Here is a 57,671-nt window from a genome sequence, read left to right on the forward strand (position 1 = left end):
AGCGGCCCCGACCTCACCGACCGGGACGTCACCCTGCTCAAGCGGATCACCGACCAGGCGTCCTCGGAGGCGCTGGAGAAGTACACCGGCATCGCGGGCCTGCCGGCCCAGCGCGTCACCGTCTACCTGCTGGTCAATCCCACCGCCGCCGACCAGGCCGAGGACCGGACCACCGGCATCCTGCTGCGCTACGTGCTGCCCGCCGCGACCCTGTTCACCGCCCTGATCGCCTGGCTGGTCACCGGCCTGGCGCTGCGCCCGGTGGAGTCGATCCGCCGGGGCATGGCCCGGATCGGCGCCGGCGCCTTCCACGAGCGCGTCCCGGTGCCGCCCTCGCGGGACGCCATCGCGCGGCTGGCCGAGACCACCAACACCACGCTCGGCCGCCTGGAACACGCGATCGACGAGCAGCGCCGACTGGTCTCGGACGCCTCGCACGAGCTGCGCAGCCCACTGGCCGCACTGCGCAACTCGCTGGAGGTGCCGCTGGCCCACCCGGCGGGCGTGGAGTGGCCGCAGGTGGTGCGCGACGCGCTCACCGACACCGAGCGGCTGCAACTGCTCACCGACGACCTGCTGCTGCTCGCCGCCGTCGAGGAGCCCACCGGGCCGCTCGGCGGCGAGCCGGTGGACCTCGCCGACCTGGTCGGCGAGCAGCTCGGCGAACGCACCCACCTGCCCTCCGGCGGGCCCGCCTTCCTGGCCGTCTCCCTGGAGCCCGCACCCGTCCCGGGCAGCGAACTGCGGCTGGGCCGGCTGGTGCGCAACCTGCTCGACAACGCCGCCCGGCACGCCCGCACCGCCGTCGCCGTCTCGGTGACCGTCGAGGACGGGCACGCCGTGCTGACCGTCACGGACGACGGCCCGGGCATCCCGCCGGAGGACCGGGAGCGGGTCTTCGACCGGTTCGTCCGGCTGGACGACGCCCGATCCCGCGACGCCGGCGGCGCCGGCCTGGGCCTCGCCCTGGTCCGCTCGATCGCCCGCGGCGTCCACGGCACCGCCGCCTTCACCGACCCGCCGTCGCCCGGCCCGGGCGCCCGCGCGGTGGTCCGCCTCCCGCTCGCCGCCGGCGCCCCGGACAGGACCTGACTAAGGCGCGAGCACCCCGCACACCTGCCAGGCCGGCTGCGCGTGGTTGCCCGGGTCGATCGGCGCCGGCGGCGGGACCCGGGTGCCCTGCGGGGTGGCCAGCACCGGCTGGAGGAAGCCGGCCATCGAGGTGGTGCAGGGCTCCGGCCCGGCCTGGACCACCGAGTCCACCAGCCGCAGCTGGGCCGAGGCCAGGTCGACCCGGTCGAACTGGAAGGTCAGCTGCCGCCGGACGGTCTCCAGGGTCACCGGCGCACCGGCCGCGGCTCCGGCCGGCTTCAGCGCGTAGACGAAGGTGTGGTCGGTGGTGATCTGCAGCGTGCCGCCGTCGGCCTCGTCGATCCGCATCGCGCCGGTCACCTTCACGGTGTCGGCGGCCAGCGCGACCTGCGCCGGGTCGAAGCGCACCAGCCAGCCGGTCAGCGCGTGGTGCCGGTCGTCGACCGGCTGGGTCACGCTGGTGTCGAACTGGGCCTGCTCCCCGGGGGTGACGAAGGCCCGCACGTCGGCGGTCGCGCCCTGGACGAGGGTGGCCGGGGCCAGCGAGGAGGCCACCAGGTAGCGCTGGACGGTGTCGAGCGCCTTGGTCACCTCGACCCGGCTGAAGTGCTCGGTGGCGGCCCCGGTCGGGGTGCCCAGTCCGATCGCCCCGTCGCTGTACCCGACCGGCAGCGCGGCGAACGGGTTGGCCGGGTCGGCGACCGGCCGGACCACCGAGGCCGGGGTCAACGCGACCAGGCTGACGGTCAGTTGGCTGCCCTCGGGCCGGGCCGAGATCCGGTTCGGCGAGCTGACCCCGAAGTACACCGCGGCCCCGAAGGCCAGCAGCACGAGCAGCAGCAGCGCGAGCGCCTGCCGCGGCACGCTGCCCAGCGGGCCGAACCGCACCCGCGGGCGGGTGGCCCGGCCGAAGGACCCGGCCAGCCGCTCCCGGGCGGACAGCTCCTGGATCCGGGCAGCCCGGACGAAGGATTCGTCGAAGACGACGGACCGGTACTCGTCCTCATTGCCGGAACCACCGTCGGGCGCACCCTCAGGAGGCTCTCGCGGGTCACCCATGACACCAGGGTAAGGCGCGCCGTCGCCCCTCCACGAGGGTGCGACCGCAGATTCCCGGGAACGCCCCGCAACCGCCCGCCCCGGCGCGCACCACCCCTGCGCCACGCCCTACGACGTCACCCCGCAGGTGCCGTGACCACGAGCGACGGCTCGGCGGGCGCGGGCCTCGGGTCGGTCCCGGGGCTGCTGCTGCCGGACTCCGGGCGCCGGGGCGCGCCGGAGGAGCCGCCCACGCCCTGGTAGATCGCCGCGACCGCGACGGCCACCAGGCTCACGCCCATGATCACGGCGAGCACCCAGGCCACCGGCCGGTGCCAACGCTGCTGGGCCACGTACCGCCCGCGCCCGCGCGCCGGGTCGTAGCCGCGTCGGCGGCGGCCCGGGCGGCCGGGCGCCCGGCCGGGGCCCGACCAGGGATCGGAGTACAGGTGGTCGTCGTCGAGTCCGCTCGGGTGCGGGCGCAGCTCCAGCGGCAGCCCGTCCCCGGCGGTGACGTCATAGCCCCAGACCGGGCCCGCGGTGTCCGGCTCGAACCGGGCCTCGGCGGCGGCGAGCTGCCGCTCCTTGGCCGTCGGCTCGTGCACGGCGGCGGACCGGACGAAGGCCTCATCGAAGACCACGGTGGCGAACTCGTCGTCCGCACCACCGTGGTCGGCGCCGTCGGGGTACGGCGAGCCCCCCACATCGTCAGCCACGGCTTCAGCGTATTACCGGGCGGCCGATTTGTCTGTGGCTCATCGCAGTTGGTCCGTCACACGTGTGACGCGGGCCGCCGCGGACCGCCCCGGGGCCCGGCCGGCCCGCCGCGCGGGCCGCGCTCAGCGCACGTCCGCGTCCCCGCCCACGGTCTGCGTCGCCTCGCCGCGCACGTGCCCGTCACCAGTGACGATGTACTTGGTGCTGGTCAGCTCGGGCAGGCCCATCGGGCCGCGGGCGTGCAGCTTCTGGGTGGAGATGCCGATCTCCGCGCCGAAGCCGAACTCGGCGCCGTCGGTGAAGCGGGTGGAGGCGTTGACGGCCACCGTGGTCGAGTCGACCAGCCGGGTGAAGCGCCGGGCGGCGGCCTGCGAGGTGGTGACGATCGCCTCGGTGTGGCCGGAGGACCAGCGGCGGATGTGCTCGACGGCGGCGTCCAGCGAGGGCACCACGGCCGCGGCCAGGTCGTAGGACAGGTACTCCGCGCCCCAGTCCTCGTCGGTGGCGGGCACCACGGTGGCGGCGCCGCCCTCGGCGGCCTTGAGCACCGCGTCGTCGCCGTGCACGGTCACCCCGGCCTCGGCGAGGGCGGCCAGCGCGAGCGGCAGGAAGGCGTCCGCGACGTCCTGGTGGACGAGCAGCGTCTCGGCCGCGTTGCAGACGCTGACCCGCTGCGCCTTGGAGTTCAGCAGGATGCCGACGGCCATCGCCAGGTCGGTCTGAGCGTCCACGTAGACGTGGCAGTTGCCGGTGCCGGTCTCGATCACGGGCACGGTCGAGCCCTCGACCACCGTGCGGATCAGCGAGGCCCCGCCGCGCGGGATCAGCACGTCGACCAGGCCGCGGGCCCGCATCAGCTCCTGGACGGAGTCCCGGCTCTCGCCCGGGACGAGCTGGACGGCGTCGGCGGGCAGCCCGGCCGCGGCGACCGCGTCCCGCAGGACGGCGACCAGCGCGGTGTTGGAGCGGTAGGCGGAGGCCGAGCCGCGCAGCAGCACGGCGTTGCCGGACTTGAGGCAGAGCGCGGCGGCGTCCACCGTGACGTTCGGCCGGGCCTCGTAGATGATGCCGACCACGCCGAGCGGCACCCGCACCTGGCGCACGTCCAGGCCGTTGGGCAGGGTGTAGCCGCGCAGCACCTCGCCGACCGGGTCGGGCAGGCCGACGACGTCGCGCACGTCGGAGGCGATCGCGGCGATCCGCTCGTGGTCGAGGCTCAGCCGGTCGATCACCGACTCGGCGGTGCCGGCCGCGCGGGCGCGGGCCACGTCCTCGGCGTTGGCGGCGGTGATCTCGGCGCTGCGGGCCACCAGGGCGTCCGCGATCGCCAGCAGCGCGGCGTCCTTCGCCCTGCGCGGCAGCGGGGCGAGCGCGGCGGCGGCCTCCCGGGCTCGGCGCGCTACGGCGAGGACGGGGCTGTCGGCGGTGGCGAGGTCGCTGCTCATGCGCCAAGGGTAGCGACTGCGCAGGGCCCGCCGAGCGGCCATTTCGCCCGGTGAGACGGCCTGGCGGGACGGTTCTCCCCTGTGGCTCACCCGTCTCCGGGCCTCATTCCGGGGACCGCGCCCGGGGGCGTCCCCCTCAGTACGGGTGCACCCCGCCCAGGTGCGGCGGCGGATCGCCGAAGCCCTCCGCCACCCGCTTGTGGTACGTCGCCCGGTCGACCACCTCCAGGCCGACGATCTCCCACGGCGGCAGGTTCGCGGTGACCTTGTGCTCGCCCCACAGCCGCAGCGCTATCGCCGCCGCGTCGTGCAGGTCCCGGGCCTGCTCCCAGTACCGGATCTCGGCGTGGTCGGCGGCGTAGCGGGCGGTGAGGAAGAACGAGTGGTCGTGCGCCAGCCGCTCCAGCGAGGCCCGCAGCGAGGACAGCGGGGTGACCTGCCCGGACACGCTCAGCACCACGTGCCAGAGCCGGGCCTGCTCGGGCACGGTGGGCGGCTCCCCCGGGTCCGCGTGCTGCGACCGCGGCCTGCGCATCCCGCCGGGCCCCTGCGGCGGCGGACCGGCCGGCTCGGCGGGTCCGTCCCCGCGTCCGCCGTCGATGCTGGTCAGCCGCCGGCCCGCCGTCCCTGCGGTCAGCGTTGCCTCGCTTCTGCGTTCCACCGGCGGCCTCCTGTTCGGCGATGTCGTGTCGTCCCCCGCACCGGACCCGCCGGCCCGCGGCCGACCGGTACGGCTGCACCGCTCCTCGCCCGCGGCCGGGCCACTCCCCGTGCGGAGCGGCCCGCCCACCGCGCTCTGCCGATCGGCCGGTACCGGCACACCGGCCGGTCAGCCGCGCAGAACGACCAGGTCGTCGCGGTGGACGACCTCACGCTCGTACGCGGCGCCGAACTCCTGGGCCAGGTCGCGGGTGGACCGGCCGAGCAGGCGGGGCAACTCCCTCGCATCAAAGTTGACCAGTCCGCGAGCCACGATGTGGCCGTTTTCGGCAAGAAGGTCCACCGGATCACCCGCCGTGAACTCCCCGTCCACCTTGGTGACCCCGGCGGGCAGCAGCGAGGCGCCGCCGGAGACGACGGCCGTGACGGCGCCCGCGTCGAGGTGCAGGGCGCCGCGCGGGCTGCTCGCGTGGGCCAGCCAGAGCATCCGGTCGGAGGTGCGGCTGCCGGTGCGCAGGAACAGGGTGCCGGTGCGCCGTCCGGCCAGCGCGTCGGCGGCCTGGCTGGCGGCGGTGAGCACCACCGGGATGCCCGCGCCGGTGGCGATCCGGGCCGCCTCGACCTTGGTGACCATGCCGCCGGTGCCGACGCCGGCCTTGCCCGCGCTGCCGATCTCGACGCCGTCGAGGTCGTGCGGGCCGCTCACCTGGTCGATCCGGCTGGTGCCGGGCCGGGCCGGGTCGCCGTCGTAGAGGCCGTCCACGTCGGAGAGCAGCACGAGCAGGTCGGCCCGGACCAGGTGGGCGACCAGCGCGGCCAACCGGTCGTTGTCCCCGAACTTGATTTCGGCGGTGGCGACGGTGTCGTTCTCGTTGACGATCGGCATCGCGCCCATCGCCAGCAGCTGGTCGAGGGTGCGGTAGGCGTTGCGGTAGTGGGCGCGCCGGCTGGCGTCCTCGGCGGTGAGCAGCACCTGGCCGACCCGGATGCCGTACCGGGCGAAGGAGGCGGTGTAGCGGGCGACCAGCAGGCCCTGGCCGACGCTGGCGGCGGCCTGCTGACGGGCCAGGTCCTTGGGCCGCTTGTCCAGGCCGAGCGGGGCCAGGCCGGCGGCGATGGCGCCGGAGGAGACGAGGACGACCTCGGGTGCGTCCGGGCGGCTGCGCACCTTGGCGAGCGCGTCGACCAGGGCGTCGACCCGGTCGGCGTCCAGGCCGCCGGCCGCCGTGGTGAGGGAGGAGGAGCCGACCTTGACGACGATCCGCCGGGCGGTCAGCACCTCCTCGCGCAGTGAGTCCTCGCTCATCTCGCTGTACGCCCTTCCGGTGTGGTGCGGGTGCGGCGGGCCGGGCCCGGCCGTCACCCCCGAAATCTACGCGATCCGCGCAGGTCGCCCGCAGGGTGTTTCACCGTCCGGACCCGCCCCGGCCACGGCGCCGCCACGGCCGGATCGCCGGTCCGGACGGCCGGCGGGCCGGGGCCGGTACGGTCCCTGACCGTGGGCCCGACGAAAGTGACGTCCCGTCGGTTCCGAACGGGGGCCGGACACGCGAACGGCCCCCACCGCCCCGGAGGGTGGTGGGGGCCGTTCGCCCAGGCCGGCTCGGGACGCGTCCCGCCGGCCGGGTCACTCCTCGTCGTCGCCCTCGTCGATGGCGGCCGGGCGGGTGCTGGAGAGCGCCTCGAAGGCGAGGAACTCGGCCTCGGCCGCGTCCCGGCCCTTCTGCTTCTCGCGGCGGCGGTCGACCGCCGGGCGCGGGCTCTCCAGGCGGTGGTCCTCACCGCGGCGGCCGAGCATCTCGGCGCCGGCGGCCATGGTCGGCTCCCAGTCGAAGACGACGGCGTTCTCGTCCGGGCCGATGATGACGGTGTCGCCCTCGTGCGCCCCGACCTTCCACAGCTTGTCCTCGACGCCGAGGCGGGCCAGCCGGTCGGCGAGGTAGCCGACGGCCTCGTCGTTGGAGAAGTCGGTCTGGCGGACCCAGCGCTCCGGCTTGGTGCCGCGGATGCGGTAGGCGCCGTCCTCCTCGGTGATGGTGAAGCCCTCGTCGTCAACGGCCTTGGGCCGCAGCACGATCCGGGTCGACTCCTCGACCGGCTTGGCGGCGCGCGCCTCGGCGACGATCTGCGCCAGCGCGAAGTTCAGCTCGCGAAGGCCCTTGCGGGAGGCGGCGGAGACCTCGAACACCCGGTAGCCGCGCTCCTCCAGGGACTCCCGGGTGAGGTCGGCGATGTCCTGGCCGTCCGGCACGTCCACCTTGTTGAGCGCGACCAGGCGCGGGCGCTCCTCCAGACCACCGTACTCGGCCAGCTCGGCCTCGATGGTCTCCAGGTCGGTCAGCGGGTCGCGGCCGGGCTCCAGGGTGGCGCAGTCCAGCACGTGCACCAGCACCGAGCAGCGCTCGACGTGCCGCAGGAACTCCAGGCCCAGGCCGCGGCCCTGGCTGGCGCCGGGGATCAGGCCGGGCACGTCGGCGATGGTGTAGACGGTGTCGCCGGCGGTGACCACGCCGAGGTTGGGGATCAGGGTGGTGAACGGGTAGTCCGCGATCTTCGGCTTGGCCGCCGAGAGCACCGAGATCAGCGAGGACTTGCCGGCGCTCGGGTAGCCGACCAGGGCCACGTCGGCGACGGACTTGAGCTCCATCACGATGTCGCGGGCCTCGCCGGGCTCGCCGAGCAGCGCGAAGCCGGGCGCCTTGCGGCGGGCCGAGGACAGCGCGGCGTTGCCGAGGCCGCCACGGCCGCCCTGGGCGGCGACGAAGCTGGTGCCGTGCCCGACCAGGTCGGCCAGCACCTCGCCGTTGCGGTCCAGCACCACGGTGCCGTCCGGCACCAGCAGGACGAGGTCGCCGCCGTCCGCGCCGGTGCGGTGGCCGCCCGCGCCGGGCTTGCCGTTGGTGGCCTTGCGCTTGGGCGAGTGGTGGTACTCCAGCAGGGTGGTGATCTGCGCGTCGACGGTGAGGATGACGCTGCCGCCCTCGCCGCCGTTGCCGCCGTCGGGGCCGCCGAGCGGCTTGAACTTCTCCCGGTGCACGGAGGCGCAGCCGTGGCCCCCGTTACCCGCGGCGACGTGAAGTTCGACGCGGTCCACGAAGGTGGTCATGGTGTGCCTCCAGTGTGCGAAAGTCTGCTGCTACCTGCGTAAAGCATGAAGGGTGGACCGGAACATTCCGGCCCACCCTTCACTGTGAGTCTGGTGTGACTCAGGCCTCGGAGGCCACGATGTTGACGACCTTGCGGCCGCGGCGGGTGCCGAACTGCACGGCACCCGCGGTCAGCGCGAACAGGGTGTCGTCGCCACCGCGACCGACGCCCGCACCCGGGTGGAAGTGGGTGCCGCGCTGGCGCACGAGGATCTCGCCGGCGGAGACGACCTGGCCGCCGAAGCGCTTCACGCCGAGGCGCTGGGCGTTCGAGTCACGGCCGTTGCGGGTAGAGCTTGCGCCCTTCTTGTGTGCCATATCTCGCTATCCCCTTACTTGCTGACCGAGTCGATGCTGGTGATGCGCACCGCGGTGTGCTTCTGACGGTGACCCTGGCGACGGCGGTAGCCGGTCTTGTTCTTGTAGCGCAGGATGACGATCTTGTCGCCCTTGGTCTGGTCGACGACCTCGGCGTGGGCCTTCACACCGGCCAGGACCCACGGGTCGGACGTGACGGCTTCGCCGTCGACGATCAGGATGGTCGAGAGCTCGACCGAGTCACCCGGCTTGGCCTCGATACGGTCGATCTCCAGCACGTCGCCGACGGCGACCTTGTGCTGGCGGCCGCCTGCGCGAACGATCGCGTACATGCGGTACCTGCTTTCCTTACTCGGTCGGAACTCCCGACGCCAGCCACCTGGGTACGGACACAGGGGCCTCTCCCCGCCCGCTGCCGCGCGAACGCGGCGCTTCGGGAAGGTGATGTGCTCGGGAGCGTGTGGCGTAGACACGCCGAGGGTCAAGAATACGGACCGGCCGCCCGGGGGGCAAACCGGCCCGTACGGCCCGGGGCGGGAAGGGTCCCGCCCCGGGCGCGTGGGCACTACTCGGCCGCCGTATCACCTTCGGCGGCCGCCGCCTTCTTGGCCGCCGCGCTCGTCCGCTTGGTCGCGGTCTTGCGGGCGGTGGTCTTCTTGGCCGCCGTGGTCGTCTTCTTGGCGGCGGTCTTCTTCGCGGCGGTCTTGCGGGCGGCCCGCTTCTTGGGCGCCGGGGCCTCCTCCGCGGGCGGCTCCTCGGCCTCGGCCTCGGTGGCCGGGGCCTCCGCCGCCGGAGCCTCGACGACGGCCTCCGCGGTCTCGACGGCCTGGGCCTCCTCCGCGGGAGCCTCGACGACGGCCTCCACGGCCTCGACGGCCTCGGGCGTCACCACGGCCGGGGCGGCCGGGTTGGCGGCCTCCAGGGCCGCCTCCAGCGCCGCGTCGGCCCGCGCCTGGAGCACCACGATCTCGGCCTCGCCCGGCGCCCCGGCCGGAGCCGTCGCCTTGCGGACCGCGCGGCGGCGGGTGCGGCCGGCCGGAGCCGCCGGGGCGGCGGGGATCTCGACCAGGTCCGGCTGGGCGGCCGGGGCCTCCTCGACGGCCTCCGCCTCGACGCCCGGGACCTCCAGGGCCAGCTGGCCCTCGATCTCCTCGCGCACCGGCTCGCCCTCGACGACCACCTCGGCCACCGCGGCCTCGACGGCCTGCGGCTCCTCGACGGCCGCCCCGCCCTTGCCCCGGCGACGGCGCTTGCTGCTGCCCGCGGCCGCCTCGGCCGACACGGCCGGGGTGTGGACGTGGGCGCTCGGCTGCTCCATGTGAACGATCACGCCGCGGCCGTTGCAGTGCACGCACGGCTCGGAGAAGGACTCCAACAGGCCCTGGCCGACCCGCTTGCGGGTCATCTGGACCAGGCCCAGCGAGGTGACCTCGGCCACCTGGTGCTTGGTCCGGTCCCGGCCCAGGCACTCCAGCAGTCGGCGCAGCACCAGGTCCCGGTTGGACTCCAGCACCATGTCGATGAAGTCGATCACGATGATGCCGCCGAGGTCGCGCAGCCGCAGCTGGCGCACGATCTCCTCGGCCGCCTCGATGTTGTTGCGGGTGACCGTCTCCTCCAGGTTGCCGCCCTGACCGACGAACTTCCCGGTGTTGACGTCGATGACGACCATCGCCTCGGTGCGGTCGATCACCAGCGAACCGCCGCTGGGCAGCCAGACCTTGCGGTCCAGCGCCTTCATCAGCTGCTCGTCGATCCGGTAGGTGGCGAACACGTCCACCTCGGAGGTCCACCGCTGGAGCCGCTCGGCGAGGTCCGGGGCCACGTTGGAGACGTAGTCGTGGATGGTGCTCCACGCCTCGTCGCCGGAGACGATGACCTTGGTGAAGTCCTCGTTGAAGATGTCGCGGACGACCCGGACGGTCATGTCCGGCTCGCCGTACAGCAGCGCGGGGGCGTTGCCGGTCGCGGCCTTCTTCTGGATGTCCTCCCACTGCTGCTGCAGCCGCTGGACGTCGCGGGTCAGCTCGTCCTCGGAGGCGCCCTCGGCGGCGGTGCGCACGATGACGCCCGCGTCGTCCGGGACGATCTTCTTGAGGATCTGCTTCAGCCGGGCGCGCTCGTTCTCGGGGAGCTTGCGCGAGATGCCGGTCATCGAGCCCTCGGGCACGTAGACCAGGTAACGGCCGGGCAGCGAGATCTGGCTGGTCAGGCGGGCGCCCTTGTGGCCGATCGGGTCCTTGGAGACCTGCACCAGCACGGACTGGCCGGACTTCAGCACCGACTCGATCCGGCGCGGGCCACCGTGGCCCAGCGCACCGAAGTTGACCTCGCCGGCGTACAGCACGGCGTTGCGGCCCTTGCCGATGTCGACGAAGGCGGCCTCCATCGACGGCAGCACGTTCTGGACCTTGCCCAGGTAGACGTTGCCGACGTACGAGGTGGCCTGCTCCTTGTTGACGTAGTGCTCGACCAGCACGCCGTCCTCGAGGACGCCGATCTGGGTCCGCTGGCCGTTCTGGCGCACCACCATGACGCGCTCGACCGACTCGCGGCGGGCCAGGAACTCGGCCTCGGTGATGATCGGCACCCGGCGGCGGCCCAGCTCGCGGCCCTCGCGGCGGCGCTGCTTCTTCGCCTCCAGACGGGTCGAGCCCTTGATGGACTGCACCTCGTCCGGGTCGAAGGACGGCTCGGTGGAACGGCGGCGCGGCTCGCGCACCTTCACCACCGTGCGGACCCCGTCCTCGGTGGTCTCGGCGGTCTCGACGGCACCGGCCTCACCGCTGCGGCGGCGACGACGGCGACGACGGCGGGACGAGGACAGGCCGGCGGCCAGGTCGTCGTCGTCCTCGACGTCCTCCTCGACGTCCGCGGTCGGCTCCTCGACGACGGACTGCCCGGTCTCGACGGCCTCGGCCTCGAACTCCTCGGCCTCGCCACGGCGACGACGGCGGCCGCCCCGACGGCGACGGCGCGACGGACGGTCGTCCTCCCACTCGCCCTCGGTCTCCGGACCGGCGACGGGGGCCTCGACGACGGGCGCCTCGACCGGCACCTCGACGACCCGCTCGACCGGCTTCGCCTTCTCGGCGGCCTTCGCCCGCTCGATGACCTTGGCCTTCTCAGCCTTCTCGGCCTTCTCGGCGGCCTTCCTCTCGGCGGCCTTCGAACGGCTCGGCGGCTGCACCCGCACCGAAGTGCGCACCCGGCGGCGGCGGCCGACGCCGCTGTACTCGAACTCGTCCTCCTCGCGCTGCGCGGCGACCGGAGCCTCCACCGGCGCCGGAGCGGCGGCGGGCTGCTGCGGCGCCTGCGGCTGCGCGGCGGGGGCCGGGCCGGCGGCGGGCTCCTGGAACACCGGAGCCTGGAAGATCGCGGTGGACGGGCGGACCGCACGGCGGCGCACCCGGTGGGTCGGCTCGGCGGCCGGCGCGGGCTGGACGGCCACGGGCTCCTCGACCGGCTCCTCCTCGACAGGCTCCTCCGCGACGGCGGGCTCCTCGACGGAGGGCTCGACGACCTGCGCGGCCTCGACCACGCGGCGGCGACGGGCCCGGCGGGCCGGAGCGGCGGGGGCCTCCTCGGCAGCCTCCTCGGCGGCGGGGGCCTCGGCCACCGGGGCGGCGGCAGCGGGCTCCTCGGCCGGGGTCTCGGCGGCGGCCGGCGCCCCGGCGGGCGCCTCGGCGCGCTTGCGGGTGCGGCGGGCCCGGACCGGCTTCTCGGCCACCGGCTCGGCGGCCGGCTCAGCGGCGTTCTCGACCGGCTTCGCGGTCGCCTTCGCGCTCGCCTTCGCGGTCGTCTTCTCGGCGGCGGCCGGCTCGGTGGCCACGACCGGGGTCGTCTCCGGCGTCCCGGCCGGAGCCTCGGCGCGCTTGCGGGTCCGGCGGGCCCGGACCGGCTTCTCGGCCACCGGCTCGGCGGCCGGTGCGGCCTGCGCCTCGGCGACGGGCGCCTCGGCCGGAATGACCGTCTCGGCCGTCTCGGCGGCCGCACCCTGCGGGGTGCCCGCCGGGCGGGACACCGCACGGCGACGGCGGCGCGGCGGCGCCGCGGAGGTGCCCTCGCCGCCGGTCGCGGCGGTCTCGTTCTGTTCCGTCGCCGCGTTCTGCTGCGGATCGGTGTTATCGAGCATGCGGGTGGATCTCCCGTCAGGCCCCCGGGCTCCACATCCGGGCACGGCACGGCACCCGTGGCCGGCCGGCATCGTGACGATGCTCGGGCCGGACCCTTTCACGGTGCCGCCGCGCGGACGCGAGGCCGCACAGGGGCTCGTAGTCTCGCTCGGCGCCCCGCCGCTCGGCGGGGTGTCGAAAGTCTTCTGGTCTGACCAGTCTTCTGTGGTTTTCCCAAGCTGCGCCGTTCCCCAACCCCGGGTGGCTCCCGGACGGGGTTCCCGGGCCCACCGACCTTCCTGGTCGGCGGGCCTCAGGTGGCCGGCCTGTGCTGCGACGACGCTCGCTCCCCTGGGGAGCCGCGGGAACCTGGAGGACCGTCGGGCCCAGTGAGGCACTGGGCCCGGCCTCCGCCCGTCAGGCGGACGCGGCCCCGCGAACCCCGGCGGCTGTCAGCCGGCCGGAGCCGCGGCGCGGTCGAGCGCCAGCGGGTCGGTCACCGTGCCGGACTCCTCGTCGAGCGGCCCCTGCGCCAGCCTGGTCACCTCTGCGGGGACCGGCGGCGCCAGGTCGGCCGTCACACGGAGACCGGACAATACGTCGTCGGGTCGTACGGCGGGTGTGGCGTGTCGTACTACCAGGCGCAGTATCGCACAGGCACGGCCGGTCCGAACATTGCGGTCCGCTTCGGCCGCCGTGTCCGCACCGTCGACGACCTGCGGCGCGGCGATCTCGAGCACCGCCACCGGACCGCGCGCGTCGAAGACCCGCACGCCGTTCTTGGTCACGCGTTCGACCTCGACCCGCTCCGCGGCGAGGAACACCGCGACCGCGCGGGCAGCCTCCTGCGGCTCGACGCCGTCCAGCCGGAGCAGCCACTCGGAGGCCTCCAGGCGCTCCACGAAGTTCGGCGTCCGGACCTCGACCGCGTCGATCACGTCCAGTCCGGTCGGCAGCGACTCGTCCAGTTGTGCCCGCAGTTCCTCCGGGTCACGGAGGGCGGCCAGGCCGATCTCCAGGTACTCCGCCTCGCTCGCCACCCCGGTCGGGGCCGCGTTGGCGTAGGACACCTTCGGGTGCGGGGTGAAGCCGGCCGAATAGGCCATCGGCACGGCGGACCGGCGCAGGGCGCGCTCGAAAGCACGCTGGAAGTCGCGGTGGCTGGTGAAGCGGAGCCGGCCGCGCTTGGTGTAGCGGAGACGGATCCGCTGCACCGTCGGCGCGGGCGGAGGACCGTCGGGCGTACGGCGTGCCAGGGTCGCTCAGTCCTTAGTCAGTTGTCCCCGTCCGGCGCGACGGCTGCCGCCGCTGTCCGGACTCTGTCACCTCAAAGGGTACGCGCCCCGCCACCCCCCTCGTCCCGCCCCTGGTCAGCCGCACCCCGACGCCCCCGGCCGGGACGCTCCGACCGAGGGGGCGGCGCCCGCAACCCCCCGGCCACCCACGGCGAGCACGTCCCCGCAGGTGGCGGGCCGTTCTGAGGCCCTCGTCCGGCGGCGGGAAAATTCCCGGAACATCCCTGATGCCGTTCCTCCGTGTTGGGACGCCCGCCCGCTAGGCAGGATTCGAGCCGTCCGAGTGCGACTCACCCGGACCCACCGACCGCACACCGGGGGTGTGCGGCATGAGGAAGGGAACCTCCATGCGCAAGATCCTCGCCGGCCTCGCAGTGACCGGCCTCCTGTTCGCGGGCGGCGTCGCCACGGCGGGCAGCGCGTCCGCGGCGCAGGCCGGCAGCTACTGCGGGACCACCTACACGACCTGGGAGCCGCTGCTGCGCGGCGGCGAGCACAACGACGCCGTCAAGGCCCTGCAGTGCGAGCTCAACTCCTCCCTGAACACCACCCCCCTGAACGTCGACGGCGCGTTCGGACAGGACACCCTGAGCAGGGTGCTGCGGTTCCAGGCCTGTACCGGCCTCTCCCAGGACGGTCAGGTCGGCGCGCAGACCTGGGCCAAGCTGGACTCCATCAGCACCTCGACCAACTGGGCCTGCTGATCCCGCATCCGGGCCCCGCCCGACGACCGGAGGACGCGGCGGCGATACCCGCCGGCCGGCGCCTCACGCACCGGCCGTCGTCCGCTCGGCGAACGCATGGAGCCCTCCCCGATTCCCGGGGAGGGCTCCATCCGTCACGTCGAGCACGTCACGCGGCCCGGACCCACCCGATCCGCGCCACCCGCGCCATCAACTAGCCCTGCGGGTCAGCCCCGTTGACCACGGCCAGCGGCAGCAGCTTCTTCCCGGTGGGACCGATCTGGATCTTGAGGTCCATCTGCGGGCACACGCCGCAATCGAAGCACGGGGTCCAACGGCAGTCGTCGACCTCGACCTCCTCCAGGGCGTCCTGCCAGTCCTCCCAGAGCCAGTCCTTGTCGAGGCCGCTGTCCAGGTGGTCCCAGGGCAGCACCTCCTCGTAGGTGCGCTCGCGGGTGGTGTACCAGTCGACGTCGACGCCGGTGCCGGCCAGGCCCTTCTCGGCGGAGGCCATCCAGCGGTCGTAGGAGAAGTGCTCGCGCCAGCCGTCGAAGCGGCCGCCGTCCTCGTAGACGGCGCGGATGACGGCGCCGATGCGGCGGTCGCCGCGGGACAGCAGGCCCTCGACGATGCCGGGCTTGCCGTCGTGGTAGCGGTAGCCGATGTTCTTGCCGTACTTGCGGTCGCCGCGGATCGAGTCGCGCAGCTTGGCCAGCCGGGCATCGGTGGCCTCGGCGGACAGCTGCGGGGCCCACTGGAACGGGGTGTGCGGCTTGGGCACGAACCCGCCGATGGAGACGGTGCAGCGGATGTCGTTCTGGCCGGTGACCTCGCGGCCCTTCTGGATGACGTTCTTCGCCATCGCGCCGATCTGGAGCACGTCCTCGTCGGTCTCGGTGGGCAGGCCGCACATGAAGTACAGCTTCACCTGGCGCCAGCCGTTGCCGTAGGCGGTGGCGACGGTGCGGATCAGGTCCTCCTCCGACACCATCTTGTTGATCACCTTGCGCATGCGCTCGCTGCCGCCCTCGGGGGCGAAGGTGAGGCCCGAGCGGCGGCCGTTGCGGGACAGCTCGTTGGCGAGGTCGATGTTGAAGGCGTCGACGCGGGTGGACGGCAGCGACAGGCCGATCTTGTCGTCGCTGTAGCGGTCGGCCAGGCCCTTGGCGATGTCCCCGATCTCGGTGTGGTCGGCGCTGGACAGCGACAGCAGGCCCACTTCCTCGAAACCGGTCGCCTTCAGCCCGCGCTCCACCATCTCGCCGATGCCGGTGATGCTTCGCTCCCGCACGGGGCGCGTGATCATGCCGGCCTGGCAGAAGCGGCAGCCGCGGGTGCAGCCGCGGAAGATCTCCACGGACATCCGCTCGTGCACGGTCTCCGCGAGCGGGACGAGCGGCTGCTTCGGGTAGGGCCACTCGTCGAGGTCCATCACGGTGTGCTTGGACACCCGCCACGGCACGCCCGGGGCGTTCGGCACGACGCGCCCGATCCGGCCGTCGGCCAGGTACTCCACGTCGTAGAACTTCGGCACGTACACCCCGCCGGTACGGGCGAGGCGCAGCAGCAGCTCGTCGCGTCCGCCCGGGCGGCCCTCGGCCTTCCAGCCGCGGACGAGCTCGGTGATGTCGAGCACGGCCTGCTCGCCGTCGCCGACCACCGCGCAGTCGATGAAGTCCGCGATCGGCTCGGGGTTGAACGCGGCGTGGCCGCCGGCCAGGACGATCGGGTCCTCGTCGGTGCGGTCCTTGGCCTCCAGCGGGATGCCGGCCAGGTCGAGCGCGGTCAGCATGTTGGTGTAGCCGAGCTCGGTGGAGAACGACAGGCCGAACACGTCGAAGGCCTTCACCGGGCGGTGCGCGTCCACGGTGAACTGCGGGACGTCGTGCTCGCGCATCAGCGCTTCGAGGTCCGGCCAGACGCTGTAGGTGCGCTCGGCGAGCACGCCCTCGCGCTCGTTGAGCACCTCGTAGAGGATCATGACGCCCTGGTTGGGCAGGCCGACCTCGTAGGCGTCGGGGTACATCAGCGCCCAGCGGACGTCGCAGGCGTCCCAGTCCTTGACGGTCGAGTTGAGCTCGCCGCCGACGTACTGGATCGGCTTCTGGACGTGCGGGAGGAGGGCCTCCAGGCGTGGGAAGACCGATTCGACAGTCATGTACTAGGAACCCTTACGACGTGATTCGGTGCCGCGCGCATCGGCAGGCGACGGCGGGGAGGGGTGACCCTCAAGGGTAGCCCAATCCGGGGAAAGGCCCGCTGGCTCACCCCCGGGCTCACCGACGCCCGGCCCGGGCACCCGCCCGCGCTCCGGCGCGGCCGCCCCTCCCCGGCCCGCCCCGGCACACGCAGTGCGCGCCCGCCGCCCGGCGCCGTCCGCCGTTGACATGCCCGGACCACCCATGCGGTACTGACAGGGCCCCGCCAGAGACCTCTGCACCCCTTCCGGACAAGGGAGTTGGGCCGTACGCTCAACCCTCGCCGACTCCCCCGGCGACCCGTCCCCGGCGCGCAGGGCCCCGCCCCCCCCCCGGCCCCGCAGGTCGCGTCCGTCGGCGCCCCCGCGCGCCCCGGCGCCCCCGCGCGCCCCGGCGGCCCGACAAGCCAGGCGGCCGCGCGGCCACGCGGCCACGCGGCCACGCCCTAGGAGAGCCATGACCGACACCGACCGGCGGGTCCGCCCGCCCCGGCCCCTCGGCAGCCGGGCCGCCCGCTACCCCGCGCCGGCCCAGGCCGAGGCCGCGGCCCGGCGGCTCGCGCTGCGCCACCCGGAGCGGTGCCGGCTGCGCGAGGTGGGCCGCTCGCGGGCCGGGCGCCCGCTGCTGCTGCTGTCCGTCGACCGGGGCCCGCGCGCGGTGCTGGTCGTCGGCGGCCCGCACCCCAACGAGCCGATCGGCACGGCCGGCGCCCTGCGGCTGGCCGAGGTGCTGCTGGCGCGCCCCACCCGGCCCGGCCTGTCCTGGCACCTGCTGCTCTGCCTGGACCCGGACGGCGCCGCGCTCAACGCGGGCTGGCTGGACGGGCCGCTCACCGTGCGCCGGCACTACGAGCACTTCTTCCGCCCCTCGTTCGAGGAGCAGCCCGAACTGCTGCCGGCCGCCGACGCGGGCCGGCCCCCGATGCCGGAGAGCCTGGCGCTGACCGGCCTGATCGACGAGCTGCGCCCGTTCCTGCAGTGCTCGATGCACGGGGTGGACTTCGGCGGCGCCTTCATCCAGCTGACCGCTCCGGTGCCCGGGCTGCCCGAGCTCTTCGCCGCCTCGGTGCGCAGGGCCGGCATCCCGCTGGACGTCGACCCCTTCGACGCGGTCGGCTGGGCCAGCCCCTTCCCCGGCACCTATCTGATGCCCTCGGCGGACGGCGCGGGCCGGTCACGGGCGCTGCCGGACGAGCCGGAGCTGTCCACCTGGTCGTACGCCGGCCGTCACGGCGGGGTGACGGCCGTGCTGGAGGTGCCGATGTGGGCCGTGGACGCGGTCGGCGACGGCCGTCCGCACCCGGCGGCGGACCGGGCGGTCGGCGCCGCGGCCCGGACGCTGCGCGAGCGCGCCGAGGAGCTCTCCGGGCTGCTGGCCCACGTGCCCGCGCACACCCGGGCGGCGCACGGCGCGCTGGTGCGCGCGGCCGGGTTCACCCTGGAGTTCTGCCCGTCGGTGGCGGAGGAGTGGCTGGCCCGCTGGTGCGCCGAGCCGCTCACGGTGTCCCGGGTGACCACCGCCGAGATCGTAGCGGCCCGGATCCCGCTGCGGGTGGCGTCGACGGTGCTGCGGCTGCTGGCGGACACCGGCGGTCCGACCGTGGAGGCGGCCCGGGGCCGGGCCCGCGACATCGTCACCGAGGGCCTGGGCCTGCTTCACCACCGCTTCGGCGCCCGCTGGGTGCCGGTCCAGGAGCAGCTGGCCCACCAGGTCCGCGCGGCACTCACCGCCGCCGACCGCCTGCTCTGACCGGGGCCGAGGTCCGCCACAACCGGGCAGCAACCACCCACCCACAGAGCCCAGTTGAAAACCACCGAGGGCCGACCCGAGAGATTCCCGGGCCGACCCTCGACGGACGGACGCGCAGACGGACGCGCGGACGGACAGTCGGCTCAGGCCGCTATCGGCCGCTGGCTGCGGACCGCCTGGAGCAGCCCGATCGCGATCCAGACCGCGAACATCGACGACCCCCCGTAGGAGACGAACGGCAGCGGGATGCCCGCCACCGGCATGATGCCCAGGCACATCCCGATGTTCTCGAAGGCCTGGAAGGAGAACCAGGCGATGATCCCCGCGGCCACGATCGTCCCGTACAGGTCGGTCGCCTGCCGGGCGATCCGGCAGGCCCGCCACAGCACTACGCCGACCAGCAGGATGATCGCCAGCGCCCCGACGAAGCCCAGCTCCTCACCGGCCACCGTGAACACGAAGTCGGTCTGCTGCTCCGGCACGAACTGCCCGGTGGTCTGCGTCCCGTGGAACAGCCCCTTGCCGGTCAGCCCGCCCGAGCCGATCGCGATCCGGGCCTGCGCGGTGTTGTAGCCGACGCCGGAGGGGTCCAGCTGCGGGTTGGCGAAGGCCGCGAAGCGGTCGATCTGGTACTTGCTCAGCACCCCGAGCTTCCAGATCGCCACGCACCCGCCGGTGCCCGCCACCAGCAGCCCGAGCACCCAGCGGTTGGCCGCCCCCGAGCCGAGCAGGATGCCCAGCACGATCGCGGCCATCACCATCACCGAGCCGGCGTCCGGCATCAGCAGCACGACGCACATCGGCAGGAAGGCCCAGACCAGACCGCGGAACACCGCCCGGTGCGAGGGGTACTCCCGCTCCCCCGCGTCCACCTGGTCGGACAGCACGACCGCCATCGCCAGCACGATCGCCAGCTTCGCGAACTCGGCGGGCTGGATGGAGAAGCCGCCGCCCAGCTGGATCCAGGAGTGCGCGCCGTTGATGGTCGAGCCCAGCGGGCTGAGCGTGGCGAGCAGCATCAGGATCACGCCGATGTACAGGAACGGCACGAGGGTGCGGAAGCGCCGGCTCCCTATCCCTATCACCACCGAGCACAGCACCAGCCCGACGACCAGGTTGGTCAGGTGCCGGTACAGGAAGTACTGCGGGTCGCCGTGGGTGAGCGAGTCCCGGCCGCGGGTGGCCGACCAGACCAGCAGGGAGCTGCCGAGCGACAGGGCCAGCGCGGCGAGCAGCAGTATCCAGTCCAGCCGCCACAGCGGCGAGTCCTTGGCCAGGGCCTTGGAGACCCCGCTGCGCTGCGGGCTCAGCCGCAGCTGCCGGTAGGAGCCGTAGGAGGTCATGCCCGCCCCCTTCCCGGGCCGCGGTTCGGTTCGAGTGCGGCCTCGGCCGCGGTGCCCGGGGCGGGCCGGTCGTTCGGCTGCGCCGGGTCCAGGAAGGCCGAGGCCGGGGCGGGCTCGCCCGGCACCTGTTCCAGGAAGGCCGGCGCCGGTCCGGGCACACCCTGCGCCTGGTCCGGCGCCGCCAGGAGGCCCGGGCCCGCGACGGCCTGCGCCGGGTCGACGGTGTTGGCGGTGTCGCCGGTGTCGGCGGTGTAGGCCGCCGGCTTGACGATCGCGGTGCCGTCCGGGTTGAACTTCGGCAGTTCGGCCTGCGGCGCGGGCAGCAGCGCCTTGCCGTTGTCGATGTTGCCCTTGTCGTCGACGCCGTACAGCGCCTGGTAGATCCGACGGACGGCGTCGCCGGAGCCGCCGGAGCCGGTGCCGCCCTGGCTTATCGTCATGACGACCGCGTAGTCCTTGCTGTACGTGGTCAGCCAGGAGGTGGTCTGCTTGCCCTCGACCTCGGCGGTGCCGGTCTTGGCGTGCAGCTCGATCTTGTTCTGCGGCCAGCCGGCGCCGGAGAACTTCCAGGCGGCGGTACCGCCGGTGATGACGCCCGCGGTGGCCTGGTCGATGTAGCTCAGCAGCTTCTGGGAGCCGGGGAACTTGCCGTCCTCGTGCGGGGCGATCTCGCGGACGAGGTCCCCGCTCGGGCTTATCACCGCCTTGGCGACGGTCGGCCGGTAGAAGGTGCCGCCGTTGGCCAGCGCCGAGTAGATCCGGGCCATCTGGACCGGGGTGACGAGCGTGTCGCCCTGGCCGATCGCGAAGTTGACGGCGTCACCGGCGCGCATCTGGTAGCCGTCGACGCAGTTCTCCTTGGCGATCTGGTCGGAGAAGCTGGTGCCGCCCTTCTGCGCCTGCGCGCACCAGGCGTCCTTGTTGTTGTCGTAGAAGGACTGCTTCCACTGCCGGTCCGGCACCCGGCCGGTGACCTCGCTGGGCAGGTCGATGCCGGTCTTGGCGCCGAGGCCGAACTGGTGGGCGGTCTTGAAGAACCAGTCGCCCGGCTCCTTCTTCGGCTTGATGCCGCCGTCCTTCATCCACTGGTCGTACGCCAGGCCGTAGAAGACGGTGTCGCAGGAGACCTCCAGCGCCTTCTCCAGGGAGATGGAGCCGAAGTTCTCGCTCTCGAAGTTCTTGAACTCGCGGCCGCCGATGGTCATGCTCTTCGGGCACGCGTACGTCCCGTCCAGCGAGTAGCCGGCCTCCACGGCGGCGGTGGTGGAGACGACCTTGAAGGTCGAGCCGGGGGCGGACTGACCCTGTATGGCCCGGTTCAGCAGCGGGAAGTTGGAGTCCTTGCTGGTCAGCGACTGGTAGTCCTTGCCGGTGATGCCGCCCACCCAGAGGTTGGGGTCGTAGGTCGGCGCGCTGGCCATCGCGACGATCCGACCGGTGTGGACGTCCATCACCACGGCGGCGCCGGAGTCGGCCTCGTAGTTGCGGTTGGTGACCTTGTCGAAGGTCTTCCGGGCGTCGGCCATGGCCTGCGCCAGGTTGTCCTCGACCACCTTCTGCACCCGGGCGTCGATGCTGGTGACCAGGTTGTTGCCGGTCTGCGGGGCGGCGGTGCCGGCGGTGCCGATCACCCGGCCGAGGTTGTCCACCTCCAGCTGGGTGATGCCGGCGGTGCCGCGCAGGTCGCGGTCGTACACCGACTCCAGACCGGCCCGGCCGATCTGGTCGGCCGGCAGGTAGCGGTCCAGGCCGGACTTGGAGGCGGTCTTGCCGACCTCCTCGTCGGTGACCGGCGAGAGGTAGCCGAGCACCTGGGCCATGTTGGCGCCCTCGGCGCCGGTGTAGCGGCGCACGGCGGTGGGCTGCGCGGTGACCCCGGGGAAGTCCTCGCGGCGTTCCATTATCTGCATCGCCTGCTGGGTGGTCGCCTCCTTGGTGACCGGGATCGGCTGGTAGGGCGAGCCGTTCCAGCAGGGCTGCGGGGTCTTGGCGTCGCAGAGCCGGGTCTTCTCCTGCACGTCCTTGGCGGGCATCCCCAGCACCTCGGCCAGCCGGCCGAGCACCGCCTTGCCGCCGTCCTTCTGCTGCAACAGCGAGGTGCGGCTGACCGAGACCACCAGCCGGGCCTCGTTGCCGGCCAGGATCCGCCCGGAGGCGTCCAGGATCTCGCCGCGGACGGCCGGTTCGACCACCTCACGGATGTGGTTGCCGGTCGCCTTGGCGGTGTAGACGCTGGCGTTGCGGATCTGCAGGTACCACAGCCGCCCGCCGAGAGTGGCGAGCAGCGACAGGACCAGGATCTGCAGCACCACCAGACGGATCGTCACCCGCCGGGTACGGCCGGTCTCGGGGATGTTGCTCACGTCTCGTGCGCTCCAGGATGCGGGAAGTCGGGAGGTCGGGGGCCGGGCCGGTTACGGGCGCCGGGCGAAGCCGGGCATGCGCCGCTTCTTGTAGGACGGGCCGGCCGAGGCCTCGCGCGTGGTGCGGTAGCGGGCCAGCGTGCCCAGACCGGAGCCGCCCTCGTCGTCATCGGTGGCCGCGGTCACCGGGTCGCGCCCGAAGCGGCGGCCGACCAGCATCACCAGCGGCACCACGAACGGCGCCAGCAGCACGTCGTACAGCAGGGCGCTGACCACCAGGCCGCCGAGGCCGACGTGCCGGGCCGCGGTGTCGCCGACCAGGGCGCCGACCATCGCGTACAGCAGGGTGGAGGCGACCGCCGCGGCGGCCACCACCATCAGCGCGCTGGACACCGACCGCTGGCGGCCGTGGTCCGGGCGCAGCAGCCCGGCGGCGTAGCCCATCAGGCACAGCACCAGCGCGTAGCGGCCGATCGCGTGGTCGGAGGGCGGCGCGAGGTCGGCGAGCAGGCCGGCCGAGAAGCCGACCACGCAGCCGCCGGACGGCCCGTAGACCAGGGCCAGGCCGACCACGACGAGCAGCAGTATGTCCGGGGTGGCCCCCGGGAGCTGGAGCCGGCCGAAGACGCTGACCTGGAGGATCAAGCCGAGCAGGATCAGGCCGGCGGAGACGGGGATGCGGGCGAGGCGCATGGCTCAGTTCCCCCCAGTGGGCTTGGCGGGCGGGGCGGCGGGCGCGGCCGGGGCGGCCTGTCCCTGGGCGGGGGCCGGCGGCAGGACGGCGTCGCGCGGGTCGGCGCGCGGCGGCACGACCACCACGCCGACCAGGTCCAGCCGGGTGAACTGGACGAAGGGCTCGACCAGGATGGTCTTGGTCAGCTGGCCCGGGGTGGCCTCGACCTCGACGACCTTGCCGACCGGCACGCCGGGCACGAACGGGCGGCCGCTCTGCGAGCCGAAGGTGACCAGCCGGTCGCCGGCCTTGACCTGGGCCTTGCCGTTGAGCAGCGAGACCTTCATCGGGCTGGTGCCGCCGCCGGAGGCGAAGCCGATCTCGCCGCTGGCCTCCAGCCGGGTGCCGGCCGAGAAGCCGGGGTCGGAGGCGAGCAGCACGGTGGCGGTGGTCGGGGCGACGGTGGTGATCCGGCCGACCAGGCCCTGACCGTTGATCACCGTCATGTCGCGGGTGAGGCCGTCGTCGCTGCCGGCGTCGATGGTGATGGTCCAGGAGAAGCCCTGGGCCGGGCCGATCGCGATGACCTGGGCGGCCTTGACGGTGTAGCCGCCGGCGCCGGCGGTGCGCAGCAGGTCGTCGAGCTGCTTGGTGCGCCCGGTGGCCATGTCGGAGGAGGCGAGCTTCTGCCGCAGTTCGGTGTTCTCGCGGGCGAGCTGGTCGGTGCGGCCGTTGTTGGACGCGGCGTCGCGGAAGGCCCGGACGGTGTCGGCGACCGGGTCGACGACGGTGGCGGCGCCGCGCTCGACCGGACCGAGGACGCTGGCGGCGGCGTGTCGGGCACCGCCGAGGGGGGAGCTCTCACCGCCCTTGATGTCCACGGTGACGAGTGCGAAGGCGACGGCCACCAGCAGGATGAGCAGCAGCCGGCTCTCTCGTGTGTCCCTCACGGTGCTGGTACTGCCCCTTCGTACCTGGTCGGCCGCCCGGGCTGTGGGGCCCGGGCGGCAGCCCGTTCAGTTGAGTGTCGGATGTCTCGGTGGTGCTAACGGCGCGGGGAGGCGTCCAGTACCTGCTGGAGCGCCTCGAACTCCTCGACGCACTTGCCGGAGCCGAGCGCGACCGAGTCGAGCGGGTTCTCGGCGATGTGGATCGGCATGCCGGTCTCGCGGCGCAGCCGCTCGTCGAGGCCGCGCAGCAGGGCGCCGCCGCCGGTGAGCACGATGCCGCGGTCCATCACGTCGCCGGCCAGCTCGGGCGGGCACTGGTCGAGGGTGGTCTTCACGGCGTCGATGATCGAGTTGACCGGCTCGTCGATGGCCTCGCGGACCTCGGCGGCGGAGATGACCACGGTCTTGGGCAGGCCGCTGACCAGGTCGCGGCCGCGGATCTCGGCGTGCTCGTCCTTCTCGCCCTCCAGGCCGAAGGCGCTGCCGATGCTCATCTTGATCTGCTCGGCGCTGCGCTCGCCGAGGAGCAGCGAGTACTCCTTCTTGATGTGCTGGACGATCGCGTTGTCCAGCTCGTCGCCGGCGACCCGGATGGACTGGGCGGTGACGATGCCGCCGAGGGAGATGACCGCGACCTCGGTGGTGCCGCCGCCGATGTCGACGACCATGTTGCCGGTGGCCTCGTGGACGGGCAGCCCGGCGCCGATGGCGGCGGCCATCGGCTCCTCGATGATGTGCACCTGGCGGGCGCCGGCCTGCGAGGAGGCCTCGATCACGGCGCGGCGCTCGACCCCGGTGATGCCGGAGGGCACGCAGACCACGACCCGGGGACGGGCGAGGTAGCGGCGGCGGTGGATCTTGAGGATGAAGTAGCGGAGCATCCGCTCGGTGATCTCGAAGTCGGCGATCACGCCGTCCTTGAGCGGGCGGATGGCGACGATGTTGCCCGGCGTCCGGCCGATCATCTTCTTCGCCTCGGCACCGACCGCCAGGATGCCGCCGGTGTTGGTGTTCACCGCGACGACGGACGGCTCGTTGAGGACGATCCCCTTGCCCCTGACGTACACCAGCGTGTTGGCAGTTCCAAGGTCGATCGCCAAGTCGCGGCCGATGAACGACAGGTTGCTCGCCATGGGGTGTGGTTGCCTTCCCGGGCTCGGAGTTCATGGGGGTGGGACGAGAGCGCGCCCACGCTCGGGCGGAGCCAGCTGAGCTGCCTTACCGGGCCCTTGAGTCGCGTCCATCGTAGTCACGCGGCGCGGTACGGACGTCGATGCGGGGCATACCGTCCATTGTCCGGAGCGTGTTCGCTTCTCCGGGCATTGGGACGCCGTGTCGGCGCCACTGGTTGCTTATTTCACGATAAAAGTGCCCCGGCCGGGCCAATGGTCCCGACCGGGGCAGTGCCAAGGTCCCTCGGGCGTGTCGCCCGGCTGGACTCAGGCGTGCGCCGGGAAGAAGATCTTGATCTCGCGCTCGGCCGACTCCGGGGAGTCCGAGGCGTGGATCAGGTTCTCGCGGGTGATCGTCGCGTAGTCGCCGCGGATGGTGCCGGCCCCGGCCTCCAGCGGGTTGGTCGCACCGGCCAGCATCCGGATGCCGCGGACGACCTCCTCGCCCTCGACGATCAGCGCGATCGACGGGCCGGAGGTCATGAACTCCAGCAGCGGCTCGTAGAACGGGCGGCCGACGTGCTCCGCGTAGTGCTGCTCCAGCGTCGCCCGGTCGAAGGTGCGCAGCTCGACGGCGGTGAGCCGCCAGCCGGCCTTGCGCTCGATGCGGCTGATGATCTCGCCGGCCAGGCCACGCTGGACGGCGTCGGGCTTGAGCAGGACGAGAGTGCGCTGGGACACGGTGCGTCTCCTGGGGATTCGGTACGGCAAGGCAGTCGGGCCGACGGGCGGGAGCCGACACGGCAGAGATTACCTTGCGTGTGCGGCGTGTCGGCCCGCCGGTCCGGGCCCTAGACCGGTACGGCGGCCGCCTCGGCGGCGGCCCGGGCGGCCTTGAACTCGTCCACCTTGCGGCCGTAGTGCACCGAGCACCACCACAGGCCGGCGAAGACCACACCGAGGCCGAACATGGTCGGCAGGATGAAGCCGCTGGCGATCAGTCCGATCTGCAGCGCCCAGCCGACGGCCACCGCACCAGGGCGGTTGATCATGCCGCAGAGCGCGATGCAGAGCGCCATGACGATCCCGGTGACGATCCAGATCGTGGCCGTGGAGACGCTGGACAGCTGCATCGCGACCAGCGCGGCGAACATGGCCAGGAGCGCCTCGCCGATCAGGGTCGAGGAGCAGAGGGTCCTCATGTCACTTCCTCCCGAGCAGCAGGCGGGCCTCGCCCACCGTGATGACCGAACCGGTGACCAGCACCCCGGCGCCGCCGAGGTCGCCCTCCTCCTCGGCGAGGGTGACGGCGGCCGCGATGGCGTCGTCGAGCCGGGGCTCGACCTGGACGCGGTCCTCGCCGAAGATGTCGACGGCCAGCGCCGCCAACTCGTCGACGTCCATCGCGCGGTGGGTGGAGTTCTGGGTGATGACGACCTCGGCGAGGATCGGCTCGAAGGCCTCCAGCACGCCGGCCACGTCCTTGTCCCCGGAGGTGCCGATCACGCCGACGAGCCGGGTGAAGCCGAAGGACTCGCCCAGGGCGGCGACGGTGGCGCGGGCGCCGTGCGGGTTGTGCGCGGCGTCCAGGACGATCGTGGGGCTGCGGCGGACGACCTCCAGGCGGCCGGGCGAGGAGACGCCGGAGAAGGCCTGGCGGACCTTGTCCACGTCGAGCTGCCCGCCTCGGGCGCCGCCGACGCCGAAGAAGGCCTCGACCGCGGCCAGCGCCAGCACCGCGTTGTGCGCCTGGTGCTCGCCGTGCAGCGGGATGAAGACGTCCTCGTACTCCTCGCCGCCGAGCCCGCGCAGCGTCACCAGCTGGCCGCCGACGCCGAGCTCACGGCGGATCACACCGAACTCCATGCCCTCGCGGGCCACCGTGGCGTCGACCTCGACGGCGCGACGCAGGATGTTCTGGGCGGCGTCCAGCTGCTGCTGGGCGACGACGGCGACGGCTCCGGACTTGACGATCCCGGACTTCTCGACCGCGATCTCGCCGGTGGTCTCGCCGAGCTTGTCGGTGTGGTCCAGCCCGATCGGGGTGATCACGGCGACGGCGGCGTCGATGACGTTGGTGGCGTCCCAGGAACCGCCCATGCCGACCTCGACCACGGCGACGTCCACCGGGGCGTCGGCGAAGGCGGCGTAGGCCATGCCGGTCAGCACCTCGAAGAAGGACATCGGCACCGGCTGCGCCGCGTCGACCATCTGCACGTACGGCTCGACGTCGCGGTAGACCTCGACGAAGCGCTCGGGGGTGATCGGGGCGCCGTCCAGGGTGATCCGCTCGGTGACGCTCTCCACGTGCGGGCTGGTGTAGCGGCCCGTGCGCAGTTCGAAGGTGTTGAGCAGCTGCTCGATCATCCGGGCGGTGGAGGTCTTGCCGTTGGTCCCGGTGATGTGGATGGAGGGGAAGGACCGCTGGGGCTGGCCCAGGATGTCCATCAGCGCCTCGATCCGGTCGAGCGAGGGCTCCAGCTTGTTCTCCGGCCAGCGCTTGGAGAGCTCCACCTCGACATCGCGCAGGGTGTCGTCGGTGTCGCCGTCGGCGGGACGGAGGGTGTACGGGTTCGGGTCGGCCTTGTCACTCACGACCACAGTCTACGGAGGGTTGGCGGGCCGTCCTCACGGGGTGAGAACGACCACTTTGGTCGGGGTTTCCAATTTGCCCCCTTTACTATCTCTTTGGCGAGTTTGAACCGCAATGAAGCATCGATTCGCACCCCCTGGAGCCGCACCGCCTTTGATCATGAGGAGTACCACGCCATGCCCGACGCCCTGCACGACTGGATCGTGCTCCGCCAGGACGCCGTCGTCTGGTTCGCCGGACTGGTCTCACTGGCGCTCGTCGGCTACATGGCCTTCGTCTTCGGACGCTTCCTCCTGTACTGGGCCGGCTCCCGGCACGCCTTCCGGCACAACCGGCCCGCCGAGCCCGGCGACCCGGCCGCCTTCCAGTGGCACCTGGTGATCCCCTGCCGCGACGAGGAGGCCGTGGTCACCCAGACCCTGGCCGGCCTACGCGAGAACGCACCCGAGGCCCACCTGTGGGTGATCGACGACGACAGCGAGGACGCCACCCGCGACCTCGTCCTCGCCGCCGCGGCCCACGACGACCGCGTCCACCTCGTCCAGCGCCGCCGCCCGCACGCCCGGATCGGCAAGGGCGCCGCCCTCAACGCCGCCTACCGCGAGATCACCGCCTGGCTGCCCGGGGGCACCGACCGCTCCCGCGTGGTGATCGGCGTCGTCGACGCCGACGGACGGCTCGACCCCGGCACCCTCCCCCAGGTCTGCAACGACAAGGCACTCGGCCGCCCCGACACCGGCGCCGTCCAGATCGGCGTGCGGATGCGCAACGCCGACGACGAACTCCCGCTGCCCGGCCGAGGCCGCGCCGCCAACGCGTTCGCCCGCGCCCTGGTCCGGATGCAGGACGTCGAGTTCCAGGCCAACAACGCCGGCATGCAGCTGCTGCGCCGCCGCACCGGCAGCGTCGGCCTCGGCGGGAACGGCCAGTTCGTCCGCCTCACCGCCCTCGACTCGCTCACCGCCGAGGAGGGCCGGGCCGGCCGCCCCTGGCCCGAGCGCGCCCTGCTGGAGGACTACGAGTCCGGCCTCGACCTGCGCCTGGCCGGCTGGCGCCTCACCCACGTCACCGAGACCCAGGTCTCCCAGGAGGGCCTGATCTCGCTGCGCCGCTTCCTCACCCAGCGCACCCGCTGGGCCCAGGGCAACATGCAGTGCCTGCGCTACACCGGCCGGGTGCTGCGCTCCCCCTTCTACACCTGGTCCGGCAAGGCCGAGGTGCTGTACACCTTCCTCCAGCCCGTCGTCTGCGTCCTGCTGGTCCTGCTGTTCCCGCTCTCGCTCGGGATCACCGCGGCCGGGCTGGTGCTCTTCCCCGCCGAAACCGCCGACTTCCACGTCAGGTTCGGCCCGTGGATGCTGCTCGCCTTCGCGGTCGCCACCCTGCCGATGATGCTCTGGGGCTTCGCCTACCGCCGGCTCGTCCACCCCAACCGCGGCCGGCTCACCGGGCTGCTCTGGGGCGTCCTGATCTGGCTCTACGCCTACCACCTCTTCGTGGTCGCCACCCGGGCCGCCGCCCGGATGCTGCTCGGCCGCAACGGCTGGGCCAAGACCCGGCGCAACGCCGAGAAGGTCGCCCTCGGCGCCCCCACCGCCCTCGAGTCCTGAGCCTCGGTCCTGAGCCCCGCGCCTGAGCCCCGCGCCCGAGCCCCGCGCCCGAGCCCTGAGCAGCCCCACCCCCTCGGAGCCTCCCCATGAGCATGTGCCTTCCCCCCGCCAGCGTCGCCGTCGTCCTCGGCACCCGCCCCGAACTGGTCAAGCTCGCCCCGCTGATCCACGAACTCGGCGACGCCACCCGCCTGGTGCACACCGGCCAGCACTGGGACGAGGCGATGTCCGGCCGCTTCCTGCGCGACCTCGACCTGCCCCGCCCCGAACTGCTCACCGGCGTCGGCGGGCGCCCCCGGGCCGGCCAGATCGCCCAGTCCCTCGGCCAGCTGGACGCCGCCTTCGCCGAGGACCGCCCCGCCGCCGTGGTCGTCCAGGGCGACACCAACGCCACCCTCGCCGGGGCGCTGGCCGCCAACGCCCGGGAGATCCCGCTGGTGCACGTCGAGGCCGGGCTGCGCAGCTTCGACCGGGCGATGCCCGAGGAGCACAACCGGGTGATGGTCGACCACGTCTCCGACCTGCTCTGCGCCGCCACCGGGGACAACGTCGCCAACCTGCGCGCCGAGGCCCTCGCCGAGGAGCGGATCGCGCTCACCGGCAACACCGTCGTCGAGGTGGTCCGCCGCCAGCTGCCGGCCGCGGCCGACCGCGCCGCGCTGCTCGCCGCGCACGGGCTGCGCCCGGACGGCTACGTGCTGGCCACCGTGCACCGCCCGGAGAACACCGACACCGCCGAGGCACTGGGCGCCGTGCTGGCCGAACTGGACCGGATCGCCCGGGCGGGCACCCCGGTGCTGTTCCCGATGCATCCGCGTACCCGGGCCGCCGTCGAGCGCTTCGCGCTGGACGCCCTGCTGGAGCACCTGGCCGTCACCGGGCCGGTCGGGTACGCCGACTTCCTGGGCCTGGCGAGCCACGCCGCGCTACTGGTCTCCGACTCCGGCGGCGTGCAGGAGGAGTGCACCGTGCTCGGCCGCCCGCTGCTGGTGGTGCGCCGCTCCACCGAGCGTCCGGAGGCGGTGGCGGCGGGCTTCGCCGCGCTGGTGGGCCCCGACGAGGACCTGGGCGCGCTGGCCCGGACCTGGCTGGCCGACACCCCCGAGCGGCTCGCCCGGCTCGCGGCCACCCCGAGCCCGTACGGCGACGGCCTGGCCTCGGCGCGGATCGCCGCGCTCACCGCCGCGGTCGCCGAGCCGGCCGAGCCCGGAGCAGCCGACTCCAGGGCACGGCCGTCGGCCGCCTAGCGCCCTCTTGACAGCCGGATTGGTCTACTCCACCTTGTGAGTCAAGTCTCCTCCCCCGACAGGGACTTGAGTTGTCGGTAGCTCCCGCACGCGCACCATCGACACCCCGGACGGCGCTCCACCCCCACCACCCAGGCGCGCCGCCGGGCCTCCCCCACAGGAGATGGAGTCATGCCACCTGCCCGACACCGGCGCCCACGCGCCGCCCACACCCTGCTCGCCGGGGCCTGCGCCATCGCCCTCGGCCTGAGCGGGCTCGCCCTCGCCACCGGCACCGGCGCCCAGGCCGCCGACCCCGACCTGATCACCAACGGCGGCTTCGAGACCGGCACCCTGTCCGGCTGGTCCTGCGGCAACGGCGCCGTCCAGAGCGCGACCGTGCACTCCGGCCGCTACGCCCTGCAGTCCACCCCGGGCTCGGGCGACACCGGCGAGTGCACCCAGACCGTCGCCGTGCAGCCCTCCTCGACGTACACGCTGAGCTCCTGGGTCCAGGGCTCGTACGTCTACCTGGGCGCCCGCGGCACCGGCGGCACCGACCCCGGCACCTGGACGAACTCCACCGGCTGGGCCCAGCTGAGCACCGGCTTCACCACCGGCCCGGGCACCACCAGCGTCACCGTCTACCTGCACGGCTGGTACGGGCAGCCCGCCTTCCTCGCCGACGACGTCTCGCTGATCGGCCCGGGCGGACCGCAGCCCTCCCAGAGCCCGACCGCCACCACGTCCCCGAGCCCCACCGGCACCGGCAGCCCCTCCCCCACGGACACCGGCACCGCAAGCCCGACCGCCACCTCGACCGGCAAGCCTCCCGGCCTGCCCAAGCACATCCTGACCGGCTACTGGCAGAACTTCGACAACGGCGCCACCGTCCAGCGGATCAGCGACGTCCCGGCCGCCTACGACATCATCGCGGTCTCCTTCGCCGACGCCACCACCACACCGGGCGGGCTGGGCTTCACCCTGGACCCCGCCCTCTCCTCCCGCCTCGGCGGCTACACCGACGCCCAGTTCAAGGCCGACATCGCGGCCAAGCGGGCGGCCGGCAAGAAGGTGGTGCTCTCGGTCGGCGGGCAGAACGGCACGGTGTCGGTGAGCGACCCGACCTCGGCGGCCAACTTCGCGAGCACCGCGTGGGCGCTGATGCAGGGCTACGGCTTCGACGGGGTCGACATCGACCTGGAGAACGGCGTCAACGCCGCCTACCTGGGCCAGGCGCTGCACTCGCTGGCGGCGAAGAGCGGCAGCGGGTTCGTCCTCACCATGGCGCCGCAGACCATCGACATGCAGTCGACCGGCATGGAGTACTTCAAGCTGGCGCTGAACGTGAAGGACATCCTCACCATCGTCAACATGCAGTACTACAACTCCGGTGCGATGAACGGCTGCGACGGCAACGTCTACTCGCAGGGCACCGAGGACTTCCTCACCGGGCTGGCCTGCATCCAGCTCAAGGGCGGGCTGCGGCCCGACCAGGTGGGGCTCGGCGTGCCGGCCTCCACCAGCGCGGCGGGCGGCGGGTACGTCAGCCCGAGCGTGGTCGACAACGCGCTGGACTGCCTGGCCGCCGGCACCAACTGCGGCAGCTACAAGCCCGACACCACCTGGCCGGGCATCGGCGGGGCGATGACCTGGTCGACCAACTGGGACGCCAAGGCGGGCAACCCGGTCGCGGGCACCATCGGCGCGCACCTGCACGCCATGCCGTGACGCCCCCTGCCCGGACCGGGGTTCAGACCCCGGCCCGGGCCTCCGGGACGTGTGCCGCGGGCCCGCCGTGCCGGCGGCGCAACTCGGCCGTGATCTCGGCCAGTTCGCCCTCGGGCAGCAGCGGCAGCATCATCGCGACGCCCTGGAGCAGACCGCCGAGCAGGAAGGTGGTGTCGGCGGTCGAGGCGACCAGGCCGCGCACCTCGGCCACCTCACCGGCGGCCACCGCCTCGATCAGCCGGGCGGCGTCCGCGCTCTCCTCGTCCACCGCGACCGCGCCGTTGTCGGCCGGGGCGCGCCGGGCCATCGCCCGCAGTACCCGGTCGCCGACCTCGGGCGCGTACGCCTTGCGGACGGCCTCGGCGGCGATCCAGGCGAGCAGGGTGGTCACCTCGCGCTCGGCGCGCTCGGCGAGGAGCAGGTCCAGCTCGTGGTCGAAGGCGAGCTGGTTGCCGTGGCGGAACGCCAGCAGCAGGGTCGCCGCCCTGGCCTTGGCCTCCTCCACCGCCTCGGCAGGAAGTTCTTCGGCCAATTCCTCGGTCACCACCACGCCATGCCCTCCCGTCCGTCGGCTCAGCAGGAACGCTCAGCAGAAACACCCGTCAGAAACTCCGTGCACACCGTACACATCCGACCTGCAAACTTCCGCGAACCCGCGCGGGCAAGACCGGAATGAATTCGGAAGGAATAGGACCTCACCCGGTCCAGGATGAATATTCGCCGGAAGGGAGCAATGTTGCTGGGCTATTAGGCGTAGCAAAAAGAACACCGCCGCCGTGCCCGGCCGAGCCGCCCGGAAACGCCGGAGGGGCCGCACCCCGCGCGTCGCGGAGTGCGGCCCCTCACGGACCGGTACGGGCTCAGCCCTGCGGCAGCGCCGCGAGCTGGGCGGTGATCCGGGCGATGTCGGCCTCGGCGGCCTCCTGACGGCCCCGGATCTTGGCGACCACCTCGTCCGGCGCCTTCGCGAGGAACGCCTCGTTGCCGAGCTTGGCCGTGGTCTGCGCCTTCTCCTTCTCGGCGGCCGCGAGGTCCTTGGCGAGGCGCTTGCGCTCCGCCGCGACGTCGATGGTGCCGGAGAGGTCGAGCGCGACGGTGGCGCCGGCGACCGGGAGCGAGGCGGTGGCCGCGAAGCCCTCCTCGGGGACGGTCAGCCGCAGCAGCGAGCGGATCGCGTCCTCGTGGACGGCCAGCACGGTGCCGTCCAGCTCCAGCTTCGCCGGGACGCGCTGGCCCGGCTTGAGGCCCTGGTCCGAGCGGAACCGGCGGACCTCGGTGACCACCTGCTGCAGCGTGGCGATCTCGGCCTCGGCCTCGGCATCGCGGTAACCGCTGTCCGTCGGCCAGTCGGCGATGACCAGCGACTCGGCGCCGGTGAGCGTGGTCCACAGGGTGTCGGTGACGAAGGGCACGATCGGGTGCAGCAGCCGCAGCGTGACGTCCAGGACCTCGCCGAGCACCCGGCGCGCGGCGTCGGCCTGCGGGCCGCCCTTGGCCAGGGTGGTCTTGGACAGCTCGACGTACCAGTCGAAGACCTCGTCCCAGGCGAAGTGGTACAGCGCCTCGGACAGCTTGGAGAACTGGTAGTCCTCGTACAGCGCGTCCACCTCGGCGACGGTGCTGTTCAGGCGCGACAGGATCCAGCGGTCGGTCGCGGTCAGTTCCTCCGGCGCGGGCAGCGGGCCCTCGACGGTGGCGCCGTTCATCAGCGCGAAGCGGGTGGCGTTCCAGATCTTGTTGGCGAAGTTGCGGGCCGCCTGGACCCAGTCCTCGCCGATCGGCACGTCGACGCCCGGGTTGGCACCGCGCGCCAGCGTGAAGCGCAGCGCGTCCGAACCGTACTTGTCCATCCAGTCCAGCGGGTTGACCACGTTGCCGAAGGACTTCGACATCTTCTTGCCGTTCTGGTCACGGACCATGCCGTGCAGCGCGATGGTGTGGAACGGCGGGGTGCCGTCCATCGCGTAGAGGCCGAACATCATCATCCGGGCGACCCAGAAGAACAGGATGTCGTAGCCGGTGACCAGGACGGAGTTCGGGTAGAACTTCGCCAGGCTCTCGGTCTGCTCCGGCCAGCCGAGCGTGGAGAACGGCCACAGTCCGGAGGAGAACCAGGTGTCCAGGACGTCGTTGTCCTGGTGCCAGCCCTCGCCGGTGGGCGGCTGCTCGTCCGGGCCGACGCAGACGACCTCGCCGTTCGGGCCGTACCAGACCGGGATGCGGTGGCCCCACCACAGCTGGCGCGAGATGCACCAGTCGTGCAGGTTGTCGACCCAGTCGAAGTAACGCTTCTCCATCTCCTGCGGGTGGATCTTGACCTTGCCGTCGCGGACCGCGTCGCCGGCGGCCTTCGCGAGCGGGCCGACCTTGACCCACCACTGCATGGACAGCCGCGGCTCGATGGTGGTCTTGCAGCGCGAGCAGTGGCCGACCGAGTGGACGTACGGGCGCTTCTCGGCGGCGATCCGGCCGTCGGCGCGCAGCGCGGCGACGATCGCCGAGCGGGCCTCCAGCCGGTCCAGGCCGAGGAACGGGCCGTGCACGGTGATGACCGCGTGCTCGTCCATGACGGCGACCGAGGGCAGGCCGTGCCGCTGGCCGATCTCGAAGTCGTTCGGGTCGTGCGCGGGCGTCACCTTGACGGCGCCGGTGCCGAACTCCGGGTCGACGTGGGCGTCGGCGACCACGGGGATCCGACGGCCGGTCAACGGCAGCTCGATCTCGGTGCCGACCAGGTGGCGGTAGCGCTCGTCGTCCGGGTGGACGGCGACCGCGGTATCGCCCAGCATCGTCTCGGCGCGGGTGGTGGCGACGACGATCGAGGCGTCGCCCTCGCCGTAGCGGATCGAGACCAGCTCGCCGTCGTCGTCCTGGTACTCCACCTCGATGTCCGAGATGGCGGTCAGGCAGCGCGGGCACCAGTTGATGATGCGCTCGGCCCGGTAGATCAGCTCGTCGTCGAAGAGCTTCTTGAAGATGGTCTGGACGGCCTGGGACAGGCCCTCGTCCATGGTGAATCGCTCGCGGGACCAGTCCACACCGTCGCCCAGGCGGCGCATCTGGCCGGAGATCTGGCCGCCGGACTCCGCCTTCCACTTCCAGACGCGCTCGACGAAGGCCTCCCGGCCCAGGTCGTGGCGGGACTTGCTCTCCTTGGCGAGCTCGCGCTCGACCACGTTCTGGGTGGCGATGCCGGCGTGGTCCATTCCGGGCTGCCACAGCGCCTCGTAGCCCTGCATCCGCTTGCGGCGGACCAGCGCGTCGATCAGCGTGTGCTCGAAGGCGTGGCCCAGGTGCAGGCTGCCGGTCACGTTCGGCGGGGGGATGACGATGGTGAACGGGGGCTTGTCGCTCTTGGCGTCCGCGGTGAAGTAGCCACGCTCTACCCAGCGCTCGTACAGCTCGCCCTCTACGTCCGCGGGGGTGTAGGTCGTCGGGAGAGTTGCTGCTTCGTCCCCGGCAAAGGTGCTCACGGGGTGCTGGTTCGTCGTGTCGGTCACGACGCACAGTTTACGTAACCGCGGGCACGTGTTACGAACCGCTTTCGCCGCGCGGACGCGACCCGCCCGATCGGCTCGGTGGCGGACACCGTACGGTACCGTTCCCGGGCACTCGTCCGGTGTCCGCACGGACCCCGGGACGACACGACGACAGGCCGCGGGTGCGGCGGGGGAGCACGGACGCAGATGTACGGCCAGGGCCAGCAGTATCCGCAGGGACAACCGCAGGGACAGCCTCAGCCGTACGGGGGCCAGCCCCCGTACGGCCCGCCGCAGCCACCGCCGCCCTACGGCGCCCCGCAGCAGCCGCCCCAGTACGGCTACCCGCCGCAGGACGGCCAGCCCTACGGCGCTCCCCAGCCGCCCTACGGTGCCCCGCAGCCCCCGTACGGCTACCCGCCGCAGGCCCCGTACGGCCAGCCGGGCTACCCGCCGCCGCCGAAGAAGGGCCGGACCGGCCTGGTGGTCGGCCTGGTCGTGGGCGCGCTGGTGCTGGGCGGCGGCGGCTTCGCCGCGTGGAAGTTCCTCGGCGACGACCAGGGCGGCCAGTACAAGATCTCCGCGCCGCAGTCGCTGCCGGACGGCTACACCCAGAAGTCCGCCAAGGAGGAGGCCGTCGACCCGGCCAAGCCCGAGGCGGCGAAGTTCGGCAAGAACCTCAGCGTGCTGGCGGCCAGCTACAGCAAGGGCTCCGACGCCCTCGACACGCTCTCCGTGGTCGGCGTCTACGGGGAGCTCAACGACCCCGGCCAGATCATCGACGACTCGAAGAAGGACACCGGCGGGCTGACCTGGACCACGCCGCTGACGGACTTCCCGGCGCAGGACGGCCACAGCTCCTCGGCGAAGCTCGCCTGCGGCGTGGCCGGCGTCATCGCGGGCAAGGCCGGGCCCACCGTCTGCGTGTGGGCGGACAAGTCCACCACCGGCCGGATCACCTTCAGCAAGATCAGCCTGACCGGCGGCGGCCAGGGCCTCACCCCGGCCCAGGCCGCGGACAGGACCCGGGCGATCCGCGACGCCATGGTCGTCGCCAAGTAACCGAGCACCGCCCCGCCGCGTCACCACACGTCAGCACCACGTCCCCGCCGCCACCGGCCGCGCCGGGCGGCACCCGGGCATCGCCATCAGAGAGGCCTCGCGTGACCGAGCAGAACCCCTACGGCCCCCCGCCGCAGCCGGGACACGACGCACCGCCGCCCCCGCCGGCCCCGCCGGGCTACGGCGGCATCCCGCCGCAGAGCCCGCCGCCCGGCTACCCGCCGGTCGGCGAGCCGGGTGCCTACCCGGGGTACGGCGCCTACCCGCCGGTACCGCCGCCGCGCAAGTCCCGCAAGACGCTCTGGACCGTGCTCGGCGTCGTCGGCGCCTTCGTCCTGCTGGGCGGCGGCACGCTCGCCTACTTCGTCTACGACGTCGCCAGCAACGCGGGCACCCAGAAGATCGTCCTGCCGGCCACGTTCAAGGACCTGCGCCAGAGCGACGACCCCCAGGTCGCCGACACCCTGGAGAAGGGGCTCACCTCCAGCTTCGGCAAGGGCGACGGCAACTGGAACCCCACCGGGGTGGGCGCCCTCTACCAGAACGCGCAGTCGGAGCCTCAGCTGGTCGTGTTCGGGGGCTACGGCAAGGTCCTGGCGCCGAAGCAGGAACTGGACCAGGCGTTCCAGGGCATGGCGTCCACCGGTCGCAAGCTCAGCGACCGGCACGTGGTGGACGCCGGCCCCAAGGGCGGCGCGATGGAGTGCGCCGCGGTCGTCGGCGGCGAGAGCGAGGCCGGGACCACGATGGGCATCTGCTCCTGGGCCGACAGCAGCGGCCTGGTGATGGTCATGACGGTGGCCGACCCGAGCGCCAAGCCGGACCTGGACAAGCTCGCCGCCGACACCCGCGACCTGCGCGCGGTCGCCGAGGTCCCCAAGTAGTCCACCGGGAACCGCCGGTGACCCTCCGGGCACCGGGAAACGCCGAAGGGCCCCGCACCGGTCGGTGCGGGGCCCTTTCGGATACGGCGGGCGCGGGTCAGGCGCTCTTCTCGCGCCGCTCGCGCTTGATCATGTCGCGCGGGACGAGGGTGGGGATGGCGTGCTTGGAGACCACGTCCCCGGTGACCACCACGCGGGCGACGTCCTGACGCGAGGGCACCTCGTACATCACGGACATCAGCACCTCCTCCATGATGGCCCGCAGGCCGCGCGCGCCGGTGCCGCGCAGGATCGCCTGGTCGGCGATCGCCTCCAGCGCGTCCCGGGAGAACTCCAGCTCCACGCCGTCCAGTTCGAAGAGCTTGCGGTACTGCTTGACCAGCGCGTTCTTCGGCTCGGTGAGGATCTGCAGGAGCGCCTCGCGGTCCAGGTTGTGCACGCTGGTGATCACCGGCAGCCGGCCGATGAACTCGGGGATCATGCCGAACTTCACCAGGTCCTCGGGCATCACCTGGCGGAAGTGGTCGCTGGCGTCCGACTCCCGCTTGGAGCGGATGTTGGCGCCGAAGCCGATGCCCTTGGCGCCGGCCCGGCCCTCGATGATCCGCTCCAGGCCGGCGAACGCGCCGCCGACGATGAACAGCACGTTGGTGGTGTCGATCTGGATGAACTCCTGGTGCGGGTGCTTGCGCCCGCCCTGCGGCGGCACCGAGGCGGTGGTGCCCTCCAGGATCTTCAGCAGCGCCTGCTGCACGCCCTCGCCGGAGACGTCCCGGGTGATCGACGGGTTCTCGCTCTTGCGCGCGACCTTGTCGATCTCGTCGATGTAGATGATCCCGGTCTCGGCCTTCTTGACGTCGTAGTCGGCCGCCTGGATCAGCTTGAGCAGGATGTTCTCGACGTCCTCGCCGACGTACCCGGCCTCGGTCAGCGCGGTGGCGTCCGCGATCGCGAACGGCACGTTGAGCATCCGGGCCAGGGTCTGCGCCAGCAGCGTCTTGCCGGAGCCGGTGGGGCCCAGCAGCAGGATGTTGGACTTGGCCAGCTCGATGGCGTCCTCGCGGCCGTTGCCGCCGCTGCGGCCCGCCTCGCCGGCCTGGACGCGCTTGTAGTGGTTGTAGACCGCCACCGACAGCGCCTTCTTGGCGAGGTCCTGGCCGACCACGTACTGGTCCAGGAACTCGTAGATCTCCCGCGGCTTCGGCAACTCCTCGAAGCGCACCTCGGAGGTCTCGGCGAGTTCCTCCTCGATGATCTCGTTGCACAGGTCGATGCACTCGTCGCAGATGTACACGCCTGGGCCGGCGATCAGCTTCTTCACCTGCTTCTGCGACTTGCCGCAGAACGAGCACTTGAGCAGGTCGCCACCGTCTCCGATGCGTGCCACGAGGTGCTTCCCCTTCGCCAGGGGCCCCGCAGGGGTTCCGGGGCCTGGTGCTGTGGACCGTCAACGCCGACGGCGATCGGTCTCGCTATCCGACGGTACTCTGCCGGGCCCCTGATTCCGTCCTCTTCGCCGGGTCTGCCCTACGCCCTGGGCGAATTGATACCGAACAGATGCCGTTGCGGAGGCCGCCGACGAACCGGAGCGGGGCGCGCACGCAGGATGCGCGCCCCGCCTCGGAGGGTGCCGGCCTCAGGAGGTCAGCGAGGTCTTGCGGGTGGAGATGATCTGGTCGACGAGGCCGTACTCCAAGGCCTCCTCGGCGGTGAGGATCTTGTCGCGCTCGATGTCCTCGCGCACCTGCTCCACCGGCTTGTTGGAGTGCTTGGAGAGCATCTGCTCCAGCTGCTCGCGCATCCGGAAGATCTCCTTGGCCTGGATCTCCAGGTCGGACACCTGGCCGCGGCCCGTCTCGGTGTACGGCTGGTGGATCAGGATGCGGGCGTTCGGCAGCGCCATCCGCTTGCCGGGGGTGCCGGCCGCGAGCAGCACGGCCGCGGCGGAGGCCGCCTGGCCCATGCAGACCGTGGTGATGTCCGGCTTCACGTACTGCATGGTGTCGTAGATGGCCGTCAGGGCCGTGAACGAGCCGCCGGGCGAGTTGATGTACATCTGGATCTCGCGGTCCGGGTCCATCGACTCCAGGCACAGCAGCTGCGCCATGATGTCGTTCGCCGAGACGTCGTCGACCTGCGAGCCGAGGAAGATGATGCGCTCCTCGAACAGCTTGGCGTACGGGTCGTACTCGCGGATGCCCTGCGTGGTGCGCTCGACGAAGCGCGGGACGATGTAGCGACCCTCGGCGCGCATGTCCTCGACGCGGGCCTGGGCGGCCGACAGGCTGGGGATGTTCATGGGGGTTCTTGTCCTCCGGGGCGTTGTGGCTGTGGTCTCGTGGGCCGGGCCGAGGCTCAGGCGCCCGTGCCGCCGCCGCCGGGGACGTCCGCGGCGCTGTGCATGATCGCGTCGATCAGGCCGTACTCCAGGGCCTCCTCCGGCGTGAACCAACGGTCGCGGTCGGAGTCCCTGGTGATCTGCTCGAAGGACTGGCCGCTGTGGAAGGCGATCAGCTCGGACATCCGCTTCTTGGTGCGCAGCAGCTGCTCGGCCTGGATGCGGATGTCGGTGGCGGAGCCGCCGAGGCCGGCGGAGGGCTGGTGCATCAGGATGTTGGCGTTCGGCAGCGAGAAGCGCTTGCCCTTGGCGCCGGCGGTCAGCAGGAACTGGCCCATCGAGGCCGCCATGCCCATCGCGATGGTGACGACGTCGTTCTTGATGTACTGCATGGTGTCGTAGATCGCCATGCCCGCCGAGATCGAACCGCCCGGGGAGTTGATGTAAAGGAAGATGTCCTTTTCCGGGTCCGCGGCCAGCAGCAGCAGCTGGGCGGTGATCTTGTTGGCGATGTCGTCGTCGACCTGCTGGCCGAGGAAGATGATCCGCTCGTTGAGCAGCCGGTTGTACACCTGGTCTCCCAGGCCGCCGAGCACGTCACCAGAGGCGGCGTGCGGCGCCATCGGGCCAGGCATCTGCATCTGCGGGAACGTCACTTAGCCACCTGCTCAGTCGATTTGGACGGTCGCTCCACGGCCGTCACGATGTCGCACAGCTTCCGGGTATCACGGTGTGATTGGTGCTGTCCAAGGACCCTAACGCGCAGGCCGGGCCGCAGAATCCCTCACGCAGAACTGTTCGCTGTGAGCGCAGGGTCGGGCCCGCCCCGGGGGACGACGACGGGCCCGGACACCGTACGGCGTCCGGGCCCGTCGCAGACCTCAGGGGCTACCGGGGCACTCAGGCCTCGGTCTTCTCCTCGGCGGCGGTCTCCTCGGCGGCCGGGGCCTCGACGGTGTCGGCCGTCTCGTCCTCGTCGTCGAAGTTGACCTCGTTGCCCTCGGTGTCGACGACCTTGGCGGCCTCGACCACGGTGGCCAGCGCCTTACCGCGGGCGACCTCGCCGACCAGCAGCGGCACCTGGCCACCCTGGACGACCTGCTGCGCGAACTGGTCCGGGGTGAGACCCGAGCCGGCGGCGCGGCGGATGAGGTGCTCGGTCAGCTCCTCCTGGTTAACACCCAGCTCTTCGTCGGCGACGATCTGGTCCAGGACGAACTGGGTCTTGATGCCCTTCTTCGCCTGCTCCTCGATCTCGGCGTCCCACTCCTCGCGGGTCTTGCCCTGGGTCTCCAGGTAGCTGTCGATGTCGAGGCCCATCGGCTGGAGCTGGTGGTGCTCCAGGTTGTGCTTGCGGGTCTCGACCTCGTCCTTGAGGAGCTTCTCCGGGAACTCGATCTCGACCAGGCCGAGCAGGGCGTCCAGCACCTTCTCCTGGGCCTGGGTGGCCTGGTCGTACTCCTTCATGCGCTCCAGGCGCTTGCGGGAGTCGTCGCGCAGGGCCTCCAGGGTGTCGAACTCGCTGGCCAGCTGGGCGAACTCGTCGTCCAGCTCGGGCAGCTCCTTCTCCTGGACGGCGGTGACGGTGACGGTGACCTCGGAGGTCTGGCCCGCCTGGGTGCCACCCTTGAGCTCGGTGGAGAAGGTGGCGGTGCCACCGGCCTCCAGGCCGGTCACGGCGTCGTCGATGCCGTCGATCAGGCGGCCCGAGCCGATCTCGTAGCTGACGCCGTTGGCGGTGCCGTCCTCCGGCACCTCGCCGTCGACCTTGGCGATCAGGTCCACGACCACGATGTCGCCGGCGGCCGCGGCGCGCTCGACGTCCTTGACCGAGGAGAAGCGCTCGCGCAGCTGCTCCAGGGACTTCTCGATGTCCTCGTCGGAGACGACGATCGGGTCGACGGTCACCTCGATGGAGGCGAAGTCCGGAAGGGTGATCTCCGGACGGATGTCCACCTCTGCGGTGAACTTCAGGTCACCGCCATCGGCGATCTTCTCGACACCCTCGATGTTGGTGATGTCGGGCTGGCCGAGGACCTCGATCTTGCCCTCGTCGACGGCCTGCGTGTAGAAGCGCGGCAGGGCGTCGTTGACGGCCTCCTCCAGCACGGCACCGCGGCCGAAACGCTGGTCGATGACGCGAGCCGGGATCTTGCCCTTGCGGAAGCCCGGAACCGTGACCTGCTGGTTGATCTTCTTGTACGCCGCGTCGAGGCTGGGCTTGAGCTCCTCGAAGGGCACCTCGACGGTGAGTCGAACCCGGGTCGGGTTCAGAGTCTCGACGGCGCTCTTCACGGTTAGGTCTCCTATGGGCTTGCGGTCAGGTTGCCTCCGCCGTTCCCGGCCGCCGGCCGAGGCCGTACGAGTGGGTCGGGCGAGACGGGCGATGAAGGGTTGGAGCTGCATCTCCCGTGGGGGGTGGACGGTGAGAGTGACTCCTCGCCCTCGTGCGGTTGACCTGGGTTGAGACCGCAGGGACTACCGCCAGCGCCCCATCCTACCGGTACCACGAAAGGCGGACGCCAGGCGCCACCGTCGGGCCCGAACAGAACAGGGCCCCGCCACGGTGGACGAGACCCTGCCGCACTGTCGGGGTGACCGGATTCGAACCGACGGCCTTCCGCTCCCAAAGCGGACGCGCTACCAAACTGCGCCACACCCCGTGGTGCCGAGAGGAAGCGTACACGTCGGGCCCTGGCGGCTCGCCGACATATTCGGGGGCGGTCCGAGGGAGCGCGCGCAGAATCCGGTGTGCGCGGAAGCGGCTGGACCGGGTACGCTGTCCCCCGAACTTCCGGCCGGCAACGACCGGGGGATCGCGCGGGCGTAGCTCAATGGTAGAGCCCTAGTCTTCCAAACTAGTCACGCGAGTTCGATTCTCGTCGCCCGCTCATCGGCCCGGCCCCGGTGCGTCTCCACGCACCGGGGCCGTTGGCGTTTCCGGGCGGCCCGGCGGCCCCGCGAGCCCGGCGTCCGGGGGCGGAGGCCGGGAGGGCCGGTTCAGAGTCCGAGCCGGGCGGCCCGGGCGGCGGCCCGGTCGAGCAGCCGGTGGACGTCGGCCTCCCGGGTGGCGGGGCGGTCGTTGTACTCGTCCGGGGAGCGCGCCGGGCGGCCGGTCGCGTGCAGCACCTCCATCAGCTGGACCCGGGCGGTGCGCACGGTGGCCGGGGTGCCGTAGCCGTGCGCGAGGACGGCGGCCTGGGCGCCGAGCAGGCAGACCCGTCCGCGCGCGTCCCACATCGCGCCCTGCAGCCAGCCGTGGGCGCCGATGTAGCGGGAGGCGAGTCGCAGGTGGTCGGCGGCGCTGACCGGCACCGGGCGGGCCGGGCGGCGCAGCGCCCGGTCGAGCAGGGTGGCCCGGGGCGCCGGGTGGCCGGCGCACCACGGCCGCACGGTGGTGCCGTGGGGGCAGACGTACGGCACCGGGTGGCGCGCGGGGGCGGGCAGCGAGGCGAGGTAGGCCTCGATCTCGGCGGCCAGGCCGGAGCCGTCCGGGCCCGCCAGAAGGGGCGGAGGGGGGGGCGGAGGGGCCGTCGGGAGCGATGACGGCCTCGTCGGGGCGGTGCGGGTCATGCGGGCTCTCCAGGCGGGCGGCAGGGCCCCGGCCGGCGGCCACAGGGCGGTTCCGCTTCCCAAAGTGGTGCATTCCAGACATTTCCGCGACTGGAGAACCGGGGAGGCCGGACGGTTTCCCGCCTGGCTGCCGGGCCGATAGCCTCGGCGGCGTTCGAGCGCAGTTCGAGCGGGAGCTCACCCGCCGCGCTCCGAGGTGGAGGAGTCCCGGTGCGTCCCCAGGAGCGGCTGGCCGTCATACAGCGCTGTGTCGTCCGGGAGATGGCACGCCTCGGGCAGGAGTTCACCGCCGACGGCGAGGTGGTGCGCGGCCCGGGGACGACGGCGGTGGCGGTGCGCGAGCACCCCGGGGACGACGGCGCCGGCCACGTCGACCTCGGCTACGTGCTGCACCTGGGCCGGGCGGACGCCCCGGTGGTGTGGGACTGCGCGGCCGGCCTCGGCAAGACCGAGGAGGAGAAGCTCGCCAACGCGGTGAAGATGTGGGCGACCACCACCGCCTCGGTGCTGGTCGAACTGACGGACGGGCGCGGCGTGCACGCCGACCACGCGGACCACGCCGAACTCCAGGGCTGGCACGCCGTCCAGGGGCCGGCGGCGGTGTTCGGCTTCGGCAACGAGCACCTGGCGGGCTGGCTCGCCGAGCACCGGGTGCTGCCGGCGCTCGCGCCCGCGCTGCGGCCGCAGCTGGCCGGGCCGGGTCCGGTCGGGGTGAAGCTCTTCCTGGGCGGGAAGGCGGGCGACGACGTCGCCGAGGTCCGGGTCGACGGCGAGGTGTCGGAGGCCGCGTCAGCGGCGCTGCGCGCGATGGACTGGCCGCGGGGCGAACGACTGTGCTGGGCGCGGCTGTTCGTGCTGTTGACGGCCGATTCGGCGGCGCCGGGGCAGGCCGCCGCGGCGGGTGCCGCGGCACCCGCGCCGATGCGCGCCCCCGCCCAGGCGGCGGCCCGCCCCCGGGGACTGTTCGCTCGCTGGCGGGAGGCCAGACGGGCCGGCCGGTGATCCCCTCGCGGGGGTCGCGGACGGCCCGGCCGGGTCAGCCGCCGGTGATGCCCGAGATGCTGTGGGCGAGGTTCGCCAGCAGGGAGTTGATCGAGCCCGCGACCGTGGTCTCGTGCAGCATGAAGCCGAACAGGGCGGCGATGATGCCGTGCGCGATCTTCAGCTGCTTGTTGCGGATGAAGATGATGCACAGGATTGCGAACAGGACCAGCGCGGAGACGGAGAGTGCCACCCGGACTCACTTCCTCGTTTCATAGCGTGGTGCCGCCGCCCGGCGGCACCTGCGAAGCCGGACCCCGGCCTGTCCGACGGTCCCGAGGCGGAATCGCGGATCGACCGGCACACCACCGGCGAGGGAGCCCGGCGCGGTCGAACGTTGTCTGCCGTGCCGCACGTGACGCCCCCCATCCCCCGAATCCTGAACAGTCCCGCCCGGACTCAGTGTGGTCGACCGTGCCGATTGCGTAAAGGTCTGACAGTCAGCCCAACGCCGATATCCTGCGATGCGAGACGAGTTTCCGCCGACCGGGACGATAGCGGAGCCGTTCTGACGAATCGTCGGCGGGGCGGCGCTGAGCGGCCGGAAGGCGGCCGGGGGCGGGTAACGGAAGCCGCAGGTCCGGTCAGCCGAAGGGGCGGCCGATTTGGCCGAAGATCGGCTGCCCGGCTTGACAGCACGTGCCCGCGGCATGTGCCGGTCCGTCCGGTGACGGACGGCCGGGCCGAGGGGGCGTCAGTCGCGCCAGAGCAGCAGGACCGCGCGGTCGTCGTTGATGTCCCGGGCCACCGTCTCGATCAGCGCGGCCGCCGCACCGGCCCCCGCGCCCGGACCGCTGCCGGGCACCAGCCGGTCCGCCTCTCCCATCAGCCGGTCCATCCCCTCGGAGAGGTCCCGGCCCGGCTCCTCGACCATGCCGTCGGTGCACAGCATCAGCACGTCGCCGCGGTTCAGCCGGCCGCGCACGCCGTCGAACTTCGCGCCGTCGTAGATCCCGAGCAGCGGGCCCTCGGCCTCCTTGACCTCCCAGTGCCCGGCGCCCGCCAGCCGCTGCATCCCCGGCAGGTGCCCGGCCGACAGCAGCTCGTACTCGCCGGTGTCCAGGTCCAGCACCAGGTGGACGGCGGTCGCGAAGCCCTCCTCCCAGGACTGGCGCAGCAGGTAGCCGTTGGCGGCGGGCAGGAAGTCGTGCGCGGGCAGCGAGCCCACCAGGCCGCCGAAGGCGCCGGAGAGCAGCAGCGCGCGGGAGCCGGCGTCCATGCCCTTGCCGGAGACGTCCGCGAGGACCACCTCCAGCAGCCGCTGGCCCGGGCCGGTGCGGGCGGCGACCACGAAGTCCCCGGAGAAGGACTGCCCGCCGGCCGGGCGCAGCGCCATGTCGGCGTGCCAGCCGTCCGGCAGCTCCGGCACCCGGCTCTGCACCCGCAGCCGCTCGCGCAGGTCGAACAGCATGGTCGAGCCGCCCCACCAGGGCACGCCGACCCGGGCCCGGAACTGGGCCAGCAGCAGGCCGCCCACCCCGGCGGCGCCGACCACCAGGGCCGCGCCCGGGGTGACGCCGTAGATGTAGGCCTCGGGGTTCTCGCTGGCCACCCGCTGGCCGGTGTGGATCACCGACTCGGCGGACAGGCCGAGCGCCGCCAGCGCGTACAGCACCACCAGGCTGCCGGGGCGCAGCAGCAGCGCGCCGGCCAGGATCGGCAGGACCAGCGCGGTGGGCGGGGCCCAGGCGGGGATCCAGATGTTGAGCAGGATCAGCAGCGGGACGAGCAGGGCGAGCGCGCAGAGCACCGGCCAGTCGGCGGCGCCGCCGCGGAAGTAGTCCACACCGGCCGTGCGCAGCCTTCGGCGGACCCGGCGGAGCCTCCTGCGCAACCGGGCCGTCACGGGTCCGGACGCCGTGGCGGCGCCGGGCCTCGTCGCAGTCGTCTGGGGCGGTGCGCCCGGCGGTCTGCCAGCCATGGGGCCCGACCCTATCCACGGGCACCGCCCGGCGTCGACGGGCCGGACGCGAGCGGGTGTGCCGTGGCGCGGGTCCGTCAGCCGGTTTCGGCCGATCGCCGCGACGGCGGGCGCGGCGTCAGGAGGCGTGCGCCGGTTGGGCGTACGAACCACGCGGGCGGCGCACGCGCCCCACGCGTACCGGCGTCGGCGCGCCCGGCCCTGTGGCCGATGACACAGCCGTACGGGCCCGGGAACGGCGGCGGCCGGCCGCGTGGAGCACGCGGCCGACCGACGGAGGGTGGACGGGGGGAGGGATCAGCCCTGCGGGTGGTGGGCCGGGATCGGCGGGAGCTCGCCGGTGGTCTCGTACTCGCTCAGCATCTCGATCCGGCGGGTGTGCCGCGGCTCGCCGCTGTAGGGGGTGTTGAGGAAGACCTCGACGAACTTGGTGGCCTCCTCCAGCGTGTGCATGCGGCCGCCGACGGAGACCACGTTGGCGTTGTTGTGCTCGCGGCCGAGCCCGGCGGTCTGCTCGCTCCAGGCCAGCGCCGCCCGCACGCCCTTGACCTTGTTGGCGGCGATCGCCTCACCGTTGCCCGAGCCGCCGATGACGACGCCCAGCGCCTCCGGGTCGGCGGCGGTGCGCTCGGCGGCGCGCAGGCAGAACGGCGGGTAGTCGTCCTCGGCGTCGTAGATGTGCGGCCCACAGTCGACCGGCTCGTGGCCGGCCTCCTTGAGCCACTCCACGAGGTGGTTCTTCAGTTCGTATCCGGCATGGTCTGAGCCCAGGTACACGCGCATGCCATGAGTGTGGCATGCGCGTGCGCCCGGGCCCGGCAGGGGGCTCACCGCTTCGCGGCGAGCTTCCAGACCAGCGGCAAGGCCCCTGCGGCGAGGACGGCCTTCAGCGCGTCGCCGACCAGGTACGGGTAGAGGCCGAGCTCGGCCGCCCGGGCGAGCGGGACGTGCAGCGACAGGGCCAGGTACGGGACGCCGACCGCGTAGATGGCGAGGCTGCCGAGGACCATGGTGCCGGCGGTGTTCACCGGGGTCCGGTCGGCGCCGCGGCGGGCCAGCTCGCCGGTCAGGCCGGCCGCCAGGACGAAGCCGAGCACGTAGCCGAGCGAGGGCATCGTCCAGCCGGAGGTGCCCTCGGCGAACCAGGGCATCCCCGCCAGGCCGGCCAGCAGGTAGAGGGCGAGCGAGGCGACGCCGCGGCGGGCGCCGAGCGCGGTGCCGACCAGCAGGGCGGCGAAGGTCTGGCCGGTGACGGGCACCGGCGAGCCGGGGATGTTCACCGACAGCTGGGCGGCCACGCCGGTCAGGGCGGCGCCGCCGGCCACCAGGGCCAGGTCGCGGGCCTGGGCGCCGAGGCGGGTGGTGGCGGCGGGCAGCAGGTCGGCGAGGACGGCGCGGCGCGGTATCGGGGTGGTGGCAGTGGCCATCGGGGGTCTCCTGTGGGGTGCTCAGGTGAGTGAACACCTGTGAACCTACGTGGTGATCCACTACGCCACCGCCACGGTTTCGGACAAAGCCCCGCCCTCGACCGTTGTCGGAACCGGCCCATTCCGGCCCGTACCGACGCCGTGTCACCGGTCGGACCCGTTCCGTCACCGCGTGGTCCGCATGGTGGGCCCGGGGTCCCCGTTCTTGGCATGAACAGAGGTGTCACCGGATATTGGACAGCTCATGCCGCATTCCGCACAGTCTGGATCCAGCCCTATGGCCCCCACCTCCGCGCCCAAGGCGTCCGGGACCACCGACGCCGACGGTGCCCCGGCCACCGGCCAGCAGCTCGCGCACGGCCTCAAGCAGCGCCACCTGTCGATGATCGCGCTGGGCGGGGTGATCGGCGCGGGCCTGTTCGTCGGCTCCGGCGCCGGTATCGCCGCCGCCGGTCCGGCGATCATCCTGGCGTTCACCCTCTCCGGCCTGCTGGTCATGCTGATCATGCGGATGCTCGGCGAGATGTCGGCCGCCCGCCCCGCCTCCGGGTCGTTCTCGGTGCACGCCGAGAAGGAGATCGGCCCCTGGGCCGGGATCACGGCCGGCTGGATGTACTGGGTGATGCTGTGCTGCGGCGTCGCCGCCGAGGCCACCGCCGCCGGGAAGATCGTCAACGGCTGGGTGCCGGGCGTCTCCTCCTGGGTCTGGGTCGGCCTGTTCATGGTCTTCTTCTGCGCCAGCAACCTGACCGCGGTGAAGAACTTCGGCGAGTTCGAGTTCTGGTTCGCCACCATCAAGGTCGCCGCGATCGTCGCCTTCCTGGTCCTCGGCGGGCTCGGCATCGCCGGGGTGATCGGCCCCGGCGCCCCCGGCGCGACCAACCTGACCGGCCAGGGCGGCTTCCTGCCCACCGGGGTCAGCGGGCTGATCGTCGGCCTGCTCGCCTCGGTCTTCGCCTACGGCGGGCTGGAGACCGTCACCATCGCCGCCGCCGAGTCCGACGACCCCCGCAAGAACGTCGCCAACGCGGTGCGCACGGCGGTGTGGCGGATCGCGATCTTCTACATCGGCTCGATGGCCCTGGTCGTCACCCTGGTCTCCTGGAAGGACCCGGCGGTGGTCACCGACGGCCCGTACGTCACCGTGCTGCGGCACCTCGGGGTGACCGGCGCCGGGACGATCATGGAGGTGGTGGTGCTGATCGCGCTGCTCTCCGCGATGAACGCCAACATCTACGGCGCCTCCCGGATGGCGTACTCGCTGGTCGGCCGCGGCCAGGGCCCCCGGGCGCTGGCCAAGATCTCCGGCGGGGTGCCGCGCCGGGCCGTGCTGGCCTCCTGCCTGTTCGGCTTCGGCGCCGTGCTGGCCGCCAAGTTCTGGCCGGAGACCGTCTTCACCTGGCTGATGAACACCACCGGCGTGGCCATCCTGGTCGTCTGGCTGTTCATCTGCCTGGTCCAGCTGCGGATGCGCCGCCGGCTGGAGCGCGAGGCGCCCGAACTGCTCACCGTGAAGATGTGGGGCTACCCGTACCTGACCTGGATCGCGATGGCCGCCGTCACCGGCATCCTCGCCCTGATGACCACCACCGAGGGCAACCGGCAGCAGCTGTACGCGGCCGGGGTACTGGTCGCGCTGCTGAGCGCCGCCGGCCTGGTCAAGCAGCGGCGGGACGCGGCCGCCGCCCGCTGACCCCGGCACGCACGAGGGCCCGGTACCGCCTGCTGCGGTACCGGGCCCTTCGCGCGCCCCGCGCTACTCGAAGGACGGGCCCGCCGTACGGGTCCGCTTGATCTCGTAGAAGCCCGGGGTGGAGGCCACCAGCAGGGTGCCGTCCCAGAGCCGGGCCGCGGCCTCGCCCTTCGGGGCCGGGGTGACCACCGGGCCGAAGAAGGCGACCCGCTCGCCGTCCACGCCCTCCACCGCGATCACCGGGGTGCCGACGTCCTCGCCGACCAGGGTGATGCCCTCCTTGTGCGAGGCGCGCAGGGCCTCGTCGTACGCGTCCGTGCCGGCCGCGTCCGCCAGCTCCACGGGAAGCCCGGCGGCCACCAGCGCCGCCTCGACCGTCTCCCGGTTCTGCGGCAGGCCCTGGTTGTGGAAGCGCAGGCCCAGCTCGGTGTAAAGCCGGCCCAGCACCTCGTCGCCGTGCTCCCGGGCGGCCGCGATGCACACCCGCACCGCGCCCCAGGCGTTGTCCAGCAGCTCGCGGTAGTTCTCCGGGAGGTCGCGGTCCTCGTTCAGCACCGACAGGCTCATCACGTGCCAGTTCACGTCCACCGGACGCAACTGCTGCACCTCGATCAGCCAGCGGGACGTCATCCACGCCCACGGGCAGGCCGGGTCGAACCAGAAGTCGGCGGTCTTGCGCTCAGCGGCAGTCGTCACGGCTGTCGTCCTTCGTGAGGTGATGACGAGGCAGGCAGGCGTGCCACCCCCACGCGTCAACACCCGCCCGCCGCCGCTGATTCCGGCCCCGCCGGGACGGCCTGTGCAATGGTACCGGCGAGGGAGGGCGTGAAAGGATGCCCCTGCGGGGCGCGGCACACCGCGCGCCGAGACCGCACCACCCACAGACGCACCACCGTGCGAGCCGGACAAAGGAGTACCGCCGTGCCGGGCAAGAACCTGAGCCGCGACGAAGCGCAGCAGCGGGCCAGCATCCTGGCCGTGGAGGGCTACCAGGTCCGGCTGGACGTGACCTCCGCCCCCGATCCGGAGGCCGCCACCTTCCGCTCCACCACCACCGTCACGTTCCGCTGCTCCCGGCCCGGCGCCGACACCTTCCTCGACCTGCTCGCCCCCGCCGTCCACGCCGTCACCCTCAACGGCCGCGCGATCGACCCGGCCACCGCCTACGACGGCGCCCGGGTGCACGTCGACGGCCTCGCCGCCGAGAACGTCCTCACCGTCGAGGCGGACTGCGCCTACAGCCGCACCGGCGAGGGCCTGCACCGCTTCACCGACCCGGTGGACGGCGAGACGTACCTCTACACCCACTACGAGCCGGCCGACGCCCGCCGGGTCTTCGCGACCTTCGAACAGCCCGACCTGAAGGCCCCGTTCGGCTTCACCGTCACCGCCCCCGCCGCCTGGGACGTCTGGTCCAACGCCGTCCACGACAAGGTCACCGAGGAAGGCGCCGCCCGCACCTGGGAGTTCGCGCCGACCCAGCCGATCTCCAGCTACCTCACCGCCGTCGTGGCCGGCCCCTACCACGTCGCCCGCGACCACTACAGCCGCGAACTCGCCGACGGCACCACCCTGGAGATCCCGCTCTCCGCGATGTGCCGCAAGTCCCTCGCCCAGTACTTCGACGCGGACGAGATCCTCGGCGTCACCAAGCTCGGACTCGACTTCTTCCACGAGGAGTTCGACTACCCGTACCCCTTCGGCAAGTACGACCAGGCGTTCGTCCCCGAGTACAACATCGGCGCCATGGAGAACCCCGGCTGCGTCACCTTCCGCGAGGAGTTCGTCTTCCGCTCGAAGGTCACCGACGCCGCCTACGAGGGCCGCGCCAACGTCATCCTGCACGAGATGGCGCACATGTGGTTCGGCGACCTGGTCACCATGCGCTGGTGGGACGACCTGTGGCTGAAGGAGTCCTTCGCCGACTTCATGGGCTCCTACGGCCTGATCGGCGCCCGCACCCGGTACTCCTCCGCCTGGGTCACCTTCGCCAACCAGCGCAAGGCCTGGGCCTACCGGCAGGACCAGCTCCCCACCACCCACCCGATCACCGCCGACATCCGCGACCTCGAGGACGCCAAGCTCAACTTCGACGGCATCACCTACGCCAAGGGCGCCGCCGTCCTCAAGCAGCTGGTCGCGTACGTCGGCTCCGAGGCCTTCTTCGAGGGCGCCCGCCGCTACTTCAAGCGCCACGCCTTCGGCAACACCGAACTCGGCGACCTGCTGGGCGTCCTGGAGGAGACCAGCGGCCGCGACCTCAAGGCCTGGGCCGCCGCCTGGCTGCAGACCGCCGGGGTCGACTCGCTCACCCCGCAGGTGACCACCGACGCCGAGGGCCGGATCACCGAACTCGCCGTCCTCCAGGACGGGGCGGTGCTGCGCCCGCACCGGATCGCGATCGGCCTCTACGACCGGGACGCCGACGGCTCCCTGGTGCGCACCGAGCGGTTCGAGCTCGACGTCACCGGCAACCGCACCGTCGTCGCCGAGGCCGCCGGCCGCCCCCGCCCCGCGCTGGTGCTGCTCAACGACGACGACCTCACCTACTGCAAGATCCGCTTCGACTCCGAGTCCCTGGAGACCCTGCGCACCGGCCTCGGCGACATCCACGACGAGCTGGCCCGGGCACTCGCCTGGTCCGCCGTCTGGAACCTCACCCGGGACGGCCTGATGCCGGCCCGCGACTACGTCGCCCTGGTGCTGCGCTTCGCCGGCCAGGAGGGCAACATCGGCGTGCTGCAGTCGCTGCACGCCCAGGCCAAGACCGCCGTCGACCTGTACGCCGACCCGGCCTGGCGCGGCGAGGGCGGCCGGCAGCTGGCCGACGGCGCCCTGCGCGAACTGCGCGAGGCCGTCCCCGGCAGCGACCACCAGCTGGCCTGGGCCCGCTTCCTCGCCCAGACCGCGGGCGGCGCCGAGCACCTCGGCCTGGTCCGCGGCCTGCTGGCCGGCAGCGCCCGGATCGACGGCCTGGAGGTCGACCAGGAGCTGCGATGGTCGCTGTGGCTGGCACTGGCCGCCGCCGGCCAGGCCGGCGACGAGGAACTGGCCGGAGAGCTGGCCGCCGACAACACCGCCAGCGGCAAGCGCCAGTACACCCAGTGCCTGGCCGCCCGGCCCACCGCGGAGGCCAAGGCCGCCGCCTGGTCGGCCGTGGTCGACTCCGACGAACTGCCGAACGCCCTGGTCGAGGCCGAGATCGCGGGCTTCGCGCTGCCCGCCCACCGCGACCTGACCGCGCTCTACGCGGCGCCCTACTTCAAGCTGCTGGAACGGGTCTGGGCCGAGCGGACCATCGAGATCGCGATGCGGATCGTCAGCGGGTTCTTCCCGCGCGCGCAGACCAGCGAGCAGACCCTGGCCGAGGCCGACGCCTGGTTGGACGGCCACCCGCAGGCCGCGCCGGCGCTGCGCCGCCTGGTCCTGGAGTGCCGCGACGACCTGGCCCGCGCGCTGCGGGCGCAGGCCTGCGACCGGGCCTGACCCAGGCGTGAAGGGGCCCGCCGTGCGGACACGGCGGGCCCCTTCACGTCGGGGCGTCAGTCGCGGCGCAGGCCGCGGTCCAGGGCGGCGATCGCGCTGCCCTGGGCGTCGTCGCCGTCCAGCGACCAGACCATCACGCCGCCCAGGTCGTTCCAGCGCGCGTACCGCGCCTTCTGGGTGAGCACCTCGGCGGTGTCGTAGCTGTAGAAGGTGGTGCCGTCGTACTTCCAGGACGCGCCGTGGTCGCGGTCCACGTACACCTTGCCGGGCAGCGCGTTGACCTCCCGGTAGGAGAGGTCGGGGGCGGCGGCGGTGGCGCTCTGGTAGAGGCCGCCGCGCTTGCCGGGCGCGACGCCCGTCCAGCCGTGGCCGTACAGCGGGGCACCGAGCACGATCTGCTCGGCGGGCAGGCCGCGCTCCTGGTAGTGGTCGACGGCCGTGTCGGCGCTGCGCCGGCGGGCGTCGGGGTCGGCCGGGTCGGAGTAGAGGTTGGCCTGGTGGTTGGCCGGGCCCTTGCCCTCCCAGGGGCCGTGCAGGTCGTAGGTCATCAGGTTGAGCCAGTCCACCGACTCGCTCAGCTCGGGCAGTTCGAGCCGGTCGGCGACGGTCTCGTTGGCGGCGACGGCGGCGGTCAGCAGGTAGTGCCTGCCCTTGTCGCCCTTCTTGCCGCCATCCTTGCCGCCCTTCTTGCCGAAGTCGTCGAGCTGGCGGCGGAACTCCTGCATCAGCAGGGTGAAGTTGCGCCCGTCCTCGGGGCGGACCACGTTGCCCGGGTCCCCGCCGCCGCCCGGGTACTCCCAGTCGATGTCGATGCCGTCGAAGACGCCCGCGGCCGCGCCGGCGCCGCCCTCCGGGGAGCCGGGCAGGACCGGCACGTCGCCCTTGAGGTAGAGGTCGATGCAGGAGGAGACGAACTTCTTGCGCGCGGCGTCGGTGGCGGCCGCGTCGGAGAAGTACTTGGACCAGCTCCAGCCGCCGAGCGAGATGACCGTGCGCAGCTGCGGGTTCTTCGCCTTGAGCTTGCGCAGCTGGTTGAAGTGGCCCTTCAGCTTCTGGCCCGGGGCGTCGGCCACGCCGTCGACCGAGTCGGCGGCGGAGAAGGCGCGCTGGTAGTCGTTGTGGGCGTCGCCCTGGCCGGCGTCGTTGCTCTCGAAGCAGGTGCCGTCGGCGGAGACGTTGCCGAAGGCGTAGTTGACGACGGTGAGCTTCCCGGCCTGGCCGGAGTCCTGGACGCGCTTGGCGGAGCTGTCGGCGCCCCACTGGGTGAAGTAGCCGACCCGCTGGCCCTTCAGCTTCGGGCCGTGCCCGCCGTCGGCGGCGTTGGCGGTGGCGGGGGCGGCGAGCAGCGCGGCGACGGTGGCGGCGGCGAGCAGGGCTGAGGCGCGAGTGGGCATACCGGACCTGTTCTCTGAATGAGCGTCAATTGGTCTGGACCAGATGGGATAGAGGTTTAGTCCATCGCGGCACACCGCACAAGGGGCAGGGCTCAGGAGAGGCAGCATGCAAAAGAGGCCGGACCGCGCGATGCGGTCCGGCCTCTCAGCCACCGGGGCGCTCAGCCCCCGGAACTAGAACTCGGTTCAGCCGATGAGCGAGCGCAGCACGTACTGCAGGATGCCGCCGTTGCGGTAGTAGTCCGCCTCACCGGGGGTGTCGATGCGGACGACCGCGTCGAACTCCTTGTCACCGGCCTTGACCTTGACGGTCTTCGGGGTGCGGCCCTCGTTGAGCTCGGTCACGCCGGTGAAGGAGAAGGTCTCCTCGCCGGTCAGACCGAGGGACTCGGCGGTCTGGCCCTCCGGGAACTGCAGCGGCAGGACGCCCATGCCGATCAGGTTCGAGCGGTGGATGCGCTCGTACGACTCGGCGATGACGGCCTTGACGCCCAGCAGCGCGGTGCCCTTGGCGGCCCAGTCACGGGACGAGCCGGAACCGTACTCCTTGCCGGCCAGGACGACCAGCGGGGTGCCGGCGGCCTGGTAGTTCTGCGAGGCGTCGTAGATGAACGACACCGGGCCGTCGGCCTGGGTGAAGTCGCGGGTGTAGCCGCCCTCGGTGCCCGGCGCGATCTGGTTGCGCAGACGGATGTTGGCGAAGGTGCCGCGGATCATCACCTCGTGGTTGCCGCGGCGCGAGCCGTAGGAGTTGAAGTCGCGCTTCTCGACACCGTTGGCGGTCAGGTACTGCGCCGCCGGGGTGCCCGGCTTGATGTTGCCGGCCGGGGAGATGTGGTCGGTGGTGACCGAGTCGCCCAGCTTGGCCAGGACGCGGGCGCCGGCGATGTCGGTCACCGGGCTCGGGGTCTTGGCCATGCCCTCGAAGTACGGGGGCTTGCGCACGTAGGTGGACTCGGCGTCCCACTCGAAGGTGTTGCCGGTCGGGACCGGGAGCGACTGCCAGCGGTGGTCACCGGCGAAGACGTCCTGGTAGCCCTTGTCGAACATCGCCTCGTCGATGGAGCCGGCGACGGTGTCCGCCACCTCCCGCTCCGACGGCCAGATGTCGGCGAGGAAGACGTCGTTGCCGTCGGCGTCCTGGCCCAGGGCGTCGCGGGTGATGTCGATGTTCATGTTGCCGGCCAGGGCGTAGGCGACCACCAGCGGCGGGGAGGCCAGGTAGTTCATCTTCACGTCCGGGTTGATCCGGCCCTCGAAGTTGCGGTTGCCGGAGAGCACCGAGACGACCGCCAGGTCGGCCTCGTTGACGGCGGCCGAGACCTCCTCGGGCAGCGGGCCCGAGTTGCCGATGCAGGTGACGCAGCCGTAGCCGACCAGGTTGAAGCCCAGCTTCTCCATGTACGGGAGCAGGCCGGCCTTCTCGTAGTAGTCCATGACGACCTTGGACCCGGGGGCCAGGGTGGTCTTGACCCACGGCTTGACCGTGAGGCCCTTCTCCACGGCCTTCTTCGCCAGCAGGGCGGCGCCCAGCATGACGGAGGGGTTGGAGGTGTTGGTGCAGGAGGTGATCGAGGCGATCACGACCGCGCCGTTGTCGATCTCGTACTTCGACCCGTCGGGGGCGGTGACGAGGGTCGGCTTCGAGGCCTCGGCGGAGTAGGTCGGCAGCGCCTCGGCGAACCGGGTGGCGGCCTCGGCCAGGACGACGCGGTCCTGCGGACGCTTCGGGCCGGAGATCGACGGGACGACGGTGGAGACGTCCAGCTCCAGGTACTCGGAGAAGACCGGCTCGACCGACGGGTCGTGCCAGAGGCCCTGCTCCTTGGCGTACGCCTCGACCAGGGCGAGCTGCTGCTCGTCGCGGCCGGTGAGCTTGAGGTAGTTGATGGTCTCGGCGTCGATCGGGAAGATCGCGCAGGTCGAGCCGAACTCCGGCGACATGTTGCCGATGGTGGCGCGGTTGGCCAGCGGGATCGCGGAGACGCCCTCGCCGTAGAACTCGACGAACTTGCCGACCACACCGTGCTTGCGCAGCATCTCGGTGATGGTGAGCACCAGGTCGGTGGCGGTGGTGCCGGCCGGCAGCTGGCCGTTGAGCTTGAAGCCGACCACGCGCGGGATCAGCATGGAGACCGGCTGGCCCAGCATGGCGGCCTCGGCCTCGATGCCGCCGACGCCCCAGCCCAGCACGCCCAGGCCGTTGACCATGGTGGTGTGCGAGTCGGTGCCGACGCAGGTGTCCGGGTAGGCCTGGCCGCCGCGGACCATGATGGTGCGGGCCAGGTGCTCGATGTTCACCTGGTGGACGATGCCGGTGCCGGGCGGGACGACCTTGAACTCGTCGAAGGCGGTCTGGCCCCAGCGCAGGAACTGGTAGCGCTCCTTGTTGCGGCCGTACTCGATCTCGACGTTCTGGACGAAGGCGTCCGGGGTGCCGAACTTGTCGGCGATGACGGAGTGGTCGATGACCAGCTCGGCCGGGGCCAGCGGGTTGATCTTGGCCGGGTCGCCGCCCAGCTCCTTGACGGCCTCACGCATGGTGGCGAGGTCGACCACGCACGGCACGCCGGTGAAGTCCTGCATGATCACGCGGGCCGGCGTGAACTGGATCTCCTGGCTCGGCTGGGCGCTGGCGTCCCAGTTGCCGAGCGCGCGGATGTGGTCGGCGGTGATGTTCGCGCCGTCCTCCGTGCGGAGCAGGTTCTCCAGCAGCACCTTGAGGCTGTACGGCAGCCGCTCGGAACCCTCGACGGCGGAGAGCTTGAAGATCTCGTACGACTCGTCGCCCACCTGCAGCGAGCTGCGGGCGTCGAAGCTGTTCGCGGACACGACTGACTCCTTCTGGGTGCTTCGTGCGGTATCCGGCCGCCACGGTGGTAAGGTCAGCCTTACTTAGGCTTACCTTGCCCGCATCGCCGGCGAGCTCCGCTCGGCAAGTATCTTGATGTCGAGATATATCCTATGGGGCAGTTATCTCGATGTCGAGATAAACCATAGTGCATGCCGTCGCCTTCACCACCGCAGGCATGCCTGGGTCGATAGAAGCGCAGGTCAGCGGCCATTCCGGCGACAGAGGCCGACAACCGCACCGCTGCCGGCCCACCACCGGCTCGGCACCGGCTCAGTGTCGACTCAGCACCGACTCACACCAGCTCACCACCGGAACCGCCGGTCGGCGACGGGACGAGCGGGGGCGCGCCCGCGCGGCCCGCTCGCCTCCGAGCCCGTTCGAGGGTGTCCGCCGGCGCCCGGCGCCGTTGAGCACGGTGTCCGTCACCCCGCCCGTGGAAGGCCCGTTGATGTCCACTCCGCT

Annotated in this window: 45 protein-coding genes and 2 tRNA genes (2 of these 47 running past the window's edge); 13 read left to right on the plus strand and 34 right to left on the minus strand. The window is 72.5% G+C overall.

What is annotated here, in order from left to right:
* On the plus strand, positions 1-1,092 hold the 3' portion of the coding sequence (locus AC07AL_RS01910; protein ID WP_400985148.1) for a sensor histidine kinase. The gene continues 495 nt to the left of window position 1, outside the view; 1,092 of the gene's 1,587 nt are visible here — the last part of the coding sequence; its start codon lies off the left edge, out of view; the stop codon is at positions 1,090-1,092.
* On the opposite strand, the gene AC07AL_RS01915 is transcribed toward AC07AL_RS01910, so the two are convergent.
* The 10 genes from AC07AL_RS01915 to AC07AL_RS01960 all read right to left on the minus strand — a co-directional run bounded on the left by AC07AL_RS01915 (position 1,093) and on the right by AC07AL_RS01960 (position 13,745).
* Complete coding sequence (locus AC07AL_RS01915) at positions 1,093-2,151, minus strand: SCO2583 family membrane protein (RefSeq protein WP_363586411.1); 1,059 nt, start codon at positions 2,149-2,151, stop codon at positions 1,093-1,095.
* A gap of 116 nt (positions 2,152-2,267) precedes the next feature.
* On the minus strand, positions 2,268-2,846 hold the full coding sequence (locus AC07AL_RS01920; RefSeq protein ID WP_363586412.1) for an SCO2584 family spore wall biosynthesis protein: 579 nt from the start codon (positions 2,844-2,846) through the stop codon (positions 2,268-2,270).
* Between the two features lie 123 nt (positions 2,847-2,969).
* Entirely contained in the window at positions 2,970-4,292 is a 1,323-nt protein-coding gene (locus tag AC07AL_RS01925) for a glutamate-5-semialdehyde dehydrogenase (RefSeq protein WP_363586413.1), read from the minus strand.
* Between the two features lie 136 nt (positions 4,293-4,428).
* A complete protein-coding gene (locus AC07AL_RS01930; RefSeq protein WP_400332296.1) occupies positions 4,429-4,953 on the minus strand; it encodes a hypothetical protein in 525 nt (174 codons plus the stop codon).
* Positions 4,954-5,121: 168 nt separating this feature from the next.
* Entirely contained in the window at positions 5,122-6,258 is a 1,137-nt protein-coding gene (proB, locus tag AC07AL_RS01935; protein ID WP_363586414.1) for a glutamate 5-kinase, read from the minus strand.
* Positions 6,259-6,579: 321 nt separating this feature from the next.
* The gene (gene obgE, locus AC07AL_RS01940; protein WP_363586415.1) at positions 6,580-8,058 is read right to left on the minus strand and encodes a GTPase ObgE; all 1,479 of its coding nucleotides are present in this window, start codon (positions 8,056-8,058) and stop codon (positions 6,580-6,582) included.
* A gap of 100 nt (positions 8,059-8,158) precedes the next feature.
* Positions 8,159-8,416 (minus strand): 50S ribosomal protein L27, encoded by a 258-nt coding sequence (rpmA, locus tag AC07AL_RS01945; protein WP_360211510.1) that lies wholly within the window; start codon positions 8,414-8,416, stop codon positions 8,159-8,161.
* Between the two features lie 14 nt (positions 8,417-8,430).
* Entirely contained in the window at positions 8,431-8,748 is a 318-nt protein-coding gene (gene rplU, locus AC07AL_RS01950) for a 50S ribosomal protein L21 (RefSeq protein ID WP_280677087.1), read from the minus strand.
* Positions 8,749-8,981: 233 nt separating this feature from the next.
* The gene (locus AC07AL_RS01955; protein WP_363586416.1) at positions 8,982-12,551 is read right to left on the minus strand and encodes an Rne/Rng family ribonuclease; all 3,570 of its coding nucleotides are present in this window, start codon (positions 12,549-12,551) and stop codon (positions 8,982-8,984) included.
* Positions 12,552-12,983: 432 nt separating this feature from the next.
* Positions 12,984-13,745, minus strand: coding sequence for a TIGR03936 family radical SAM-associated protein (locus tag AC07AL_RS01960; RefSeq protein WP_363586417.1), 762 nt, complete (start codon positions 13,743-13,745; stop codon positions 12,984-12,986).
* Positions 13,746-14,155: 410 nt separating this feature from the next.
* Here AC07AL_RS01960 and AC07AL_RS01965 point away from each other — a divergent pair, with 410 nt between their 5' ends.
* Positions 14,156-14,530: a peptidoglycan-binding domain-containing protein gene (locus AC07AL_RS01965; RefSeq protein ID WP_363586418.1), complete on the plus strand. Its 375-nt coding sequence runs from the start codon at positions 14,156-14,158 to the stop codon at positions 14,528-14,530.
* A gap of 193 nt (positions 14,531-14,723) precedes the next feature.
* Here the strand turns inward: AC07AL_RS01965 and AC07AL_RS01970 are convergent, their stop codons facing one another.
* Complete coding sequence (locus AC07AL_RS01970; RefSeq protein ID WP_363586419.1) at positions 14,724-16,667, minus strand: TIGR03960 family B12-binding radical SAM protein; 1,944 nt, start codon at positions 16,665-16,667, stop codon at positions 14,724-14,726.
* A 496-nt stretch (positions 16,668-17,163) separates the two neighbouring features.
* Here AC07AL_RS01970 and AC07AL_RS01975 point away from each other — a divergent pair, with 496 nt between their 5' ends.
* The gene (locus AC07AL_RS01975) at positions 17,164-18,456 is read left to right on the plus strand and encodes a M14 family zinc carboxypeptidase (RefSeq protein ID WP_363586420.1); all 1,293 of its coding nucleotides are present in this window, start codon (positions 17,164-17,166) and stop codon (positions 18,454-18,456) included.
* Between the two features lie 143 nt (positions 18,457-18,599).
* Here the strand turns inward: AC07AL_RS01975 and rodA are convergent, their stop codons facing one another.
* The 8 genes from rodA to folC all read right to left on the minus strand — a co-directional run bounded on the left by rodA (position 18,600) and on the right by folC (position 27,492).
* Positions 18,600-19,799, minus strand: coding sequence for a rod shape-determining protein RodA (rodA, locus tag AC07AL_RS01980; protein WP_363586421.1), 1,200 nt, complete (start codon positions 19,797-19,799; stop codon positions 18,600-18,602).
* Positions 19,796-22,162, minus strand: a complete 2,367-nt coding sequence (gene mrdA, locus AC07AL_RS01985) for a penicillin-binding protein 2 (protein WP_478316490.1) — start codon at positions 22,160-22,162, stop codon at positions 19,796-19,798. The genes rodA and mrdA overlap by 4 nt, the downstream gene beginning before the upstream one ends.
* Positions 22,163-22,213: 51 nt before the next feature.
* The gene (mreD, locus tag AC07AL_RS01990; protein ID WP_363586423.1) at positions 22,214-22,855 is read right to left on the minus strand and encodes a rod shape-determining protein MreD; all 642 of its coding nucleotides are present in this window, start codon (positions 22,853-22,855) and stop codon (positions 22,214-22,216) included.
* A 3-nt stretch (positions 22,856-22,858) separates the two neighbouring features.
* Positions 22,859-23,785: a rod shape-determining protein MreC gene (mreC, locus tag AC07AL_RS01995; RefSeq protein ID WP_363586424.1), complete on the minus strand. Its 927-nt coding sequence runs from the start codon at positions 23,783-23,785 to the stop codon at positions 22,859-22,861.
* A 95-nt stretch (positions 23,786-23,880) separates the two neighbouring features.
* The gene (locus AC07AL_RS02000; RefSeq protein WP_031076009.1) at positions 23,881-24,906 is read right to left on the minus strand and encodes a rod shape-determining protein; all 1,026 of its coding nucleotides are present in this window, start codon (positions 24,904-24,906) and stop codon (positions 23,881-23,883) included.
* Between the two features lie 318 nt (positions 24,907-25,224).
* A complete protein-coding gene (gene ndk, locus AC07AL_RS02005) occupies positions 25,225-25,638 on the minus strand; it encodes a nucleoside-diphosphate kinase (protein ID WP_063347562.1) in 414 nt (137 codons plus the stop codon).
* A gap of 110 nt (positions 25,639-25,748) precedes the next feature.
* Complete coding sequence (locus tag AC07AL_RS02010) at positions 25,749-26,099, minus strand: DUF4233 domain-containing protein (RefSeq protein WP_063347563.1); 351 nt, start codon at positions 26,097-26,099, stop codon at positions 25,749-25,751.
* A 1-nt stretch (position 26,100) separates the two neighbouring features.
* Entirely contained in the window at positions 26,101-27,492 is a 1,392-nt protein-coding gene (folC, locus tag AC07AL_RS02015; RefSeq protein WP_363586425.1) for a bifunctional tetrahydrofolate synthase/dihydrofolate synthase, read from the minus strand.
* 174 nt (positions 27,493-27,666) lie between these two features.
* On the opposite strand from folC, the gene AC07AL_RS02020 reads away from it, so the two are divergent.
* The 3 genes from AC07AL_RS02020 to AC07AL_RS02030 all read left to right on the plus strand — a co-directional run bounded on the left by AC07AL_RS02020 (position 27,667) and on the right by AC07AL_RS02030 (position 32,057).
* Positions 27,667-29,100, plus strand: a complete 1,434-nt coding sequence (locus AC07AL_RS02020) for a glycosyltransferase family 2 protein (RefSeq protein WP_363586426.1) — start codon at positions 27,667-27,669, stop codon at positions 29,098-29,100.
* 86 nt (positions 29,101-29,186) lie between these two features.
* The gene (gene wecB / locus AC07AL_RS02025; protein ID WP_400805347.1) at positions 29,187-30,347 is read left to right on the plus strand and encodes a non-hydrolyzing UDP-N-acetylglucosamine 2-epimerase; all 1,161 of its coding nucleotides are present in this window, start codon (positions 29,187-29,189) and stop codon (positions 30,345-30,347) included.
* 171 nt (positions 30,348-30,518) lie between these two features.
* Entirely contained in the window at positions 30,519-32,057 is a 1,539-nt protein-coding gene (locus AC07AL_RS02030; RefSeq protein WP_363586428.1) for a chitinase, read from the plus strand.
* A gap of 22 nt (positions 32,058-32,079) precedes the next feature.
* Here AC07AL_RS02030 and AC07AL_RS02035 read toward each other — a convergent pair whose 3' ends face one another.
* Both AC07AL_RS02035 and AC07AL_RS02040 read right to left on the minus strand, forming a co-directional pair.
* Positions 32,080-32,601 carry a hypothetical protein gene (locus AC07AL_RS02035; RefSeq protein ID WP_363586429.1) on the minus strand — a complete coding sequence of 174 codons (522 nt, stop codon included), beginning with the start codon at positions 32,599-32,601 and terminating at the stop codon, positions 32,080-32,082.
* 316 nt (positions 32,602-32,917) lie between these two features.
* Entirely contained in the window at positions 32,918-35,530 is a 2,613-nt protein-coding gene (locus tag AC07AL_RS02040; RefSeq protein ID WP_363586438.1) for a valine--tRNA ligase, read from the minus strand.
* A gap of 213 nt (positions 35,531-35,743) precedes the next feature.
* Here AC07AL_RS02040 and AC07AL_RS02045 point away from each other — a divergent pair, with 213 nt between their 5' ends.
* Positions 35,744-36,598, plus strand: a complete 855-nt coding sequence (locus tag AC07AL_RS02045; protein ID WP_363586430.1) for a hypothetical protein — start codon at positions 35,744-35,746, stop codon at positions 36,596-36,598.
* A 101-nt stretch (positions 36,599-36,699) separates the two neighbouring features.
* On the plus strand, positions 36,700-37,482 hold the full coding sequence (locus tag AC07AL_RS02050; RefSeq protein WP_363586431.1) for a hypothetical protein: 783 nt from the start codon (positions 36,700-36,702) through the stop codon (positions 37,480-37,482).
* Between the two features lie 97 nt (positions 37,483-37,579).
* Here the strand turns inward: AC07AL_RS02050 and clpX are convergent, their stop codons facing one another.
* From clpX to AC07AL_RS02075, 5 genes are all read right to left on the minus strand, one after another.
* On the minus strand, positions 37,580-38,869 hold the full coding sequence (clpX, locus tag AC07AL_RS02055) for an ATP-dependent Clp protease ATP-binding subunit ClpX (protein ID WP_063347569.1): 1,290 nt from the start codon (positions 38,867-38,869) through the stop codon (positions 37,580-37,582).
* 249 nt (positions 38,870-39,118) lie between these two features.
* Positions 39,119-39,781 carry an ATP-dependent Clp protease proteolytic subunit gene (locus AC07AL_RS02060; protein WP_350886164.1) on the minus strand — a complete coding sequence of 221 codons (663 nt, stop codon included), beginning with the start codon at positions 39,779-39,781 and terminating at the stop codon, positions 39,119-39,121.
* 56 nt (positions 39,782-39,837) lie between these two features.
* Positions 39,838-40,455, minus strand: coding sequence for an ATP-dependent Clp protease proteolytic subunit (locus AC07AL_RS02065; RefSeq protein ID WP_360211667.1), 618 nt, complete (start codon positions 40,453-40,455; stop codon positions 39,838-39,840).
* A 265-nt stretch (positions 40,456-40,720) separates the two neighbouring features.
* Positions 40,721-42,115, minus strand: coding sequence for a trigger factor (tig, locus tag AC07AL_RS02070; RefSeq protein ID WP_400985136.1), 1,395 nt, complete (start codon positions 42,113-42,115; stop codon positions 40,721-40,723).
* A gap of 294 nt (positions 42,116-42,409) precedes the next feature.
* A tRNA-Pro gene (locus AC07AL_RS02075) sits at positions 42,410-42,483 on the minus strand.
* A 157-nt stretch (positions 42,484-42,640) separates the two neighbouring features.
* On the opposite strand from AC07AL_RS02075, the gene AC07AL_RS02080 reads away from it, so the two are divergent.
* Positions 42,641-42,711 (plus strand) — tRNA-Gly (locus tag AC07AL_RS02080).
* Between the two features lie 109 nt (positions 42,712-42,820).
* Here AC07AL_RS02080 and AC07AL_RS02085 read toward each other — a convergent pair.
* Entirely contained in the window at positions 42,821-43,393 is a 573-nt protein-coding gene (locus AC07AL_RS02085) for a DUF6197 family protein (RefSeq protein ID WP_478316494.1), read from the minus strand.
* Between the two features lie 210 nt (positions 43,394-43,603).
* Here AC07AL_RS02085 and AC07AL_RS02090 point away from each other — a divergent pair, with 210 nt between their 5' ends.
* Positions 43,604-44,395, plus strand: coding sequence for a DUF6348 family protein (locus AC07AL_RS02090; RefSeq protein WP_363629180.1), 792 nt, complete (start codon positions 43,604-43,606; stop codon positions 44,393-44,395).
* Between the two features lie 34 nt (positions 44,396-44,429).
* Here the strand turns inward: AC07AL_RS02090 and AC07AL_RS02095 are convergent, their stop codons facing one another.
* The 4 genes from AC07AL_RS02095 to AC07AL_RS02110 all read right to left on the minus strand — a co-directional run bounded on the left by AC07AL_RS02095 (position 44,430) and on the right by AC07AL_RS02110 (position 47,782).
* Positions 44,430-44,627: a hypothetical protein gene (locus tag AC07AL_RS02095; protein WP_063347574.1), complete on the minus strand. Its 198-nt coding sequence runs from the start codon at positions 44,625-44,627 to the stop codon at positions 44,430-44,432.
* A gap of 501 nt (positions 44,628-45,128) precedes the next feature.
* Positions 45,129-46,220 (minus strand): PP2C family protein-serine/threonine phosphatase, encoded by a 1,092-nt coding sequence (locus tag AC07AL_RS02100; RefSeq protein WP_400805335.1) that lies wholly within the window; start codon positions 46,218-46,220, stop codon positions 45,129-45,131.
* Positions 46,221-46,652: 432 nt separating this feature from the next.
* Complete coding sequence (locus AC07AL_RS02105; protein ID WP_063347575.1) at positions 46,653-47,138, minus strand: ribose-5-phosphate isomerase; 486 nt, start codon at positions 47,136-47,138, stop codon at positions 46,653-46,655.
* A gap of 44 nt (positions 47,139-47,182) precedes the next feature.
* Positions 47,183-47,782, minus strand: a complete 600-nt coding sequence (locus AC07AL_RS02110; protein ID WP_400805334.1) for a biotin transporter BioY — start codon at positions 47,780-47,782, stop codon at positions 47,183-47,185.
* Positions 47,783-48,059: 277 nt separating this feature from the next.
* On the opposite strand from AC07AL_RS02110, the gene AC07AL_RS02115 reads away from it, so the two are divergent.
* Complete coding sequence (locus tag AC07AL_RS02115; protein ID WP_400805332.1) at positions 48,060-49,475, plus strand: amino acid permease; 1,416 nt, start codon at positions 48,060-48,062, stop codon at positions 49,473-49,475.
* A 63-nt stretch (positions 49,476-49,538) separates the two neighbouring features.
* Here AC07AL_RS02115 and AC07AL_RS02120 read toward each other — a convergent pair whose 3' ends face one another.
* Positions 49,539-50,171 (minus strand): mycothiol-dependent nitroreductase Rv2466c family protein, encoded by a 633-nt coding sequence (locus AC07AL_RS02120; RefSeq protein ID WP_400805330.1) that lies wholly within the window; start codon positions 50,169-50,171, stop codon positions 49,539-49,541.
* A gap of 225 nt (positions 50,172-50,396) precedes the next feature.
* Here AC07AL_RS02120 and pepN point away from each other — a divergent pair, with 225 nt between their 5' ends.
* Positions 50,397-52,961, plus strand: coding sequence for an aminopeptidase N (pepN, locus tag AC07AL_RS02125; RefSeq protein ID WP_363586435.1), 2,565 nt, complete (start codon positions 50,397-50,399; stop codon positions 52,959-52,961).
* Positions 52,962-53,017: 56 nt separating this feature from the next.
* Here the strand turns inward: pepN and AC07AL_RS02130 are convergent, their stop codons facing one another.
* Together AC07AL_RS02130 and acnA are read right to left on the minus strand one after the other, a co-directional pair.
* Positions 53,018-54,355 (minus strand): glycoside hydrolase family 18 protein, encoded by a 1,338-nt coding sequence (locus AC07AL_RS02130; protein ID WP_400805327.1) that lies wholly within the window; start codon positions 54,353-54,355, stop codon positions 53,018-53,020.
* 186 nt (positions 54,356-54,541) lie between these two features.
* The gene (gene acnA / locus AC07AL_RS02135) at positions 54,542-57,187 is read right to left on the minus strand and encodes an aconitate hydratase AcnA (RefSeq protein ID WP_363588329.1); all 2,646 of its coding nucleotides are present in this window, start codon (positions 57,185-57,187) and stop codon (positions 54,542-54,544) included.
* Positions 57,188-57,657: 470 nt separating this feature from the next.
* Here acnA and AC07AL_RS02140 point away from each other — a divergent pair, with 470 nt between their 5' ends.
* Positions 57,658-57,671, plus strand: partial view of a superoxide dismutase family protein gene (locus AC07AL_RS02140; protein WP_400805325.1) — the 5' portion only. The gene runs 559 nt beyond the window's last position; 14 of the gene's 573 nt are visible here — the first part of the coding sequence; the start codon lies at positions 57,658-57,660; its stop codon lies off the right edge, out of view.

The organism is Kitasatospora sp. NPDC043949 (assembly GCF_056435365.1).

Coding starts and splice junctions, on each gene's coding strand:
- mreD (WP_363586423.1), bottom strand. CDS start 22,855: ATGCGCCTCGCCCGCATCCCCGTCTCCGCCGGCCTGATCCTGCTCGGC.
- rplU (WP_280677087.1), bottom strand. CDS start 8,748: ATGTACGCGATCGTTCGCGCAGGCGGCCGCCAGCACAAGGTCGCCGTC.
- AC07AL_RS02020 (WP_363586426.1), top strand. CDS start 27,667: ATGCCCGACGCCCTGCACGACTGGATCGTGCTCCGCCAGGACGCCGTC.
- AC07AL_RS01915 (WP_363586411.1), bottom strand. CDS start 2,151: ATGGGTGACCCGCGAGAGCCTCCTGAGGGTGCGCCCGACGGTGGTTCC.
- AC07AL_RS02085 (WP_478316494.1), bottom strand. CDS start 43,393: ATGACCCGCACCGCCCCGACGAGGCCGTCATCGCTCCCGACGGCCCCT.
- AC07AL_RS02010 (WP_063347563.1), bottom strand. CDS start 26,099: ATGAGGACCCTCTGCTCCTCGACCCTGATCGGCGAGGCGCTCCTGGCC.
- AC07AL_RS02130 (WP_400805327.1), bottom strand. CDS start 54,355: ATGCCCACTCGCGCCTCAGCCCTGCTCGCCGCCGCCACCGTCGCCGCG.
- AC07AL_RS01975 (WP_363586420.1), top strand. CDS start 17,164: ATGACCGACACCGACCGGCGGGTCCGCCCGCCCCGGCCCCTCGGCAGC.
- AC07AL_RS02115 (WP_400805332.1), top strand. CDS start 48,060: ATGGCCCCCACCTCCGCGCCCAAGGCGTCCGGGACCACCGACGCCGAC.
- AC07AL_RS01965 (WP_363586418.1), top strand. CDS start 14,156: ATGAGGAAGGGAACCTCCATGCGCAAGATCCTCGCCGGCCTCGCAGTG.
- wecB (WP_400805347.1), top strand. CDS start 29,187: ATGAGCATGTGCCTTCCCCCCGCCAGCGTCGCCGTCGTCCTCGGCACC.
- rpmA (WP_360211510.1), bottom strand. CDS start 8,416: ATGGCACACAAGAAGGGCGCAAGCTCTACCCGCAACGGCCGTGACTCG.
- obgE (WP_363586415.1), bottom strand. CDS start 8,058: ATGACCACCTTCGTGGACCGCGTCGAACTTCACGTCGCCGCGGGTAAC.
- AC07AL_RS01970 (WP_363586419.1), bottom strand. CDS start 16,667: ATGACTGTCGAATCGGTCTTCCCACGCCTGGAGGCCCTCCTCCCGCAC.
- AC07AL_RS02030 (WP_363586428.1), top strand. CDS start 30,519: ATGCCACCTGCCCGACACCGGCGCCCACGCGCCGCCCACACCCTGCTC.
- proB (WP_363586414.1), bottom strand. CDS start 6,258: ATGAGCGAGGACTCACTGCGCGAGGAGGTGCTGACCGCCCGGCGGATC.
- AC07AL_RS02110 (WP_400805334.1), bottom strand. CDS start 47,782: ATGGCCACTGCCACCACCCCGATACCGCGCCGCGCCGTCCTCGCCGAC.
- AC07AL_RS01955 (WP_363586416.1), bottom strand. CDS start 12,551: ATGCTCGATAACACCGATCCGCAGCAGAACGCGGCGACGGAACAGAAC.
- AC07AL_RS02105 (WP_063347575.1), bottom strand. CDS start 47,138: ATGCGCGTGTACCTGGGCTCAGACCATGCCGGATACGAACTGAAGAAC.
- AC07AL_RS01925 (WP_363586413.1), bottom strand. CDS start 4,292: ATGAGCAGCGACCTCGCCACCGCCGACAGCCCCGTCCTCGCCGTAGCG.
- AC07AL_RS02060 (WP_350886164.1), bottom strand. CDS start 39,781: ATGAACATCCCCAGCCTGTCGGCCGCCCAGGCCCGCGTCGAGGACATG.
- AC07AL_RS02065 (WP_360211667.1), bottom strand. CDS start 40,455: ATGCCTGGCCCGATGGCGCCGCACGCCGCCTCTGGTGACGTGCTCGGC.
- AC07AL_RS02045 (WP_363586430.1), top strand. CDS start 35,744: ATGTACGGCCAGGGCCAGCAGTATCCGCAGGGACAACCGCAGGGACAG.
- rodA (WP_363586421.1), bottom strand. CDS start 19,799: ATGACCTCCTACGGCTCCTACCGGCAGCTGCGGCTGAGCCCGCAGCGC.